This is a genomic window from Streptomyces sp. NPDC006733 (genome assembly GCF_040636125.1).
GTDB lineage: Bacteria > Actinomycetota > Actinomycetes > Streptomycetales > Streptomycetaceae > Actinacidiphila.
On the sequence record NZ_JBEYJD010000020.1, the window covers coordinates 1 to 56379 of the forward strand.

A 56379-nucleotide genomic window follows, 5' to 3' on the forward strand; every position below is an offset into this window, starting at 1 on the left:
CGATCGCCCGCGATTCCATGATCACCCAGGAACAGGGTTCGCACTGGTCAGCATGGCTCGCCAGCACCCCGGTGCGCCGCCGTCCGGTCCGGCGCGCCCGAGGGGCGGGAGCCGCGGGGGGTGCCGTCAGACGGCCGGGGTGAAGCGGTCCCAGGCGCGGTGGCGGCCGAGCAGCTCGGTGACGCCCTCCACCACCGTGCCGCCGTCCGCCGCGGACACCACACCGGGCGCGTCCGGGGCGATGCCCGCGGTCTCCAGCGCGTCGGCGCCGTCGGCCCACGCGCCGATCGCCTTGCCGTGCCGGTACGCCTCCGTGAGCAGGAGCAGCACGCGGGGGTCGACCCCCGCGGACGCCGCCAGGTCGTCGTCCACCTTGGCGTCGCGCGCTCCGTAGGCGTCGGCTCCCGGTGCCGGGGCGCCGGCGACCAGGATCGCGTCGAACTCGATGGAGCGGGCGGTGGCGAACGTGCGCTGCACGGTGACGGGGTCGCCGTCGGTGTCCAGCACGCCGCCGGTCGGCGCGATGACCAGCGGCACCATGCCCGCGTCGAGCACCGTCTGCCGGGCCGCCCGAACGGCGGTCAGGTCCTGGTCGCCCGCGGTGACGATGCCGACGACGCGGCCGTCCACCGGCCAGCGGGCGCCGAGCTGCGACAGCGCGGGGCTGGGCGCGGGGTCCGCCAGGGCGATCGTCGGCTCGGGGGCGGGCAGGCCCAGCCCGGCCGCGACCTCGGAGCACAGCACCGGATCGATGTTCGCGAGGACGGCGAGCGCGCGCTCCTTGATGGCCGACTCGTAGCACTTGTTGAGCTCGAAGCTGTACGCGGCGACGATGTGCTCGCGCTCGGTGGCCGTCATGCTCAGCCAGAACTGCCGCGCCTGGCTGTAGTGGTCGTCGAAGGACGCGGCGGCGTCGCGCACCTTGCGGCCGGCCGCCACCTCGACGGGCACCTCGATGAAGGCGCCGGTGTCGGCCCCGGCGAGGAACGGGCAGCCCCCGTCGAGGGAGTTGGGCCGGTAGGGGGCCACACCGCTGTGGACGGCGGTCTGGTGCATGCCGTCGCGCAGCATGTCGTTGACCGGCGCGTGGGTGCGGTTGATCGGGAGCTGGTTGAAGTTCGGGCCGCCGAGCCGGGTGAGCTGGGTGTCCAGGTACGAGAAGAGCCGGCCCTGCATCAGCGGGTCGTTGGTGACGTCGATGCCGGGGACGAGGTTGCCGACGTGGAAGGCGACCTGCTCGGTCTCGGCGAAGTAGTTCGACGGGTTGGCGTTCAGCGTCAGCAGGCCGATCGGCTGCACGGGGGCCAGTTCCTCGGGCACGAACTTGGTCGGGTCCAGCAGGTCGATCCCCTCGAACATCTGGTCCTCGGTGTCGGGGAAGGTCTGCACGCCCAGCTCCCACTGCGGGAACGCGCCGGCCTCGATCGCGTCGGCCAGGTCCCGGCGGTGGAAGTCGGGGTCCATCCCGGCCGCGATCTGCGCCTCCTCCCAGACCAGGGAGTGCACGCCCAGCTTCGGCTTCCAGTGGAACTTCACCAGGGTCGTGGCGCCCTTGGCGTTGACCAGCCGGAAGGTGTGGACGCCGAAGCCCTCCATCGTCCGGTACGAGCGGGGAAGGCCGCGGTCGGACATGTTCCACAGGGTGTGGTGGGTGGCCTCGGTGTGCAGCGTCACGAAGTCCCAGAAGGTGTCGTGCGCGCTCTGCGCCTGCGGGATCTCCCGGTCCGGGTGCGGCTTGCCGGCGTGGATCACGTCGGGGAACTTGATCGCGTCCTGGATGAAGAACACCGGGATGTTGTTGCCGACCAGGTCGAAGACGCCCTCGTCGGTGTAGAACTTCGTGGCGAAGCCGCGGGTGTCGCGCACGGTGTCGGCCGAGCCGCGCGACCCCAGGACGGTCGAGAAGCGCACGAAGACCGGCGTCTCGACGTCCTTGGCCAGGAACCCCGCCTTGCTGATCTTGGCGGCGGCGCCGTAGCCCACGAAGGTGCCGTGCGCGGCGGCGCCACGGGCGTGGACGACCCGCTCCGGGATCCGCTCGTGGTCGAAGTGGGTGATCTTCTCGCGCAGGTGGTGGTCCTGGAGCAGCACCGGCCCGCGCGGACCGGCCTTCAGCGAGTGGTCGGTCTCGTAGAGCCGGGCGCCCTGGGCGGTGGTGAGCCGCTCGCCGCCCTGCGCGACCTCCTTGCGCGGGGTGCCCGTGGGCTGGCCGGTCGGGCTGTACGTGTCGGGACCCGTCTGGTCGGGCTTGGGCGGCAGCGGGCCGGTCGGCTCCGTCGGCTCGTCGAGCTGCGGCGGCACCGGGGCCGGCGCCCCGGGAATGTCGTTGCGGGGGTGCACGGCCTCCTGGACCTTCTCGACGACCTTCTCGGTGGCTGCCGCCACGGGGTTCTTCTTCTGGGCGCTCACGGGGTTCCGTTCATGGGGAGAGAGGCAGGGGGACGAGGCGCGTCGGGAGGCTCACCGCTCGGCACTCCCGACGCGGCCTCAGTGACCGAGGGCCTTGGCGAGCTGGGCCTTGTTCATCTTCGAGCGGCCCTTGATGTTGCGCTGGCGCGCCTCGTTGTAGAGCTGGTCCCGGGTGGGTCCGCCCGAGCCGGAGTGGGAGCGCTGTCCGCCGCGCTTGGCGGAGGACATGTCCTCGAGGGAGCTGCGGCTCGCGGTGCGGGACTCGCCGGCGCGGGCGCGCTCCTTGTTCACCGTCCGCGCGGCGATCTCCTCGGCGCGCTCGGTGCTCCGGCCCTGGCGCTTCTGACTGTCCTTGATGTGCTCGTACTGCCGCTCGCGCTTCGCGTTCGATCCCCGGGGCACCGTGATCACCTCTCTTGTCCGTCGATGTCCGCTTGGCGCCGATCGCCTACCCCGCCATCCTCGGCACGCACACCCCATCCGGCACGCGGATACGCCCATCCGGCGGCGGGCGGCGGAGGAGGCGCGCGCCGGTCCCGACGGAGGAGGTTTGCGGTGAAACCTGCGGGATATCCGGGCGGAGGCGGGGAAGGCGCTCGCGGACCGGGGTCACTCGTGGGGTCCACGGGCCCGGTGGGGCGTTCGCTCGCGAGGGGCGCCGTTCCCGTTCGGCCGGAGGATCTTCGAGGAGGGCGTCTTGTCCGCACACCCAGGTTTCGAACTGATATTCGCCGACGCGGACGCATCGCCCCTGCGGGGTGCCGCCAACCGTGGGCAGCACAGCGTCCACGTCGCGCGGACGTCCACGACAGGACCGGGCGGGTACCCGATCTACGTCGACTCGACGGGGATCATCCGCGCCGAGATCAGCGAGCGGGGCGAGGTGCGGATGCTGGCGTCGGGCTTCGGGCAGAAGCCGCAGCAGCCCCTGCGCTGCGTCCCCTCCCGCGACCGCGACGTCCGGCCGGAGCCGTCCGCCTCGGCCTGAGGCCCGGCGGCGGGTCGCAAGCCGCGGATCGGAAAGGGGAGGTCAGAGCTGCGTGAGCATGCCGGCGCGCAGGCCGCGGATGATGCGGCTCAGGAGCCGCGAGACGTGCATCTGCGAGACCCCGAGTTCGACGCCGATCTCCGACTGCGTCATCTCCTGTCCGAAGCGCATCCGCAGGATCCGCAGGTCGCGCTCGCCCAGCTCCGCGAGGAGGGGCTTGAGGGCGTGCAGGTTCTCGACGCCCTCCATCCCCGGGTCGTCCGCGCCGAGCCGGTCGCCCAGCGAGCTCGCGGGATCGTCGGGGCTGTCGCCGGAGGTGATGTCCAGCGACCCCGCCGTGTAGCCGTTGCCGGCCACGACCCCCTCCATGACCTGCTCGCGGGTCAGGCCCATGTGCTCGGCAAGCTCCGCCGTGGTGGGCACGTGGTCCAGCCGCTGCGCCAGCGCCTCGTTGGCCTGCGCGAGGGCGATCCGGCGCTCCTGGAGGCTGCGCGGCACGTGGACGGCCCAACTGGTGTCCCGGAAGGAGCGCTTGATCTCACCGACGATGGTGGGGATGGCGAAGGTGGTGAACTCCACCTCGCGCGACAGGTCGAACCGGTCGATCGCCTTGATCAGCCCGATCGTGCCGACCTGGACGATGTCCTGCATGTCCTCCGGACGGTTGCGGAACCGGCCGGCGGCGAACCGGACCAGGGACAGGTTCAGTTCGATGAGGGTGTTGCGCGCGTACTGGTACTCGTACGTGCCCTCCTCGGCCGTCCGCAGCCGGTCGAAGAACAGCTTCGACAGGGCCCGCGCGTCCTTCGGGGCGACCTTGTCCGCCTCCGCGATCCATGGGAGTTCCCCGACCATCGGACCGGGGCTCTCGCAGCGGTCGTCGGCGGGGTTCACACGGGTCTGCGCGGCCAGCATGGACATGGTTCTCGGCCTCCCGGGCACAGCGGGCATTGCGGTTCGCCTACCCCGGCGCCCGCCCGCCATGTCCGGAGGGACCGTCAGAAGTTGATGGTGGAGACGACGTACACGATCGGGTGAGCCGCGTCGGTGAGGTCGACGGTGATGTCGTGGTCCGGCTTGTCACCGTGCTGGGTGGTCGCCACTCCGGCCCAGACGCGGCCCGATCCGAACGACCAGCCGGGCACCTTCGCCTGCGCGGGCGTGATGGTGACGTTGCCCGGCTTCAGCGCGGAGCGGCTGGTGCCCACCTGCGCGAGGAAGGTGTCGAGGCCGCCCGCGGTGGGCGCGAACTGGACGAACAGCTCGCTGGTGTTCCAGTTGTTGGTCTCCACGTAGGCGATCTTGCGGGTCCAGTCCAGCGGGATCGGCACCTGGTATATCCGGCGCTGCACCTGGGTGGGCCAGTCCCACGTCAGGTGCTTGACCGCGGCCGACTCCTCCTTCTCCTGGCCGCTGTTGCGGCTCTGCTCTGCGGAGATGATCACGTAGCCGACGGGGACCAGGATCAGCAGCGGGACCACCGTCCAGTGGACCCAGCGGGGCACCTGGCGCAGCGGCCTGCCGTGCGGGCGGTCGGTGCTCATCGGCCCTCCGCCCGGCCGAAGCGCTCGTAGCGCTCGACGCGGCGCCGGTTGGCGCGGCGGAACCGCCGGGCGACCAGCCGGGCGAGGTCGGCCGCGCCGACCAGCCCCGCCTCGTTGCCCAGCTCGGCCTGGACGATGCGGGCCTCGGGGCGGTAGCCGCGCCCGGTGAGGTTGCGGCGGAAGGCGTCCCGGGCCGGCCCGATGAGCAGGTCGTCCGCGGCGCTGACGCCGCCGCCGATGACGAAGCAGGAGGGGTCGAGCGCGGCGGCGAGGTTGGCGATGCCGACGCCGAGCCACTGGCCGATGTCCTGGAGCAGCTCGACGCACATGGCGTCGCCCTCGCGGGCCAGCTGCGTGATCAGCGGCCCGGTGATGTCGCCGATGTTGCCGCCGACCCGCTCGATGATCCCGTACGCGACGGGCGACTCGGCGGCCGCCATCTCGCGGGCCTCGCGGACCAGCGCGTTGCCCGAGCTGTACTGCTCCCAGCAGCCGCGGTTGCCGCAGGGGCAGCGGTGGCCGCCGGGGACGACCTGCATGTGGCCGAACTCGCCGGCCACCCCGTAGCGGCCGCGCTTGACGTGGCCCTCCTCCAGGATGGCGCCGCCGATGCCGGTACCGAGGGTGATCATGACCAGGTCGTCCTGGCCGCGGCCGGCGCCGAAGCGCCACTCGGCCCACGCCGCGGTGTTGGCGTCGTTGTCGACCATGACCGGCACCAGCAGCCGCTCCTCCAGCCGGTCGCGCAGCGGCTCGTCGCGCCACGACAGGTGCGGGGCGAAGAGCACCCGCGAGCGGTCGGCGTCGACCCAGCCGGCGGCGCCGATGCCGACCGCGTGCACGTCGTGCCGCTCCGACAGGTCCAGGACCAGCTCGACGATGGTGTCCTCGACCACCTTCGGGCTCTTGCTCCGGTCCGGTGTCTCGGTGCGGAGCTGCTCCAGGATGTTGCCGTCCGGGTCCACCACCCCGGCCGCCACCTTGGTGCCGCCGATGTCGATGCCGACCGTCGGCACCCGCGGCGCCGTCAGGTGGGAGCGGCGCTCCCGGCGGCCGACGGTCTGCAGCACCGTCGCCCGGGCGGCGCCCTTGCGCTGGAATGCTGATCGGTCGCTGCGTGACACTGCTGGCAAGGGTCGTCTCCGGATCGGTGGCTGTGGTGCCGATTGTGCCGCACCGAGGACGTGCCCCGCGCAGCCCGGGCTGGGTCAGCCCTCGCGGGCGAGCTCGTGGCTGAGCTGCTCCAGTTCGCTGCCGCCCGCCATCTGGCGGGTCAGTTCCTCCAGCGTAATGCCCGTTTTGGGGTAGCTTCCGGCCATCGCGCCGCGCTTGAGCAGGATGAACCGGTCGCCGACCAGGAACGCGTGGTGCGGGTTGTGGGTGATCAGGACCACACCGAGCCCGGCGTCGCGCGCGGCGGCGACGTACTTGAGGACGACACCGGACTGCTTGACGCCGAGCGCCGCCGTCGGCTCGTCGAGGACCAGGACCTTGGCGCCGAAGTGGACGGCGCGGGCGATGGCGACGCACTGCCGCTCACCGCCGGACAGGGTGCCGATGGGCTGGTCCACGTCGCGCAGGTCGATGCCCATCCGCAGCAGCTCGCCGCGGGTGGTCTCGCGCATGGTGCGCACGTCGAGGCGGCGCAGCGGTCCGCGGCCCTTGGTGGGCTCGGAGCCGAGGAAGAAGTTCCGCCACACCGGCATCAGCGGCACCACCGCGAGATCCTGGTAGACGGTGGCGATGCCGTGGTCGAGGGCTTCGCGCGGCGAGGTGTGCCGCACGGGCTCGCCGTCGACCTCGTAGGTGCCCGCGTCGTGCTGGTGCAGCCCCGAGATGATCTTGATGAGGGTGGACTTGCCGGCGCCGTTGTCCCCCAGCACGCAGGTGATCTCCCCCGCGTGCACCTCCAGGGAGACCCCCTCCAGGGCCTTGATGTTGCCGTAGTACTTGCTCACGTCGGTGAGCTTGACCAGCGCGCTCATGCGGTCGCCTCCGCCCGCTTGCGGACCCATGCGTTCAGCAGCGTGGCCAGCAGGAGCATGGCCCCGAGGAAGAACTTGAACCAGTCCGGATTCCACTGGGCGTACACGATGCCCTTGCTCGTCATGCCGAAGATGAACGCGCCGACCGCGGAGCCGATCGCCGACCCGTAGCCGCCGGTCATCAGGCAGCCGCCGATGACGGCCGCGATGATGTAGAGGAACTCGTTGCCGACACCCTCGCCGGACTGCACCACGTCGAACGAGAAGAGCAGGTGCTGGCCGGAGATCCAGGCGCAGAACGCGACCGCCATGTACAGGCCGATCTTGGTGCGGACCACCGGGACGCCGACCGCGCGGGCGGCGTCCGCGTTGCCGCCGACGGCGAAGATCCAGTTTCCGGCGCGGGTGCGCAGCAGCACCCAGGTGGCCACGGCGACCAGCGCCGCCCACCACAGGATGGTGACCTTGAGGTCGATGTCGCCGAGGGTCAGGTGCGAGGCGAAGAGCACCCGCGCCGACTCGAAGCCCTCCATGTCGGCGATGGACTTGGTGCTGACCGTGCCGCTGATGAGCTTGGTGAAGCCCAGGTTCAGCCCGGTGAGCATCAGGAAGGTGCCGAGCGTGATGATGAAGCTGGGCAGCTTGGTGCGGGTCAGCAGGAACCCGTTGAAGAAGCCGATGGCCAGGGTGACGGCCAGCGAGACCGCGACGCCCGCCCAGACGTTCGCCGTCATCTGGTAGCTGAACATCGAGGAGACCAGCGCGGAACTGGTGACCATCACGCCGGTCGACAGGTCGAACTCGCCGCCGATCATCAGCAGCGCGACGGGCACCGCCATGATGCCGATGGTCGAGGCCGCGTACAGCACGGTCCCGAAGCTGGACCACTGCAGGAACGAGTCGGCGGCGATCGAGAAGAAGACGAAGACGGCGGCCGCTCCGACGACCGAGCCCAGTTCCGGGCGCCCCATCAGCCGGCGCGCCGCCGAGCGGTGCACCAGCCGGTCGTCCGGCGCCCCGCCCGCCGGGTCCGGGCCGTCCCGGCCCGCGGACTTGTCCAGTGTCGTGGCCGGTGTCATCGCGTCCCCCGTTCGGTGTACTTCTCCAGCGCGGCGGCGTCCTTCTTCGTCAGGATCTGCGGGCCGGTGAGCACCGGTTTCCCGCCGCCCAGCGCGTCGGCGTTGTAGCGGTAGAGCCAGAGCAGGTCCACGGCCTCGTAGCCCTGCAGGTACGGCTGCTGGTCGACGGCGAAGCCGATCGTGCCGGCGGACAGCGCGTCGGCGACCTGTGCGTTGAGGTCGAAGGTGTCGACCTCGGCGCTGCTCGACGCCTGCTGCTTGGCCTTGACGGCGGTGGCGGCGAACGGCGCGCCCAGGGTGACCACCGCGTCGATGGACTTGTCGGCCTGGAGCTTGGCCTGGATCGTGGACTGCACGTCGGGCATGTTGGTGCCGTCGACGTAGAGGTTGTCCATCGTCCCGGCGAAGGTGCCCTTCGCGCCGGCGCAGCGCTCCTCGTGGCCGACGTTGCCCTGCTCGTGCAGGACGCAGATGGCGTGCTTCTTCCCGCGCTTGGCCAGCTCCTCGCCGACGGCCTGGCCGGCGATCTTCTCGTCCTGCCCGATGTGGCTGAGCGCCCCGAAGGCCTTGGACTGGTCGGAGCCGGAGTTGATCGTGATGACGGGGATGCCGGCCTGGACGGCCTTGGCCACGACGTCCTTCATCGCGTCGGGCTTGGCGAGGGTGACCACCAGGCCGTCGACGTGCTGGTCGATGGCGGCCTGGACGAGCTGCGCCTGCTCGTTCCCCTGGTTGCTGCTGGAGTAGACGAACTTGATGTTGTCCTTGCGGGCGGCCTGCTTGGCGCCGTTCTGGACGATGTCCCAGAAGGTGTCGCCGGCGCCCGAGTGGGTGACCATGGCCACCGTCCACTTCGGCGTGTCGACGCCCGAGCCGCCGCCCGCGGACTGCGCGGCCCGTTCCTCGGCCCGCTTGCCGCCGGTGCTGCTGCACCCCGCCAGCGAGGCCCCGAGCACCGCCGCCAGCAGTGCGCCGATCGCGCGCGTCCCCGTCCTAGCCATCGCCACGAAGCTGTGCCCTTCCCTGCGGATCCCGGTGCCGCCGGGAGCCCCATGATCGGCCCCGGCGGCCCAAGTATCTGTCAAGGGGGGCGGCGGCGCTGTCATCGGGTACCGCGCTGCGTGTACTTCTCCAGCTGCGGCACGTCCTTCTCGGTGACGAGGGCGGGTCCGGTCAGCACCGGACGGCCGCCGCCGATGACGTCGCCGTTCGTCCGGTAGAGCCACAGCTCGTCCACCGCGAGGTACCCCTGGAGGTAGGGCTGCTGGTCGACGGCGAAGCCGACCTCCTTGCTCTTGAGCTGCTTGACCACGGCCGCGTTCAGGTCGAAGGTGTCGACCTCGACCTTGGCGCCGGTCGCCTTGACGGCCTGCACGGAGGTGGCGGCGAAGGGCGCGCCCAGGGTCAGCACCGCGTCGATGGTCTTGTCGGCCTGGAGCTTGGAGGTGACGGAGGAGAGCACGTCGGGCATGTTCGTGCCGGTGACGTAGAGCTTCTGCATCGAGCCCTTGAAGGTCTTCGCGGCCCCGGCGCAGCGCTCCTCCAGCGAGACGTTGCCCTGCTCGTGGATGACGCACAGCGCCTTCTTCAGCCCCCGCTTCGCCATCTCCTCGCCGACCGCCTCACCGGCCACCGCCTCGTCCTGGCCGATGTGGCTCAGCGCGCCGTAGGCGGCGGAGAACTGGGAGCCGGAGTTGATGCTGACGACGGGGATGCCGGCCTGGACGGCCTTGCGCAACACCGCCTTGAGCGCCTCCGGCTTGGCCAGCGTCACGATGATCCCGTCGACCTTCTGGTCGATCGCGGTCTGGACCAGCTGTGCCTGCTCGTTCCCCTCCTTGTTGTTGGAGTAGAGGAACTTCACGTTGTCCTTGGCCGCGGCCTGCTTCGCGCCCTTCTGCACGATGTCCCAGAACGTGTCGCCCTCGCCCGAATGGGTGACCATCGCGATGGTGAGCTGCGGGGTCCCCGCCCCGTTCACCGCGTCCGCGGTGTCCTTCTCCTCGGTCTTCTTCCCGCCGGAACTGCTGCATCCGGCGGCGGCGAGCGCTATCGCCAGGGCGAGTGCCGCCGCGGACAGAGCCGTACGCCTGCGTGCCATGGTGGGTCCGCCTTCTCCTCCGGCCGCCCGGGTCCGGTCCGGTGAACGGCACTGGTGGTTTCTAACGGGGGGCGCGGTGCAGCGTCAAGACTTTGTACGGACATACTTACGTAAACGTCGCAGAGGGACCCGGCTCCGGGGCCCGGCGGCACCCGCCGCGGGCGGCCGGGCCGGATCCGTTTGGCGCTCCGCGCGGCGCTGGGGCATAACTGCCTGATGGACGCATCCCAGGCCGACGCCTACCTCGCGCGCATCGGGGCGGCCCGCCCCGCCGCCCCCGACGCCGCCGCGCTGCGCGAGCTGCAGCTGCGCCATCTGCTCGCCGTGCCGTTCGAGAACCTCTCGATCCACCTCGACGAGGAGATCGGGCTGACCGAGGAGGCGCTGCTGGCCAAGGTCGTCGGGGCCGGGCGCGGCGGCTTCTGCTACGAACTCAACGGCCTGTTCGGCGCGCTGCTGGCCCGGCTCGGGTACCCGGTGACGCTGCTGGCCGGCCGGGTCTTCGGCGACGACGGGGTGCCGGGGCCGCCCTTCGACCACCTGGCGGTGCGCGTCGAGGCGTCCGGCCCCTGGCTGGTCGACGTCGGCTTCGGCCGGTTCGCCCACCATCCGCTGCGGCTGGACAGCCGCGCGGACCAGGAGGACCCCGGCGGCGTCTTCCGCGTGGTCGACGCGCCGGACGGCGACCTCGACGTCCTCAAGGACGGCGAGCCCGAGTACCGGCTGGAGCAGCGCCCGCGCGGCCTGGCCGACTTCGCACCCACCTGCTGGTGGCAGAGCACCTCCCCCGCGTCCCACTTCACCCGGTCGCCGGTCTGCTCGCGGCTCACCCCGGCCGGGCGGATCACCCTCAGCGGCGACTCCCTCATCAGCACGGAGGACGGCGAGCGGCAGGAGCGGGAGGTGGCGCGGGACGACCTGCTCGCCGTCTACCGCGACTCCTTCGGCGTCGTCCTCGACCGGCTCCCCCGGCAGGCGCCGAAGGAATCGCACTGAGGGCCGGACGCTCACACCTTCGCGGGACATCCGGCGGGCCGGTCCCCCGCCCCGCCGGCTCCCGGCACTCCCGTCCACCGCAACGGACGCCGCGTGCGCCGCACTTGCCGGGCGGACGCGGCGGGCCCGCCGGTCCGACCGGCTCGCATACGATGACGCCGTCGAGCAGCGAGCGTCCGCGCTACGACCTCCGTCACCGCTGGAACTGGATAGTGATGAATCCCGACAGGTTCGCCCGCCTGGTGCAGATCCGCCGCCACATCCACGCGCACCCGGAAACGGCGCGCAAGGAGTTCGGCACCACCGCCTTCATCGCCGAGCAGCTCACCGCCGCCGGCCTCGCCCCGCAGGTCTTCCCCGGTGGCACCGGGCTGTCCTGCGACATCGGCGACGGGCGCGGCCCGCTCGTGGCGCTGCGCGCCGACATCGACGCGCTGCCCGTCGCGGACGAGAAGGAGGTCCCCTACCGTTCGACCGTGCCGGGGACCTGCCACGCCTGCGGGCACGACGTGCACACCACGATCATGCTCGGGCTCGCGCTGGAGCTGGCCGAGGCGCCGGAGGCGATCGAGGGACGGGTCCGGTTCGTCTTCCAGCCCGCCGAGGAGGCCGTGCCCAGCGGCGCCCACGAGGCCATCGCGGCCGGGGTGCTCAAGGACGTGGCGGTCATCTACGCCCTGCACTGCGATCCGGCGGGCGAGGTGGGCCGGGTCGGCATCCGCACCGGCCCCATCACCTCCAGCCTGACCGCGTTCGACCTCCGGATCACCCAGCCCGCGGCCGGCGCTGAGCCGGGCGCCCACCCCGCGGACCTGGTGATGGTGATGGCCAAGCTCATCACCGACCTGCCGACCGCCCTGCAGAACGCGCTGCCGGCCGGGGCCGCCATGGTGGCCTCCGCGGTCTTCGGGACCGTCAACAGCGTCCCCGGCGCCGACGGCCGGCCGGAGAGCGTCACGTCCCTGGGAACCGTGCGGTCGCTGAGCCGTGAGGCGTGGGCGGCGGTGCCGGAGCTGTTCCAGCGGCTGGCCACCGCGATCGTCTCCCCGTACGGCGTGACCCTGCACGCCGAGTTCAACCAGGTGGCGCCCGCCGTCACCAACGACCCGGACGCGATGCGGGTGTTCGACGCGGCCGTCACCTCCGCGCTCGCCCCCGGGGCGCGCTACGAGACCCCGCAGAGCCTGGGCGGTGAGGACTTCGCCTGGTACCTGGAGTCCGTCCCCGGCGGCCTGGCCCGGTTGGGGGTCCGGCCCCGCGGCCGGGAGACCGCCTACGACCTGCACAGCGGACGGTTCGACGTCGACGAGGAGTGCATCGCCGTCGGCGTCGACCTGATGCGCGAGACGCTGCGGCTGGCGCTCACCGAGTACGGCTCCCGCTGAGACCCGGCGTCACGGGCCGGGTGCCTAGACGCCCCAGGCGCGGCGCTGCGCGGCGAAGGCCTCGTGGAACTCGGGGAAGGTCTTCTTCACGCATCCCGGGTCGTCGAACGTGACGCCCGGGGTGCGCAGCCCCGCGACGGCGAAGCTCATGGCGATGCGGTGGTCGCCGCGGCAGGCGATCTCGGTGGCGACCGGCGTGCCGGGGTGGATCTCGATCCAGTCGCGTCCGGTCTCGACCCTGATGCCCTGGCGGCGCAGGTTCTCCGCGCAGGCGTCCAGCCGGTCGCACTCCTTGACCCGGGTGTTGTACACGTCCTCGATCCGCACCGGGCCGTCCGCGAACGGCGCGATGGCGGCGAGGGTCGGCATGGTGTCGGAGATGTCGCGCATGTTGACGGTGATACCGGAGAGCCTGCCGGTGCCGGTGACCGTGGTGGCGTCCGCGCGGGTCTCCACCCGCGCGCCCATCCGCCGCAGGACGTCGACGAAGCGCAGGTCGCCCTGGAGCGCGTCCGCGCCGAGGCCCGGGACGGTCGCCGAGGCGCCGGTCAGCGCGGCGGCGGCGAAGAAGTAGCTCGCGGTGGAGGCGTCGGGCTCGATGTCGTAGTCGGTGGCGCGGTACCCGCCGGGCGGGACGGTGAGCGTGTCGCCCTCCCGCAGCACCTCGACGCCGAAGCTGCGCATCATCGCGAGCGTGATCTCGACGTAGGGCGCGGAGACCAGCCCCGTCACGCGGATCCGCAGGCCCTCCGCCGTGAGCGGGGCGACCAGCAGCATCGCGGTGAGGAACTGGGACGACAGGCTCGCGTCCAGTTCGAGGTCGCCGCCCTTGATGCCGCGCCCGGTCACCGTCAGCGGCAGGTGGCCCTCCGCCTCCTCGTGCCGCAGGTCGACCCCGAGCCGGCGCAGGGCGTCGGTGAGCGGGGCGACCGGGCGGCGGCGCATCTGGGCGGAGGCGTCGAAGCGGTACGTGCCGTGGCCGGCGGCGGCGAGCGCGGGCAGGAAGCGCGCGGCGGTGGCCGCGTCACGGCAGTACACGTCCGCCTGCCCGACGGCGGGCCCGGCCGGGCGGCCCTCGATCCGCCAGAGGTCCGGCGCGCGCTCGACCGCGTAGCCCAGCTTCACCAGGCCCTCGGCGAAGCCGTCCGTGTCGTCGGAGAGCAGCGGCCGCCGCAGCGTGGTCGTGCCGTCCGCCGCGGCGGCGAGGAACAGCGCTCGGGCGGTGACCGACTTGGAACCCGGCACGGCGACAACGGACACTTCTGGGCCTCCCGATACGACGCGGACGCGCGTCAGCGGCGCTGCTGATGCCTTGATCGGGACCGATTCTAGGTGCGCTCCTGGCCGGTGGCGGACCCGGACCGGCTCAGAAACGCACCGGCAGCCGGTGCACCCCGCGGATCAGCATGCCGGGGCGCCAGCTCAGGGTCGCGGGGTCCGCGTCGAGCGCCAGGTCCGGGCAGCGCTCCAGCAGGGTGCGGATCGCGGTGCGCCCCTCGATGCGGGCCAGCGGGGCGCCGAGGCAGTAGTGGATGCCGTGGCCGAACGCCAGGTGCCCCTGGGCGGAGCGGTGGATGTCGAACGTGTCCGGCTGCTCGAAGCGCGCCGGGTCGCGGTCCGCGGAGGCCAGCGCCACCAGGACCGGCTCGGCCGCGGGTATGACCGTGCCGCCGATCGCGACGGGCTCGGAGGTGAACCGCCACGTCGACGTCTCGACGGGCCCGTCGTAGCGCAGCATCTCCTCGACGGCGCCGTCCAGCAGCGAGGGGTCGGCGCGCAGCTCGGCGAGCTGGGCGGGGTGCCGGAGCAGCGCCAGGACCCCGTTGGAGATCAGGTTGACGGTCGTCTCGTGCCCGGCGACCAGCAGCAGGAAGGCCATCCCGACCAGTTCCTCGGCCGACAGCTGGTCGCCGTCCTCGTCCCGGGCCCGCAGCAGCGCGCTCATCAGGTCGTCAGCGGGAGCGCTGCACCGCTTGTCCTCGATCAGCTCCGCCAGGTACGCGCCCATGGCCTCGACGGCGGCGTGCTCCGCCTCGGCGCCGGACTGGCCGACGATCACGTTGGACCACTGGCGGAACGCGTCGCGGTCCAGCGACGGGACGCCGAGCAGCTCGCAGATGACGGTCATCGGGAGCGGGAACGCGAGCGCGTCGACCAGGTCGGCGCGGCCCGGCGGCAGCATCGCGTCGAGCAGTTCGTCGGTGATCTGCTGGATCCGCGGCTGCAGCGCCTCGACGCGGCGGCCGGTGAACTCCCTGGCCACGAGTTTGCGGAGCCGGGTGTGGTGCGGCGGGTCGGCCTCCAGCATGTTGGCGCTGATGCTGTTCATCTCGGCGAGCGGGTCCAGGGTGCGCCAGTTCTTGCTGAACCGCGGGTCCGCCAGCGCCGAGCGCACCGCCTCGTGGCCGACGACGAGCCACAGCTCACCGTTGTCGACCGTGCGGACCCGGTGGACCGGGCCCTGCTCGCGCAGCTTGGCGTAGATCGGGTACGGATCGGCGGTGAACTCCTCGCCGTAGGCGGTCAGATCGACGATCTCGGACATACCCATAACCTCCCCCGGTTCGGGCCGACGTGCCGTCCTCGCACCGTAACCGGCCGCCGCCGGGGCGCGCCTCCCCCTCACGGAGGAGCCTGCGGGGTGGACGGGACGGGCGGGGCGGACGGGATCAGCGGGCGTCCGCCAGGCGGGCCAGCAGCTCGGTCACGCGCTTGGCGACGGTGTCCCGGTCGCCCTCGGTGAGTTCGGCTCCCATGCCGCAGGCCACCGCGCCCGCGGCGATCCACTCCGGCGCGGTGTCGATCGTGATGCCGCCGGTGGGCAGCACGGCGGCCTGCGGCAGGGCGGCGGCCACGTCCGTGATCCAGCCGGGGGCGTGGGCCGAGGCGGGGAAGAGCTTGAGCGCGTCCGCGCCGAGTTCCATGGCGCGGACCATCTCGGTCGGGGTCGCCACGCCGGGGAAGACCGGGACGCCGTAGCGGTGGCCGGTCCGCACGACGCCCTCGTCCAGGCCGGGCGAGGCGAGGAAGCGGGCTCCGGCGTCGACGGCCATCCGCGCGGAGGTGGCGTCCAGGACGGCCCCCGCGCCGATCACCGCGTCCTCCCCGACCTCGCGGACGAGGGTGGTCACCGCCTCGAGCGCGAAGGGGGTGGTGAGTGAGATCTCCAGCGTGGTCAGCCCGGCGGAGAGCAGCATGTCGGCCACCGCGGCGGCCTGGTCGTAGCTCTCGCTGCGGACGACGGCGAAGACCCGCTGGGCCAGCGCGGCCCGGGTGATCTCCCAGCGGTACACGGCGGATCGCCGTCCTTCCTCGAGGCTGTGGAACGGGGCGCATCATCGTCTGCCCGGCACGCTATCGGGTCCCTCCGACATCGAGGCACGCGGTTCGCGCCGACGTGTCCGGTCCGTAACACGCGAAAGCGCGGGGCGTGTGCCGGAGGAGGCTCCGGCGCACGCCCCGCGCGGCGGGGTCGGCTGGGGTGGGGGCGAGCTGGGGGTCAGCTGCTCAGCAGCTGAACTCGACCCGCTTGAACGACGCGTAGTGGTCGGCGGTGTAGTAGTCCTCGTCGACCGCCTGACCGGTGATGATCCGACGCGCGCCGCGGGTCGGCGAGCCGGGGGTGACGACGGTGTACTCGTGGTAGTAGCCGCTGGCGTGGCTGGGCAGCAACTGCTCCTGGTTCCGGAACACGACGCCGTCCTGCGAGTACGGGAACGGCCCGCCCGCGTCGATGAGGTCGAGGGTGTGGTGGGCCTGCGACGGCAGCGCCGAGTAGCAGATGCTGCCGACCGCGTTGATGGTGACCGCGGCGGACGGGGCGGCCGATGCCGTGGAGGCGGTGGCCGGGGCGAGGGCCGCCGGGGAGGCGGCGACCGCCGGGCCGCCGACGAGAAGGGTGCCCGCGAGGACGGCGAGCGCGCCGATTCGAGTGAGACGTGGGGTTCTCATGGGACCACCATGACGCGCGTAGACAGGGGTCCGTCAATCCCAACGACCGACTGTTTTCCAGGAGTTAACCGGCCGCCGCCGCGTCCCGGGCGCTCGCGCGGGAACGTCCCGTCAGCCCGAGTGGGTGGAGAACAGCCCGCCCGTCGGCCCCTGCTTGTCGGCGCCCTGGGCCTTCTTCAGCGCGTTGGCCAGGCCCTCGATCGTCATCGACTGCAGGATGACGCGGCCGTTGCCCTCCAGGGTCGCCAGCGACAGCCCCTCGCCGCCGAAGACCGCGTTCATCAGCCCCTGCCGGTCGAGGCCGCCGATCCGCTGCACGCCGTACTGGATGCCCTCCTCGAAGGCCACGATGCAGCCGGTGTCGACCTCGATGCGGCCGCCGAAGTCCGCCGGGTTCAGGTCGATGAAGTTCCCGGCACCCGCGATGACCACCGTGCCCCGCCCGGTGAACTTCTCCAGGACGAAGCCCTCGCCACCGCTGCGGCCGGTGCGCCCGCCCTGGAAGGCGATGCCGAAGTGGACGGTCGACTCGGCGGCCACGAAGGCGTCCTTCTCGGCGAACCAGGCCCGTGTCCCGTCCAGCTCCAGGGCCCGCATCTCGCCGGGCAGCACGCCGGCGAAGCCGACCGTGCCCTCGTCGCCGGTCGCGGAGAAGTACTGGAAGGCGAGGCTCTCGCCCGCGAGCGCCCGCTGCCCCGCCTGCATGGCGGTGCCCATGGCCTGGCGGAGCATGCCGCCCATGCCCCCGGCCGCGCCACCGCCGCCTGCGGCCTGGCCGCCGCCCGGCCCGGACAGCCGGGTCTCCATGGTGACGTTCGACGTCTTGAACAGGAACTTCCCCGCCTCGCAGTACACCGTCCCACCCGGTTGCAGGGTGCAGACGGCCATCTGCATGGCATTGCCGACGATCTGCAGCTGCAGGGTCACGGCGGTACTCCTCGCGGGGCGGGGCGACGGGACGGGAGCGGCCGGAAGCCGCCCGTCCGGTCAACGTACCTCCAGCCGCGCCTCCCGGACGGTTGGGTTCCGGTTCCACGGCGCGCCGCCCGAGTCGAGCAGCCTGGCCAGCGGCAGGGTGGCCGCGCCGACGGTGACCGCGTCGGGTCCGAGCCGTCCCATCTCGATCGAGGTCTGGGCGCAGGGGTGGTGCAGCGCGTAGGCCACCGCCGCCTCGCGGACGGCCGGCAGCAGCCGGGGGCCGATCATGAGCCCGGCCCAGCCGCCGATCACGATGCGCTCGGGGTTGAAGAGGTTGATCAGGTCGGCGATCCCGGCGCCCAGGTACTCGGCGGTCTCCGCCAGGAGCGCCGCCGCGGACGGGTCGTCCTCGGCGGCGGCCAGCAGGGCCGTGAGCCCCACCTCCTCGCTCTGCCCCGCCGGTGCCCTGCCCCAGCGCTCCAGCAGCGCCTCGGCGCCCACGTACGCCTCCAGGCAGCCGCGCGCGCCGCAGCGGCAGAGCCGGCCGCCGACCTGGAGGGTGGTGTGCCCCCACTCGCCCGCGCTGCTGGTCGCCCCCCGGTACGGCTTGCCGTCGGCGACCACGCAGGCGCCGACGCCCGAGCCGAGCAGGGCGATGACGGCGCTGCCCGCGCCGCGTCCGGCGCCGAACCACATCTCGGCCTGGCCGAGCGTCTTCGCGCCGTTGTCGATGTAGAGCGGCAGGTCGGTGCCGGCCCGCAGCAGGCGGCCGAACGGGACCGCGTCCCAGCCGATCGTCTGGCCGTGCACGACGATGCCCTCGCCGCTGCCGAGGTCGACCCCGAAACCGTTCGCGGTGCCGGGGGCGGCGTCGCCCTGCTCGACGATGCCGGGGACCCCGACGCCCACGCCGAGCACGTCGCTCTCCGAGACGCCCGCGTCGCGGACGACGGCGGACAGACCGTCGAGAATCAGCCGCACGACGTGGTCGACGTCATGGCCGCTGTCCGACAGCGGCAGGTCGGCGGCGGCCAGTTCGGTCAGGGCGAGGTCGAACAGCTCGACCCGGACGCGGGTCTCGCCCACGTCCACCCCCACCACGCAGCCGTACCCGGCGGCGACCCTCAGCAGGATCCGCGGCCGGCCGCCGTCGGAGTCGACGGAGCCGGCCTCCTCGACCAGTCCGTCGGCGATCAGGTCGCCGACGACGTTGCTGATCGATCCGGCGCTCAGGCCGGAGTCCCGCCCCAACTCCTGGCGACTGAGCGGCCCCTCGAAATACAGGTGGCGCAACAGCGCCGAACGGTTGCCGCGCCGCAGGTCACGCACGGTTCGTTTGCCTCGATCTGCCATCCGGTCCTCCTCCCCTGACTCCCCGGCTGAAATCTATCGGTGCGCGAACTCTTGACGCCACCTTTTCTCACAAGTTAAATCACGCCCTGAAATAAGACACGGCGCCCGTTCACTTCTTGAACGGACGATGACCCGTTGCTGACGTGTTCCAGACCTGTTCCAGACCCGTTCCCGTTTCCGTTCCGTAGCGATCCCACCCCTGAGAGGGGACCGTCATGCGTACCTACCACCGGGCAGTCGCGGCAACCGCCATCGCCGCAGCGATGGCACTCACCGCTTCCGCCTGCGGCGGCGGCTCCAGCAACAACGACAGCGGCGGCAACAGCAGCCCGAAGACGCTGACGTACTGGGCGAGCAACCAGGGCACCAGCCTGGAGAACGACAAGCAGGTCCTGGAGCCCGAGCTGAAGAAGTTCGAGCAGCAGACCGGCATCAAGGTCAAGCTCGAGGTCGTGCCCTGGTCCGACCTGCTCAACAGAATCCTGGCCGCGGCCACGTCCGGCCAGGGCCCCGACGTGCTGAACATCGGCAACACCTGGTCCGCCTCGCTGCAGGCCACCGGCGCGCTGCTGCCGTTCGACGCCGCCACTTTCGGCAAGATCGGCGGCAAGGACCGCTTCGTCACCGCCGCCCTCGCCGCCGCCGGCGCGCAGGGCAAGGACCCGGCCGCCGTGCCGCTGTACTCGCTGGCCTACGGGCTCTACTACAACAAGAAGATGTTCGCCGACGCGGGCATAGCCGCCCCGCCCACCACGTGGGACGAGCTGGTCGCCGACGGCAAGAAGCTCACCAAGGACGGCAAGTTCGGCCTCGCCGTCGAGGGCGGCAACGGCTCGGAGAACATCCACCACGCCTTCGTCCTCGCCAAGCAGCACGGCTCGGACTTCTTCGACGCCTCCGGCAAGGCCACGTTCGACACCCCGGGGAACGTCGCCGCCGTCAAGCAGTACATCGACTTCATCGGCAAGGACAAGATCACGGCGCCCGGCAACGCCGAGTACTCGGCCAACCAGTCCCTGGCCGACTTCGCGACCGGCAAGGCCGGGATGCTGATGTGGCAGGCCGCCGCCTCCTCGCTGAAGTCCCACGGCATGAAGCCCGAAGACTACGGTGTGGCGCCGGTCCCGTTCCAGACCGCGGGCGCCACGGGCGCAACCGCCATCAACTCGATGGTCGCCGGCATCAACCTCGCCGTCTTCAAGAACACCAAGAACCTCGACGGCTCCCTGAAGTTCGTCAACTTCATGACCAGCCCGGCCGAGCAGAAGATCCTCAACGCCACCTACGGCTCGCTGCCGCCCGTCAAGGACGCGCAGAGCGACGCGGCCTTCTCCACGCCCGACTTGAAGACCCTGGCTGACGTGCTCGCCAAGAGCGCCGCCCCGCTGCCGCAGGTCCCCAACGAGAGCCAGTTCGAGACGCTGGTCGGCACCGCGATGAAGGAGCTCTTCGCGCAGGCCGCGTCCGGCAAGGACGTCACCACCGAGTCCGTGAAGAACGCCCTCACCAAGGCCCAGCAGCAGATGCCGGCCTCGTGATCGCGCGACTGCGCCGGATCGGCCTGCCCTACCTGCTCCTGCTTCCCGCGCTCCTGCTCGAACTGCTGATCCACCTCATCCCGATGATCGTCGGCATCGTGATGAGCTTCAAACAGCTCACCCAGTTCTTCATCCGCGACTGGGGCGCCGCGCCCTGGGCCGGACTGGACAACTACCGCATAGCGGTGGACTTCGACGCCCCGGTCGGTGAGGCACTGCTGCACTCGTTCTGGGTCACGCTCTGCTTCACCGTCCTGGCGGTCGGGCTCTCGTGGGTCCTCGGCACCGCGGCGGCGATCCTCATGCAGGACGCCTTCCGCGGCCGGGGGTTCCTGCGGGCGATCTTCCTGGTCCCGTACGCGCTGCCGGTCTACGCGGCCGTCATCACCTGGTCGTTCATGTTCCAGCGCGACACGGGAATGATCAACCACGTCATCCACGACCAGCTGCACCTCACCTCCGACCGGTCGTTCTGGCTGATCGGCGACAACAGCTTCACCGCCCTCGTCACCGTCTCCGTCTGGCGCTCGTGGCCGTTCGCCTTCCTGTGCCTGATGGCAGGGCTGCAGAACATCCCGCGCGAGCTGTACGAGGCGGCGTCGATGGACGGCGCGGGCGTCTGGCAGCAGATCCGCCGGATCACCCTGCCGTCGCTGCGGCCGGTCAACCAGGTGCTGGTGCTGGTGCTCTTCCTGTGGACGTTCAACGACTTCAACACGCCCTACGTGCTGTTCGGCAGGTCGGCGCCCGAGGCCGCCGACCTGATCTCCATCCACATCTACCAGTCGTCCTTCGTCACCTGGAACTTCGGCGCCGGTTCGGCGATGTCCGTGCTCCTGCTGCTGTTCCTGCTGTTCGTCACGGCGATCTACCTGCTCATCACGTCACGAAGGAGGGATCCGGCCGATGCGTAACGCCCCTCCCCCGTCACCGATGGCGCAGCCCAGGTCGTTCCACTGGACCCGGCGGATCTTCCTCACCCTGCTCACGGTCTTCACGCTCGCCCCGGTGTACGTGATGCTCAGCAGCTCGCTGAAGCCGCTGCAGGACGTGCAGGGCACGTTCCGCTGGATCCCGAGCGGCTTCACGATCCGGCCGTACATCGACATCTGGCACACGGTCCCGCTCGCCAAGTACTTCGTGAACTCGGTGATCGTCTCGGTCAGCGCGACCGTGGCCTCGGTGGCGGTGGCGATCTTCGCCGCCTACGCCGTCAGCCGCTACCGCTTCCGGGGCCGCAAGTTCTTCACCGTCACGGTGCTGTCGACCCAGATGTTCCCCGGCATCCTCTTCCTCCTCCCGCTCTTCCTGATCTTCGTGAACATCGGGAACTCGACGGGGATCGCCCTGTACGGCAGCCGCGGCGGCCTCATCCTGACCTATCTGACGTTCTCGCTCCCCTTCTCCATCTGGATGCTCGTCGGGTACTTCGACTCCATCCCGCGCGACCTCGACGAGGCCGCGATGGTGGACGGCTGCGGCCCGCTCGGCGCGCTCTTCCGCGTCGTCGTCCCGGCAGCGGTCCCCGGCATCGTGGCGGTGTCGGTGTACGCCTTCATGACGGCCTGGGGCGAGGTGCTCTTCGCGTCGGTCATGACGAACGACACCACCCGCACCCTCGCCGTCGGGCTGCAGGGATACGCCACCCAGACCGACGTGTACTGGAACCAGGTCATGGCCGCCTCACTCGTCGTGAGCGTGCCCGTGGTCGCCGGGTTCCTGCTGCTCCAGCGCTACTTGGTCGTCGGACTCACCGCCGGCGCCGTCAAGTGACCACCACCGAAAGGCTGCTCGTGAACGACCTCAGCGCTCTCCCCGCCGACTTCATCTGGGGCGCGGCCACCGCCGCCTACCAGATAGAAGGCGCGGTGGACGAGGACGGCCGGTCCCCGTCGATCTGGGACACCTTCTCCCACACCCCGGGCAAGGTGGCGGCCGGCGACACCGGCGACGTGGCCTGCGACCACTACCACCGGGTGCCCGAGGACATCGCCCTGATGGGCGAACTCAACCTGGACGCCTACCGGTTCTCCATCGCCTGGCCGCGCGTGATGCCGCAGGGCGGCGGGCCGGTCAACCCGGCCGGACTCGCCTTCTACGACCGGCTCACCGACTCCCTCCTCGAAGCGGGCATCACCCCCTTCCCGACCCTCTACCACTGGGACCTGCCGCAGGCCCAGCAGGACCGGGGCGGCTGGCCGGAGCGCGAGACCGCGGAGCGGTTCGGTGAGTACGCCTCGGTCGTCGCCGAGGCGCTCGGCGACCGCATCCACGACTGGGCGACGCTCAACGAGCCGCTCTGCTCGTCGTGGATCGGCCACCTCGAGGGCAAGATGGCCCCCGGCCAGACCGACATCACGGCCGCGGTCCGCGCCTCGTACCACCTGCACCTGGGGCACGGCCTCGCGGTCCAGGCGATCCGCGCCGCCAACGCGAACGCCCGCGTCGGCATCGTCAACAACCTCAGCCCGTGCGAGCCGGCCACCGACCGCGACGCGGACATCGCCGCCGCGATCCGCGCCGACGGCCACACCAACCGCTGGTGGCTCGACCCGATCCACGGCCGCGGCTACCCGCAGGACATGGTCGACCTGTACGGCGTCGACCTCCCGATCCAGAACGGCGACCTCGACACCATCGCGGCCCCGCTCGACTGGCTCGGCGTCAACTACTACTTCCGCAACGTCATCGCCGACGACCCGACCGGCCCGGCGCCGCGCGCCAAGCAGGTCTACCTGCCGGGCGTCCGGCGCACGGCGATGGACTGGGAGGTCTACGGCGACGGCCTGGAGCAGCTGCTCATCCGCGTCTCCGAGGAGTACGGCGCCCAGCGGATCTTCGTCACCGAGAACGGCTCCGCCTACCCCGACACCGTCGGCCCCGACGGCCAGGTCGACGACCCGGAGCGGCAGGCCTACCTGGAGGAGCACCTGGCCGCGTGCGCGCGGGCGGTGCGCCACGGCGCCCCGCTGGCCGGCTACTTCGCGTGGTCGCTGCTGGACAACTTCGAGTGGGCCTACGGCTACGACAAGCGCTTCGGCCTGATCCACGTCGACTACCCGACGCAGAAGCGCACGATCAAGGGCAGCGGCCGCCGCTACGCCGACATCATCACCGCCCACCACCGCCGCGCCCGCCGCGCGGCCTGAGATCGAGGCCCGGCCATCCGTACCCGTGGGGGGTACGGATGGCCGGGCCTCAACACGTCACGGCCTCCAAGCGGCACCGAACCTGCTTCCCCACGGGCGACCGCACCACCCGCCACCCCGAGGTGAGCAACTCCACCAGCGCCAGACCCCGCCCGGACTCGGCCTCGGCGTCATCCATCGCCACCCCCCGCCGCCGCGGCACCCCCACGGGATCCGGATCATGCACCCCCAGCACCACGGCCCCGCGCCTGACCGACACCTCCACCACGAGCGGCACCGACGGCCCACACGCCCGCACGGAGTTCCCGACCAGCTCGGACACGACCAGCTGCGCGCTCTCCGCGGTAGCGGAATCGACCCCGGCCTCGGCGAGCGCCCTACCGGTCAACTCCCGGACGGCACGGAGGTTCTCGCCGGAGGCGAGGAGATGGACGACGAAGCCGCGGGGTCTGCTGCGCAGGTAGAAGCCGGGGTTGAGCGTTCCGTGCGCTTCCGCCATGTCGCACATGGCACCTCCACAGGCAGTGTCGGATCGTGTGGCGCCGTGCGCCGGTCCGTTGACTCAGCGTGACGGCTCTCCGATGGTTACGCCCTCCCGATCCGATCGCAAGTTTTCTACCCAGATCGAGTGACAAGCGGTCACTTACCGTTCCCCACATCCCAGTTCGCGGTGTAGGACTCCCTTATGCCCAACTCTCCGCTGATTCCGACCGTCCGGCGCCGTCGTCTCGGCGCCACCCTGAAGCGCCTGCGCAACGACGCCGGGCTCACCCTCGACGAGGCCGCTGCCGCCATGGGGTGGAAGGGCCCGAAGATGTCGAAGATCGAGAACGCCGCACAGGCGATCCGCCCGGCGGAGGTCGGCGCACTGCTCTCGATCTACGGCGTCAGCGACGGCGAAGTCCACACGGCGCTGGAGAACCTGGCGCGGGACGCCGGGAAGAAGGGCTGGTGGCAGACGTACAGCGGGGTCGTAGCGCCGGCTTACGCGGACTACATCTCGCTGGAGTCCGACGCCGATCAGATCTGCGAGTGGGCGCCCCTGGTGATTCCGGGCCTACTGCAGACGGCCGCCTACGCACGCGAGAACATCGCGGGCATCACCACGTCACGAACTCCTGACGACATCGCAGCACTGGCCGAGGTCCGACTGGCACGGCAGTCCGTGCTCACCCGTCCGGGAAGTCCGCTGGAGCTGTGGGTCATCATCCACGAAGCGGCCCTGCACCAGCGGTTCGTGGTACGCCCGGCGACCATGCGCGAGCAGCTCCGCCGCCTTCTCGACGCAGCCGAGATGCCGAACGTGACGATCCAGTTGATGCCACTGAACTGCACCGCCCATCCGGGCGTCGTGGGCGGCTTCTCCATCGTCTCGTTCCCCGGCCCCATCCCCGATGTAGTCCTGCTGGAAAACCTGAGCGGAGCGGCATACGTTGAGGGCGATGGAGCTGTGCCCTTCACCAAGGCGTTCGAGCGGATCCGTGCGACGGCCTTGCCGATGGAGGACTCACTCGCCCGTATCGCGCAGATGGAAGAAGGCCACAGACAGTGAGCGGACCCAAGGCGGAGCTGTATGCGCACGACCTCTCGGCCGTCGCCTGGCGCAAGTCATCCGCCAGCGGAGCCGAAAACAACTGCGTGGAGATCGCCGATCTCCCGAACGGCGCCGTCGCCGTCCGCGACTCCAAGAACCCCGGGCGGGAGCCCCTCCGCTTCGACGCGGCGGAATGGGCCGCGTTCAGGCAAGGCGTCATCGCCGGGGAGCTCTGACCGTCCGGGTTCCGGCAGTGCGGAGAGGGCGTCTGCGGGCGGAGGGGGAGGCCCCGGCGCGGTGCGCCGGCCAGTGGGGCGGCCCGCTGCGCGGCCCGGGATGGGCAGCGCAGCCGGTCCGCTGCGCTCCCCGGGCGGGGCCCGGTGGCTCGTGTGCTCGGAACGCCGCTCTGTGGAGTTCTGTGCGACCTAAGTGATCCACAACTGCCAGACCGGCACCCCACAGGGCCCACGGGACATCGCCAGTCACAACCGCCACACCTTGCGGCGAGGTGGTGGCGCTGAAGGCCTGCCCACGCGAAGGGCAGCGCAGCGAGCCCGCCCGCTCCGCCACAACACGCCGCCCGCAGAGCCCCACCGGGCGCTATCCACCCCGCCGCGCCGCCAGGCCGCGCAGCGGGTCGAACCGCTGGCCGGCGCGCCGCGCCGGGGCCGCCCCTCCCCCCGGTCAAGGGGCGCAGCGCCGCAGACGCACCACTGCGCACTGCTGGGACCTCAGCCACCCCCGAGTCGCAGCGAACCACCGTAGGCGGCTGCGGCTGCGGCTGCGGCTCCGGCTCCGGCTCCGCGAGGAGGACGTCGTTGCGCCCGCTCTTCGCGCCCGGATCAGGGCCAGGGTCAAATCCGACCTGAACTCGCCGCCAGGCGAAGCGCGTTGAGCGCTAGAGCCAGCCGCCCCAGCCGAAGGAGAAGAGGTACGCCCGCCGTAGGGCGTCCGTGCCGCGGATGCCTCGGAGGAACATCACTGCCAGCGTCAGGGCGAAGAGCGTGGCGAACGCGCCCGTCACCAGGGCGCCGGCGACGGGTCCCGCCAGGCAGCCCACGAGCACGCTCGCGACGAGCACCGCCCCCAGGCCGAAGTGCGCGGCGGGCAGATCGGCGCGGATGACCTCGCGGATCGCCTGGCGGTCCCCCTTCAGGTCGGCGTTGTACCGCTCGCGCGCCGCCTTCGGATCGGCCGCGCGGCCCTCGGGCCAAGGCTCCACCGGGCGTCCCCGTTCTTCCGGCCGGATCGAGTTGTCCCGCGCAGGCTACGCCACGACGCTCCCCACCGTGTTCGGACCGGCGATCAGGCCGTGGCCGCGGCGTCCCGGTACAGCGCGGTGCGGAAGATGCCGGAGAGTGTGGTGCCGACCAGGAGGGCGCCCAGCAGGATCAGGACGGCGAACGCGCCGCCCGCTATCGCGAGGCCCGGGTCGTTCGACTCGGCGGCGAGCATGAAGGCCGCGAATCCGATGATCACCGAGAAGACCATCGGGAGCGCGATCCACAATGAACCCCACACCTGCCGCGAGAACGTCTCGCGCAGCAGTCGCGCCGACCGGCGGGTGCTCTCGACCACCCCGAGGCCGTCGACCATCATGGCCGGGAGCGCCAGGTAGGTGGCGATCGCCCAGCCGCTGCTGAAGAGCGTGCTCAGGACCCAGCCGACGACCGGGATCCGCTCCAGCTGCCGGATGAGCAGCAGAACCGTCGTGTTGAGCAGACTCCACGCCAGCAGCCGCGGCCAGTGCCGCAGGGCCCGCCGGTAGCTCGTGCCGATGCGGGCCGGCTCTCCCCGCAGCACGTCGTCGACCGCGCAGATCATCGCGGCGCTGCAGAGGGTGAAGGCGAATCCCAGCAGGAGGTAGCCGGCGCCGGAGGCGACGAGGTCGACGGTGGACGGCGACGACCCGGCCCCGTCCAGAACGAACGCCACCACCGTCAGGGCCCCGAACACCAGCAGCAGCGCGACAGCGCTGAGCAGCGGAAAGACCAGGAGGCGGCGGTTGCTGCGCAACACCCCGAAGGACATGCGAACGGGCTTGGCGGTGCTCATGAAGGGTCCCCCCGCGGGTGATCATGCTGCGTCGGACGCCACAGGTTATGCGAGTGCGCCGCCACGCACGCCGCCCGCCCCCGACCGCGTTCGGTCGGGGGCGGGCGGCGTGACGGTCGTCAGCTGATTTCTTCGGTGCGGGTGGTGAGGTGTTCCGCCCCGCGGGCGGTCAGCGAACCGTGCAGGCGCAGCCGGGAGATCCCCCCGTCGGGGAAGATGTCGATCCGCACCCGCGTCGCCGGAACCGGATTGACCAGGAACCGGTGGACGGTGTCGGGCTGCAGCTTCGTGCGCGGCAGCAGTTGCGTCCACTCATCCGACCCCTCGTCCTGCACGAACAGCGCCGCCCACCCGGCCGCGTTGCCCTTCAAATACGCGGTGTCGATCTCCACCGCCCGGATCACACCCTGCGCCACCAACCGGTACCGCACCCAGTCATTGCCCTTGTCCCGCCGCCGCCGCGTCTCCCAGCCGTCATCCATCTTCCGCGACCGGCCCGGCAGGATCGTGTTCACCGGCGACGAATAGAACCGGTCCGACGCGTCCTCCACCGTCCCGCCGTTCTCCAACGCCACCAGATCGAACGTCCCCAACTCCGCCAGCCACCCCGGATCCGGCGCCACCTCACCAAACACCCGCAGCCGCGCCACCCCCCCATCCGGATGCTGCTTCAACCGCAGATGCGTGAACCGCCGCTCCACCTCCACCGCGAACCCGTTCTCCGCGTGACCTCCCACCGCGGTACGCGGCACGATCGTCGTCCACTGCACCCCCTCCGCCAGCAGATCCTCCGCCGACGCGGACAGCGAGTGCGCGGTCGCCTCCACCGACACCGACTGCGGGTAGTTCCCGCGAAAGTGCGCGGTGTCCACGACAACCCCGCGGATCACCCCAGGCGCACCGAGCCGGATCAGCGCCCAGTCATGATCGGCGTCCACCGGATGCGGCTGATCGGCGCCCGCACCCCGGCGACGACGGGTCTCCCACCCGTCCATGATCTTGCCCTTGTGCCCGAAACGCTCCGGATCGAAATGCGCCGGCTCCGGCAGCAGCAGATTCTCCCGCTCCGCGAAGAACTCGTCATTCGCCGCGATCACCCCCGCACCCAACCGCCGATCCGCCAGATCCACCAACCCCGTGAACGGCAACTCCGCCCGCCGGTAATCCGCATACGGATCACCCCCACCGAACGGCCGCGCATCACCGACGAACGAAGTGGAGGTCATGTGTTCTCCCGAGTGATGAGACGGCCGGTGGGCTCGTTGGGGACGCCGTTCTCGGCGATGAGTTCGCCCCGCAGCCAGGTCTGCCGGACGACGCCGTGCAGGGTCTTGCCCGCGTAGGCGGTGATGCGGTTGCGGTGGTGGAGTTCGGCGGGGTCGACGGTGAACGTCTCGTCCGGGGCGAGGATCGCGAAGTCGGCGTCGTAGCCGACCGCGATGGCCCCCTTCGTGGAGAGCCCGACGAGGGCCGCCGGTGCCTGGGACATCCAGCGGGCGACGTCGGCGACGCTGTGGCCGCGGCGGCGGGCCTCCGTCCAGATGGCGGGCAGGCCGAGCTGGAGGGAGGAGATGCCGCCCCAGGCGGCGGCGAAGTCGCCGGTCTCCTTGACCTTCAGCTCGATGGTGGACGGCGAGTGGTCGGAGACGACGCAGTCGATCGTGCCGTCGGCCAGTCCCTCCCACAGGGCGTCCTGGTTGGCGGCCTCGCGGATCGGCGGGCAGCACTTGAACTCCGTCGCGCCGTCCGGGACCTCCTCGGCCGTGAGGGTGAGGAAGTGCGGGCACGTCTCGACGGTGACCCTGACGCCCTCGCGCTTCGCGGCGGCGATCAGCGGCAGCGCGTCGCTGGACGACAGGTGCAGCACGTGCACCCGGGCGTTGAGTCGCTTCGCGAGGGCGATCAGCCCCTCGATGGCGGCGTTCTCGGCGGCGCGGGGACGGGAGGCGAGGAAGTCCGCGTAGTGCGGACCGCCGCGCTGCGGGGCGCCGTCGATGAGCTGGGGGTCCTCGGCGTGCACGATGAGCAGGCCGTCGAAGCGGACCAGCTCCGTCAGGGCGTCCTCCAGCTCCGCCGGGGAGAGCTGCGGGAACTCGTCGACGCCGGAGTGCAGCAGGAAGCACTTGAAGCCGAAGACGCCGGCGTCGTGCAACGGCTGCAGGTCCTTGACGTTGCCGGGGACGGCGCCGCCCCAGAAGCCGACGTCGGTGTGCACCTTGCCGCGCGCGGTGTCCTGCTTGACGGCGAGGTTCTCGGTGGTCGTCGTCGGCGGGATGCTGTTGAGCGGCATGTCGACCAGGGTCGTGATGCCGCCCGCGGCGGCGGCCCGGGTGGCGGAGGCGAAGCCTTCCCACTCGGTGCGTCCGGGGTCGTTGATGTGCACATGGGTGTCGACCAGCCCGGGGAGCAGCGCGTCGTCGCCGAGGTCGACCAGCCGGGCCCCTTCCGGGACGTCGGCGTCGTACGCCCGGACGGCGGTGATCGTGCCGCCGCTGACCGCGACCGCGGCCGGGCGCTCCCCCTCGGGTGTGATGACCCGAGTCGAGCGCAGGACCAGTTCCGCCACGTGCCCTCCCCTTTCGCTTTCGCTGGAAATTCAACGTTCTGTTGAACGAATGTGCAGGACAGGGCGGCATACCGTCAAGGGCATGTAAGATTCCACAAAGCGGAATTCGCATTTCGCCACACTCTCCGTAGCTAGCTACAGGAGACGGTGCTGGAGAGATCAATTGGCGGGGGTCGGCCGGTAGGCTTCCCCCGTCATCCACCACCCGTTCACCGCCCAGAGGAGACCGCACGTGTCGTCAGACCGCGCAGGAGGCGTCCAGTCGCTCGAACGCGCCTTCGACCTGCTGGAGCGGATGGCCGACGCGGGCGGCGAGGTCGGGCTGAGCGAGCTCTCCGCCAGCAGCGGGCTCCCGCTGCCCACCATCCACCGGCTGATGCGCACGCTGGTCGACTGCGGCTACGTACGGCAGCAGCCGAACCGCCGGTACGCCCTCGGCCCCCGGCTGATCCGGCTCGGCGAGAGCTCCGCCAAGCTGCTCGGCACCTGGGCCCGCCCCTTCCTCGCCGAGCTGGTCGAGACGACCGGCGAGACGGCGAACATGGCACTGCTCGACGGGGACGAGATCGTCTACGTCGCCCAGGTGCCCTCCCGGCACTCCATGCGGATGTTCACCGAGGTGGGACGGCGGGTGCTGCCGCACTCCACCGGCGTGGGCAAGGCGCTGCTGGCGAACGTGCCGCCGGACGAGGTCCGCGCGCTGCTCGCCCGTACCGGGATGCCCGCCGCGACCGAGAAGACGATCACCAACGCGGACGACTTCATCAGCGAGCTGGAGCGGATCCGCGAGGCCGGCTACGCGGTGGACGACAACGAGCAGGAGATCGGGGTCCGCTGCCTGGCGGTCACCGTCCCCGACTCCCCCACCGCCGCGGCCATCTCGATCTCCGGGCCCGCGGGCCGGGTGACCGAGGTCGCCACGGAGAAGATCATCCCGATCCTCCAGGACATCGCCCGGCAGCTGTCACACGCTCTCGCCAGCGCCGGGGCCGGCACCGGAGCCTGACCCGAAGAGGTCGACGGCCCTGCGCAACTCGGCCAGGGCCACCGCCAGCGCGCTCACCGAACCCAGCGCGGCGGCGACCAGCAGCAGCGAGTGCCGCATCCGGTCGATCTCCAGGATCCCGGCGTCCGCGGCGTTGGCCAGCGCGCCCAGCTCGTCCTCGGCGATCGCCCGGTCCGGCAGCTCCGACCGCAGCGCGGCCAGCTCCCGGCGCACCCGCGCGACCGACAGGCGCAGCGCGGTCACCCGCGGATCGTCGTCGCCGGACCCCGCCGGCCTGACGTCCGCGGCTGTCTGCGCGGCCGCGCCGCTCTCGTCGTCCACCGACCTCACCCCCACCTCCCGCATCACCCATGCCCCGGCGAGCGCGCCCCCCAGCGCCCTCGCCCGCGCGCCCCGATTCCGGCCGGGGCGCGCGCTCAGTTAACGCGAAACGCGGCGCGGGACGCCATACGGACGACGAAATCCACGCCAACTTCCTTGCACAGCAAGTAACTTGACGCTGGATGCGGAACCCTCACTCGCCTGCGGGAACGGCGTTGCGCCAGACGGTCAGGTCGACGGAGACGTACCCGGTCCCCGAGCCCGAGGACCCGAAGCCGCGGATGGTCACCAGCCCGATGTGCCCGGCCTTGGTCGTCACGCAGATCTTGGTCCCCTTGGAGATCGTGTCCTGCTTGATCGTCTCGGTGTAGCGCGTGTTGGCGCGGCAGCCGGCCAGCGTCGCGGGCTCGCCGGGCTGTACCAGCGCCAGGGTGTTCTTGCCGCCGTGGGTGGAGACGTTCGCGCCCTCGATGAAGTCCGTGGAGTAGCCGAAGTCGCCCTCGTAGTGCACGCCCACCTCCGCCTTCTTCGGCCGCGGCGGCTCGTCGGTGAGGTACAGCGTGTAGCTGCCGGGGATGTTGATTCCGGTGTACGAGACGGGCTGCGGGTCCGCCGGAGCCGTGCTCTGCCCGGCCCCGGTCGAACCGCCGCTCGCGGACGGCGCCGCGCCGTGGGACGACGCCGCGCTGCTCTTGGCGCCCCCGTCCGCGGTGTTCTTGCTGTCGTTCTTCTGGCCGGCGACGTACGCGACGGTACCGATCACGAGCGCGGCGACGATCGCCGCGACGACGAGGCCCGTTCGCTTCTTCTTCGGCGGCAGGGGCAGGAAGCCCCCCGGACCGCCGGGGCCGTGGGTGGGCGGGTACGCGTAGCCGCCGACCGGGGGCCTGCCCTGCTGCGGGTGGGCGGCCTGCGTCGGCTGCTGGAACGGCTGCTGCCCGCCGGGCTGCGGGTGGGCCTGCTGCGGGTGGACCGGCTGGTGGTTCACCGGCTGGGTCGGCGGGTGGAGCGGCGGCGCGGTCGGCGGCACCGCCTGCGTGGGCGGGTGGCCCGGCTGCGGAACCACCGGCGGGGCTGCGGGCTGGGCCGGCGCGGGGGCGGCGGCCTGCGTCAGGTCGGCGGCGTACGACTGCGGCAGCCAGCCGTCCGGGCGGCGCAGCGCCGGATCCTTCGACGCCTGGCCGCACATGGCGATGATCTGCGCGGTGGACGGCCGCAGCGTCGGGTCCTTGATCAGGCAGCGGGTGACGATCTCGCGCAGCTCGCCCGGCAGCTCGGACAGGTCCGGCTCCTCGTGCACGATCCGGTAGAGGACCGCGTGCGAGGGGCCGTCGCCGAAGGCGGCGCCGCCCATCGCCGCGAAGGCCGCGATCTGGCCGAGCGCGAAGATGTCGGTGGCCGGAGTGCAGCTGGTGCCGGCCGCCTGCTCCGGGGACATGAACGACGGCGTGCCGACGCTGACGCCGGTGCCGGTGAGCGCCGTGGTGTCGGCGGCCCGCGCGATGCCGAAGTCGATGACCCGCGGGCCGTCCGCGGCGAGCAGCACGTTGGACGGCTTGAGGTCGCGGTGCACGATGCCCGCGTGGTGGATCACCTGCAGCGCCTCGGCGATCCCGGCGACGAGCAGCAGGACGGACGCCACCGGCATCGCGCCGTGGTCGGCGACGGCCGAGTGCAGCGAGGGGCCCGCCACGTAGGCGGTGGCGAGCCACGGGTGCGGGCCGTCGGTGTCGCTGTCGATGACCGGCGCGGTGTAGAGGCCCTGCACGCGCTGGGCGGCCTGCACCTCCTGGCGGAACCGGCGGCGGAACTCGGGGTCCTCGGCGAACTCGGGGCGGATCACCTTGATCGCCACCGGGCGGCCGCCGGGCGTGTACGAGAGGTACACCTTGCCCATGCCGCCGGCGCCGAGGCGGGCTCTGAGCAGGTATCCGGCGACTGTCTTCGGGTCGTCGTCCGTCAGCGGCTGGAAGACCTCGGGGTCCGGAACCGCGTTGTCCGCCACGGTGGCGGGCACCGGGTCCTGCTGATGATTCGTCACGTCTGCCCCTTGGCCTGCGGATACCCGTCCCTTACGGCGCCGAGCCTATCGAAGCCCGTGCTCCGCCCGCCGCCCTGAGCCCAAACGCCCCTGGTTGCCCCTCTTCGCCGGGGCCCCGCCAGACCCTTCCCCCGGGCCGCCCGGGCCCTCACCCGAGCCGGCCGGACCCTCGCGCCGGGCCGAGGCGCCTGCTCCCCTCGGCCCGCCGCGTCCTCGTCCGGCGGCTCCCCGGCCCGCCACGTCCTCGCCTCCGGCCGCCCGGTCCTGTAGGCAGGAGGCATGAAACCCATCGCACCGAGCGATTCCGCCGCCCTCCCCCGCGTCGCAGGCCTGCTGCTCGCGGCCGGCGGCGGGCGGCGCCTGGGCGGCCGCCCGAAGGCGCTGCTGGAGTACGCGGGCCGGCCGCTCGTCGAGCACGCCGTGCGCGCGCTGCGCGAGGCGGGGTGCGGGCCGCTGCACGTCGTGCTGGGGGCGGCGGCCGGCACGGTCCGCGAGCGGGCCGACCTGGACGGATGCGTCGTGGTCGACAACCCGGACTGGGCCGGCGGCATGGGGTCCTCGCTGCGCGCGGGCCTGCGGTCGCTGGCGGACACGCCGGCGCAGCGCGCCGGCACCGGGGCGCAGGCGGTGGTCGTGGCGCTGGTGGACCAGCCGGGGATCGGCGCGGGGGCGGTCGCGCGGGTGGTCCACGCGTACCGGGGCCCGTCGAGCCTGGCGGCGGCCTCGTACGGGGGGCGGCGCGGCCATCCGGTGCTGTTCGGCGCGGACCGCTGGACGGAGGTCGCGGAGCTGGCCGGCGGCGATCAGGGCGCCCGCGACTACCTGAAGCGCCACCAGGCGGCGATCACCCTCGTGGAGTGTGGTGACATCGCCGACCCCGCCGACATCGACACCCCCGATGACCTGCACCTTCTCAAGGCCGTGAGCGAGCCGTGAACCGAACCCGCTGCACCGCGTGCCACAAAACGTTGATCTTCCGCAATGCGGATACTATGCTCCACCTCGCAGAAGCGCCCGTATTCCGGTAAGGCCCGGCACCCCGTGCCGCAGGCCATGACCCAGCGGCCGCCCGGCACCCTTTGTCCCCTGGAGGAGTCAGCCATGTCCGCAGCAGTGCCGTCCTCGGCGGCCGTCGTCGCCGACGACGCGCCCACCGTCCCCCGCGCGGAGGAGGTGCTGACGCAGCAGGCCCTGACCTTCATCGCCGAGCTGCACCGACGCTTCACCCCGCGCCGATCCGAGCTGCTCGCGCTCCGCAGGGAGCGCCGCGCCGAGATCGCCCGTACCGGCACCCTGGACTTCCTCGCGGACACCGCACATGTCCGCGCGCAGGAGTGGCAGGTCGCCCCGGCCCCGGCGGCGCTGAACGACCGCCGCGTCGAGATCACCGGTCCCACCGACCGCAAGATGACGATCAACGCGCTGAACTCCGGCGCCAAGGTCTGGCTCGCGGACTTCGAGGACGCCTCGGCTCCCACCTGGGAGAACGTCGTCGGCGGCCAGATCAACCTGATCGACGCCTACGAGCGCCGGATCGACTTCTCCACCGAAGAGGGCAAGTCGTACGCGCTGAAGGACGAGGCGGAGCTCGCCACCGTCGTCATGCGCCCGCGCGGCTGGCACCTGGAGGAGCGGCACCTGACGGTCGACGGCGAGGCCGTCCCCGGCGCCTTCGTCGACTTCGGGCTGTACTTCTTCCACAACGCGACGCGGCTGATCGCGAAGGGCAAGGGACCGTACTTCTACCTGCCCAAGACCGAGTCGCACCTCGAGGCGCGGCTGTGGAACGAGGTCTTCGTCTTCGCGCAGGAGTACGTGGGCGTCCCGCAGGGCAGCGTCCGCGCGACCGTCCTCATCGAGACGATCACCGCCGCGTTCGAGATGGAGGAGATCCTCTACGAGCTGCGCGACCACGCCGCGGGCCTGAACGCCGGCCGCTGGGACTACCTCTTCTCCATCGTGAAGAACTTCCGCGACGGCGGCGAGAAGTTCGTGCTGCCGGACCGCAACGCGGTGACCATGACGGCGCCCTTCATGCGCGCGTACACCGAACTGCTGGTGCGCACCTGCCACAAGCGCGGCGCGCACGCGATCGGCGGCATGGCCGCGTTCATCCCCTCGCGCCGCGACGCGGAGGTCAACAAGGTCGCCTTCGAGAAGGTCAAGGCCGACAAGGACCGGGAGGCCGGCGACGGCTTCGACGGCTCCTGGGTCGCCCACCCCGACCTGGTGCCGATCGCCCGCGCCTCCTTCGACGCGGTCCTCGGCGACCGGCCCAACCAGAAGGACCGGCTGCGCGAGGACGTCCACGTCACCGCCGACCAGCTGCTCGCCATCGACTCGCTGGACGCCAAGCCGACCTACGAGGGCCTGGTGGGCGCGGTGCAGGTCGGCACCCGCTACATCGAGGCGTGGCTGCGCGGCCTGGGCGCCGTCGCCATCTTCAACCTGATGGAGGACGCCGCCACCGCGGAGATCTCCCGCTCGCAGATCTGGCAGTGGATCAACGCGGGCGTCGTGTTCGAGAACGGCGAGAAGGCCACCCCCGACCTGGTCCGGCGCGTCGCCGCGCAGGAACTGGCCGCCATCCGCGCCGAGGTCGGCGAGGAGGACTTCGCCGCGGGCAAGTGGACCGAGGCGCACGACCTGCTGCTGCGCACGGCGCTCGATGAGGAGTACGTCGACTTCCTCACCCTCCCGGCCTACGAACTGCTGGGCTGACCTGCCGTTTCCCACCTGTCCCACCGCACGGGCGGGTCCCGGCCCCCTGGGCCGGGGCCTGCTTCGTTATTCGGTGGAGCTGTGCCATCGTGCCGGTATGTGACAACGTGGGACTTCCTGTTACGTCCCTTCTGCCCTTGCTGAGGCATGATGATCCGCTGCACCATCGCTGGAGTCTCCTTCTATCTGCAGGCAAGCGAGGTGGAGCAGAAGATGAGCGGGGTCAAGCCCGAAGCCATCACCGGCGAGTCCGTGAAGATCGGCAGCAAAACCTACCCCGTCAAGCAGGTGGGCGCGCTCATCACCCGGCAGGACCCGCGCGATTTCAGCGCCGCGCAGATGGTCCGCGCCCTGGAGAAGCTCGGCTTCACGTGCTTCCCGAAGCCCGCCCCCGCGCCGCCCGCGGAGGTTCCGGACGTGCTCCCGCAGTCCCCGCCGTACTGGACCTGACCTCACCGTCGCCTCCATGATGAGCGTCATGCTCATCCGAGAAGTGACTCCTGACGACTGGCCCGCCATCTGGCCGTTCCTGCAAGGCATCGTGGCGCGCGGGGACACCTTCACCTACCCCCGCGACCTGGACGAGGCCACCGCGCGCGACATGTGGATGCTCCGGGCACCCTCGCGCACGGTGGTCGCCGTCGATGACGACGGGAACGTGCTCGGCACAGCGAAGATGAACCGCAACCACATGGGCGGCTCCGCCCACATCGCCAGCGCGAGCTACATGGTCGCCCCCGAGCACACCGGGCGCGGCACCGGCCGGGCGCTGGCCGAGGAGTCGCTGCGCTGGGCGCGCGCCGAGGGGTACCGGGGGATGCAGTTCAACGCGGTCGTCGCGTCGAACGTCCGGGCGGTGGGCCTGTACGAGTCGCTCGGCTTCGAGATACTCGGCACGGTCCCGGAGGGCTTCCTGCACCCGGACGACGGCTACGTCGGGCTGCACATCATGTACCGGGGGCTCTGACCATGACCGACGACGAACGCGCCCTCGCGTACCGCGACGCCTACGACGCGCAGCTCCGGGAGCGCGGCGTGCAGCGCGAGGCGGCGGAGCGCTCCGGCCCCGTGGTCCGGCAGGTGCTGGAGGGGCACGGCGGGCTCATCACCTACCGCGACCTCGGCGGCCTGCGGGGCACGGAGCTCGACACGTTCATCGCCGCGCAGCGCGACCACTTCGCGGCGCTCGGCGTGGCCGTGGAGTGGAAGTACCACGGCCACGACCTGCCCGCCGACCTCCCCGAGCGCCTGACGGCGGCCGGATTCGCCGCCGACGAGCGGGAGACGGTGCTGGTGGGCGAGGCGGCCGAGCTGGCCGCGGAGGCGGCCCCGCCGCAGGGCGTGACGCTGCGCGAGGTCACCGCCCGCCGGGACCTGGAGCGCATCCAGGCCATGGAGGAGGCCGTCTGGGGCCACGACCACAGCTGGCTGCCGGACGCCCTGGAACGGGAGTTGAACGGCGAGGGCGACCCCTCGGTGGTGGTCGTCGCCGAGGCGGGGGACGAGGTCGTCTCGGCCGCCTGGATGCGGCTGCACACCGGCACGGAGTTCGCGTCGCTGTGGGGCGGCTCCACGCTCGCCGCCTGGCGCGGCCGGGGCATCTACCGCGCCCTCGTCGCCCACCGGGCCCGGCTCGCCGTGGCGCGGGGGGTGCGCTACCTCCAGGTCGACGCGTCCGACGACAGCCGGCCGATCCTGGCCCGGCTGGGGCTGCTGCCGGTCACCACCACGACCCCGTACGTCTGGAAGCCGCCGGCCGACCGCGGCTGACCCGCCCCGGAACCACCGGATCCGGTCGGGGACGGCTCGCACGTTCTTGAGCCGTCCCCGATCGGACGCTGGCAACCTCCCCAGACACACTGGCCGCGCTCCCGCCCGGCCCTGCCCGGAGGAGGTCCCATGGCGGCTCCCACCACGACGGCCACTGCGGGAGAGGAGTCCGCCGCGCCGCTCGGCGGCACTTTCCTGGGCCGTCCCCGCTGGTTCACCACCCTGTTCGGCCTGGACATGTGGGAGCGCTTCAGCTTCTACGGCATGGCCGCGATCCTCTTCCTCTACGCCTCCGCCACCGAGGCCGAAGGCGGCCTCGGCCTGTCCGAGGACACCGCCACCGCGCTGTTCGGCGTGTACCTGGCGACGGTCTTCCTCGCCTCGGTCCCCGGCGGCTGGCTCGGCGACCGCATCCTCGGCGCCCGCCGGGCCACCCTGTACGGCGGCGTCCTCATCGCGGCCGGACACTGCTCGATGGCGCTGCCCGCCGTGCCGACCGTCTACGTCGGCATGGGCCTCATCGCGGCCGGGACCGGGCTGCTCAAGCCGAACCTCGCCACCGTGCTCGCCGCCTGCTACGCCCGCGACTCCCGGGCCGAACGGGACGCCGGGTTCGCGATCTTCTACATGAGCATCCAGGTCAGCGCGGTCGCCGCGCCCATCGTGTGCGGCGCGCTCGGCGAGTCCGTCGACTGGCACCTGGGCTTCGGCGCCGCGGCCCTCGGCATGTTCCTCGGGCTGGCGCAGTTCCTGCGCGGCACCAAGTACTTCGGGGAGATCGGACAGCGGCCGGAGCGGCCCGCGAGCGCGGAGACGTGGCGCCGGGTCAAGCGCCGCACCGCCGCCGTCCTGACGGTGCTGACCATCGTCTACGGCGCGGACGCCGCCGCCGGCACGTTCCAGCTGCGCCACGCGCTCGCGCTCGGCGGGCTGCTGTCAATCGTCCTGCCGGTGGTCTGCTTCCGCCGGCTGCTGCGCAACCCGGTGGTGACCGCACGCGAGCGGGAGCGGATCCGCTCCTACATCTGGCTCTTCCTGTCGGCCGCCTTCTTCTGGATGCTCTACATCCAGGGCAGCACCGTGCTCAGCCTGTTCGCGAAGGTCAACACCGACCGGACCATCGGCGGCGTCACCGTCCCGGCCAGCTGGTTCCAGGCGCTGGTACCGCTGTTCATCCTCGCCGCCGCCCCGGTCTCCGCCTGGCTGTGGGTCCGGCTGGGCGACCGGCTGGGCGCGCCCGCCAAGTTCGGCATCGGACTCGGGCTGATGGGCCTGAGCCTGCTGCTGATGGCGGTGGCGACGGTGGTCGGCTCCGACGGCCACCTGGTGTCGCCGCTCTGGCTGATCGTGGCGTTCGCGCTGCAGGCGTGCGGCGAGGTGGCGCTCGCCCCCGTGGGCATGAGCGTCACCACCGAGGTGGCGCCCAGGACGTTCGTCAGCCAGATGATCGGCCTGTTCTGGCTGGCGGCGGCGCTGGGCGCGGGCGTCGGCGGGCACGCCGTGCAGCTGTCCAAGACCAGTACGCCGGGGGCGGGTTACTACCTGGCGCTGGGCATCCCGGCGCTGCTCGCCGGCGCCGCGCTCATCCTCGGCAGCCGCCGGCTGCGCGCCCGCCTGGGCGTCTGACCCCCGGCCGGGGCCGCCTCACCCGTCGGCCCCGGCCACCACCGGCTCCTGCCCCTGCTCACGGGTCGGCACCGGCACCTGGTTGAAGGCGTAGTAGACGGCGAGCACGCCGTGCACGGCCAGCGTCAGCGGGGCCGAGACGAACGCCAGGCCGACGGTGACCGGGTAGACCACGGATCCGACGGCGAAGCGCCGCCGGGTCGCCCGGGCGGCGGCGACGTCGACCCGGCTGTCGAAGAGATGACCGGTCTTCGTCAGGTGCCACCACAGGGCCTGGTAGGCCACCGCGTGGGCGACCATGAAGAGGCTGTAGACGGCGGCGGCCACATGCGAGGCGTCACCCTCCCGCAGGTACTCGGCCATCAGCCCGGCGGGCCACGGCAGCGCGGCCACGCACATCAGCAGCAGCAGGTTGAGGAAGAGCAGCGTGCGGTCGACGCGCGCGATGTACCGGAAGATCGTGTGGTGGTTGATCCACATGATGCCGATGACCAGGAACGTGACCGCGTACGCGGCGTACGACGGCCACATCTCGCCCAGCGCCGACCACAGGTGGTCGCCCGCGTGCGGCGGGACCTTGATCTCCAGTACGAGCAGGGTGATCGCGATGGCGAACACCCCGTCGCTGAACGCCTCGACCCGACCCGACTCATTCATGCCCGTCCCCCTCCGAGTGCCGTGATCGGCACATCCTGACACGCGGAGGGGCGGCCCGGATCGCGGGCTGCCCCTCCGTTCGCGCAGAGCGTCAGTGGACGGGCAACACCGAGGTGGTGGGGGCCAGTTGCTCGTCGGTGGCGGCGAGGTCGCAGGGGTCGGTCGCGTTGTCCCGGTCGCCGGCTCCGGGCCCCCGGCCCAGGTGGTTGAAGGCGAGGTTCAGGACGACCGCGACCAGGCATCCGGTGCTGATGCCGGAGTCGAGGATGATCTTCATGTGGTCGTTGAAGTGCGCGTAGAAGGTGTGCGAGACGACCGGGATGACGCCGACGCCGACCGAGGTGGCGACGATGAGCAGGTTGTTGCCGTCGTTGAGGTCGGCCTCGGTGAGGGTCTTGATGCCGCTGGCCGCGACCGAGCCGAAGAGCACGATGCCGGCGCCGCCCAGCACCGGCTGCGGCACGAGGGCGATCACGGAGGCCAGCGCCGGGCACAGGCCGAGCAGGATGAGGATGCCGCCGGCCGCGGCGACGACGAAGCGGCTGCGGACCTTGGTGATGGCGACCAGGCCGATGTTCTGCGCGAAGGCGCTGGCCATGAAGCCGTTGAAGACCGGGCTGAGGGCCGAGCCGAGGGCGTCGGCGCGGATCCCGGCGGCCAGCATCTTCTCGTCCGCGGGCTTGTCCACGATCTTGCCGAGCGCCAGGATGTCGGCGGTCGACTCCGTCATGCAGACCAGCATGACGACGCACATCGAGATGATGGCCGCGATCTGGAACTCGGGCGCCCCGAAGTGGAACGGGTCGGGGAAGCCGACCAGGCCCGCGTCCTTGATGGGGCTGAAGTCCGACTTGCCCATCGGGATGGCGATCAGGGTGCCGAGCACCAGGCCGATGAGGATGACGATCTGCTGCAGGAAGCCGGTGAGGATCCTGCGCAGGACCAGGACGATGGCGAGCGTCGCGGCGGCGAGCGCGATGTTGGAGACCGACGCGTAGTCCGGGGCGGTCGCCACCCCGCCCTGCGACCAGTTGACGGCGACCGGCAGCAGGGATATCCCGATCAGGGTGATCACCGAGCCGGTGACGACGGGCGGGAAGAAGCGGACGAGCTTGCAGAAGTAGGGGGCGAGGACGAACCCCAGCACGCCCGCGACGATCACCGCGCCGTAGATGACGGGCAGCGCGTGCCCCGGCTCCGCCGACTTGCCGATGGCGAGCATCGGGGCGACCCCGGCGAACGAGACGCCGTTGACGAACGGCAGCCGGGCGCCGATCTTCCAGATGCCGAGGGTCTGCAGCAGGGTGGCGAGGCCCGCGGTGAAGAGGCTGGCTCCCATGAGGAAGGTGATGTCGGCGGTGGACAGGCCGATCCCCGCACCGACGACAAGGGGCGGCGCCACCACCCCCGCGTACATCGCGGCCACGTGCTGCAAGCCACTGGTGATGAGCTTGCCCGGGGGCAAGGTCTGGTCCACGGGATGTACCGAATCCGGTGCCACGGATTGAGCGACCACGGTTCCTCCTGTCGGTTACGCGAAGCGCACTGCGGGTTTCAGGGAGGTGCATGTACGGGTCTTGCCATCAAGCGGAGGGGTGTGAACAGCGGTTCTTCGTTATGTGGGGGTACACAAAACGCCGCCCCCGGGGATCCGGGACCGACCGTGGTCCACGGGCCGGGGGCGGCGCTGCCGGGTCCGCGCGAACGCGGGACCGGCGGCCGGTCAGGGGCCGTCCCTCCCTGACCGGTTGCTCTGGGGGCGGGGTCTAGACGAGGCCCGCGATCTTGGCCAGGCGCTGGGCCTGGACGCGGGTGAGGCGCGCGATGGCGTCCTCGTCGACCGTGGTGAGGTGGTTGTTCTCCACCACCGGCCTGCCGTTGATGAGCGACAGGGTGACCGGGGCGGCCGCTCCCATCACCAGCGCGGCGACCGGGTCGGCGATGGAGGAGTGGCCGATGCCGTCCAGCTTCCACAGCACGAGGTCGGCGAGCTTGCCGGCTTCGAGGGAGCCGATCTGGTCGGCGCGGCCGAGCACCTGGGCGCCGCCGTAGGTGCCCAGGCGCAGCGCCTGGCGGGCGTTGAGCGCCTTCTCGCCGCCGCCGAGGCGGTTGATCAGGAGCGCGTTGCGCAGTTCGGTGTGCAGCTCACCCGACTCGTTGGAGGCGGTGCCGTCCACGCCGAGGCCGACCGGGACGCCCGAGGCGAGCATGTCCGGGACGCGGGCGATACCGGCCGCGAGGCGGGCGTTGGAGGACGGGCAGTGCGCGACGCCGGTCCTGGTCCGGGCGAACGCGGCGATGTCGGAGTCGTTCATGTGGACGCAGTGCGCCATCCACACGTCGTCGCCGAGCCAGCCGGTGGACTCGAAGTAGTCGGTGGGGCCCATGCCGAAGAGTTCGTGGCAGAACTTCTCCTCCTCGACGGTCTCCGAGCCGTGGGTGTGCAGCCGGACGCCCTTGCGGCGGGCGAGCAGCGCGCCCTCGCGCATCAGGTCGGTGGAGACGGAGAAGGGGGAGCACGGGGCGACGGCGATGTGCAGCATCGAGTCGAACGAGGAGTCGTGGTGGGTGTCGATGGCCTCCTCGGTCGCGGCCAGCGCGCCTTCGAGGGTCTCGACGGCGAAATCCGGCGGCAGGCCGCCGTCGGACTTGCCGCGGTCCATGGAGCCGCGGGCGGCGGTGAAGCGGACGCCCATCTCCCTGGCGGCGCGGATCTCGGCGCCCAGCAGGTCTCCCGAGCCCTGGGGGAAGACGTAGTGGTGGTCCATTGCGGTGGTCACGCCGCCGCGGGCCATCATCGCCAGGGAGCCCTGGGCGGCCGCGTAGACCATCTCCTCGTCGATGCGCGACCAGGTCGGGTACAGCTCGACGAGCCAGTTGAAGAGGTTGCTGTCCTGCGCGAGGCCCCGGGTGAGCCACTGGTAGAAGTGGTGGTGGGTGTTGACCAGGCCCGGGGTGACCAGATGGCCGGTGCCGTCGACGCGGCGGACGACGCCGGTCAGGCCCTGGGGAGCAGCGCCGGCGCCTACCGACTCGATGCGGTTGCCCGCGATGACGACATGGCCCGAGGCGTACTCGGTGTCGTTCGCGTCCACGGTGGCGATAGCGCAGTTCTCGATGACGATGCGCGGTGCTGCCATGGCAGTTCCTCGTGCTTCCTTCTCGATGGACGGGCCCGGGGGTCGAGCGGGGTGACGACCGGGCCCGCGGTACTTCCTTGCGCAGATGCCCCCGCTCTCCCCCTGGTACCCGCACGGGGTGCGGGGACCGTGACGCCGGCGCGCGCGTCGGGGGACGAGGCAGACGTACTACAGGTTGGTGAGGTCCACGGGGATGCGGGCCTCGACACCGTCACGGAGCACGGTGCCCTCGATCAGCCCGTAGGGCCGGTCGGCGGCGAAGTACACCTCGTTGTCGTTCTTCAGGCCGAACGGTTCGAGGTCGACCAGGAAGTGGTGGCTGTTCGGGAGCGAGAAGCGGATCTCGTCGATCTCCGAGCGGCTGTTGATGATGCGCGCGCCCATCTGGTACAGCGTCTGCTGCAGCGAGAGGCTGTAGGTCTCGGCGAACGCCTGGAGCATGTGCTTGCGCGCCTGCTCGTAGGACTTCTCCCAGTTGGGCATGCGCTCGTCGTCGCTGGTCCAGTTGTAGCGCCACTTCGCCGACACCTCGGTGCACAGGATGCGGTCGTACGCTTCCTTGAGGGTCGTGTACTTGTCCTTCACGAACCCCCAGAACTCCGAGTTGGTGGAGTTCATGACCTTGAGGTCCTTCAGGCCGGAGATGACCTCCCACGTCTCACCGTCGTAGGTGATCTGGGTGGTGCGCAGCTCCTGGTTGGTGCGGGCGAAGGAGTGGTTGACCTCGTCGGCGCCGATGAAGCGGGAGTTGCCGTCGCTGGTCGCGATGCGCTCCCAGCCGTACTCCTCGATCCGGATCCGGGCGATCTTGATCGGCTCCTGGCTGGTCACGAAGTGCCGGGCCAGGTGGATGCCGAACTGCTCGGCCGACTCGATGCCGTGTTCCTTCGCGAAGGCGTACACGGTGTTCTTGGTGGTGTCGGTCGGCAGCACGTTGGCGTTGCTGCCGGAGTAGTGGACCTCCTCCATGTCGCCGGACAGGGCGATGGAGACGTTGAGGTCCTTGATGTGGTGGGTGTCGCCGTCCCGCGTGATCTTGACGACGCGGTTTTCCGCCTTGCCGTACTGGTTCTGGCCGAGAATCGTGGGCATGTCGGTGCTAGCTCCCTCGGTATACGGAGTAGCCGAACGGGTTGAGCAGCAGCGGTACGTGGTAGTGCTCACCCGGCTTGACGGCGAACGTGATCGCCACCTCCGGGAAGAACGCGCCGCTGTCCCTTGCGCGGGGGGCGTCCTGCTGTTCCTCGGCTGAGATGGTTGGTGCCGTGAAGTACTGCTCGACGGCGAAGTCGAGCCGTACGTGTGTGGTGCCTTCCGGCAGGGCCGGCAGGTCCTTGCAGCGGCCGTCGGCGTCGGTCTTCGACACGCCGTGCGGCGCCCAGAGGGCGTCGATGCCGGTGCGGACCGACAGCTCCACGGGGACGCCCTCGGCGGGGCGGCCGACGCTGGTGTCCAGGATGTGGGTGGACACGGAGGTCTCCGTCATGCCGGGTCTCCTTGTTCTGCGAGGCGGGTCAGCCGGATGCGGTTGATCTTTCCCAGTTCGGCGCGGACGATCTCGCGTTCGGTGTCCGTGTCGTTGCCGATCCGCTCCTTGAGGGCGGCCAGCATCTGGTCGCCGGTGCGTCCGGTGGCGCAGATCAGGAAGACGTGCCTGTGGGCGTCCTGGTAGGCGAGGTTGAGCTCCAGGAGCTCCTCGCGCACCGCTTCCTGGACGCCGGCCTGCTCGCGCTCGGAGGTCGGGTCGCCCGGCTTGGGGCGGCCGATCGGCGGGTGGCCGGCCATCGCCTCGCCGAGGTCGTCGGCGGTCAGTCCTGCCATGGCCGCGTCGCTCGCCGCGAAGAGCGCGTCGAGGTCCCGGTACGGCCGGCCGGCGATCACCGCCGCGCCCCACGACCGGCTGGCGCACACCTCGTGCAGCAGTCCGGCCGCGTCGGACGCGGTGGCTGAGTTGAGCCGGGCGAGGCCCGGCGAAGCGCTGGAAGTCACAGCCGCAAGCTAAGAGCCGGGATCCGCCCGCGTCAACACTTTGTTGAAAACTTCCCGTAACAAAGGAGGACGGGAGGTTACGAACGAGGCCGCCCGGCGATCACTCGGCGGCCTTCGCCGCGTTCTCCCTGTTCAGGTAGTTGTAGACGGTGAAGCGGCTCACGCCCAGGGCGGAGGCGACCGTCTCCACCCCGTGCCGCACGGAGAACGCGCCGCGCTCCTCCAGGATCCGCACGACGCCCTGCTTGTCCTTGCGGTTCAGCTCGGACAGCGCGCCGTGCCGGCGCTGGAGGTCGGCCAGGATGTGATCGAGCGAATCGGCCAGATGGGGCAGCCGGACGGCGAGCACCGCCTCCCCCTCCCAGCTGAGCACCACGTCGTCGCCACGCGCCTGGTCCGGCGCGATGATCTCGGCTCCCATGGCGTCCACCAGCGGCTTGACCGCCTCGGCGAACGGGTGCCCCCCGGTTCCGGTCACTTATCGCCCTCCCCGATGACACTCACCTGCAGCGAGACCCGAGTGGCGCCCGCGTCGACGGTGCGCCGCAGCAGCTCCGCCACCGCGGCCACCACCGCCTCGGGGGAGCCCTCGGCGGTGTTGCCGAACGGTCCGACGTCCACCGCGTCCAGGTCCGCCGCGCCGACGACCTCCCGGGCGACCAGCGCGTGGCCGGGAGCCTCGTCCAGATCGAACGGTTCCGTCGTGAATTCCAGCCTCAGTTTCACGGGCCCAACCTAACCGGTCGGCCTCGGGTGGCGACATCCGCACTTGACAGCCGGCGCCCGGTTCGTTCAGTCTTCCGTTAAGCAGAAACTAACTTCCGCAATACGGAAGGAGCGCAACGCTAGTGAGCCTCTCCGAAGCGCGCTTCGATGTGAACCTCTCGATCCTCTTCACGGAACTCCCGCTTCTGGAGCGCCCCGCGGCAGCCGCCGCGGCCGGCTTCACAGCGGTCGAGCTGTGGTGGCCCTGGATCGAGACCCCCACCCCCGCCCAGTCCGAGCTCGACGCACTGCGCGACGCGCTGAACGACGCCGGCACCCAGCTGGTGGGCCTGAACTTCTACGCCGGGCAGCTGCCGGGCCCCGACCGGGGCGCGCTGTCGATCCCCGGCGAGGAGTCGGACCGCTTCCGCGCGAACATCGACGTCGCCGCGGAGTTCGCCCGGTCGCTCGGGTGCACGGCGCTCAACGCGCTCTACGGCAACCGGGTGGAGGGCGTGGCCCCCGAGGTCCAGGATGCCCTGGCCCTGGAGAACCTGGTGCTCGCCGCCCGCGCCGCCGACCGCGTCGGCGCGATCCTCCTGGTGGAGGCGCTGAACCAGCCCGAGTCGCCGCTGTGCCCGATCGTCAGCGCACCGCGGGCGATCGAGGTCGTCGACCAGGTCAACGCCGCCACCGGCCTGGGCAACGCCAAGTTCCTGATGGACCTGTACCACCTGTCGATGAACGGCGAGGACCTGAACGAGGTCATCGACCGCTACGCCGACAGGACCGGCCACGTGCAGATCGCCGACAACCCGGGCCGCGGCGCGCCGGGCACCGGCACCCTGCCGCTGGACGACCTCGTGGACCGCCTGCACAAGGCCGGCTACGACGGCTACGTCGGCCTGGAGTACAAGCCCACCGGCCCGAGCGCCGACAACTTCCAGTGGCTCTCCGCCCGCTGATCCGAAAGGTCACTCATGAGCACTCTTCCGAAGATCGCGTGGATCGGCCTCGGCATCATGGGCTCCCCCATGGCCGAGAACCTGGTCAAGGCGGGCTACTCCGTCACCGGGTACACCCTTGAGCAGGCCAAGCTGGACCGCCTGGCGGCCAACGGCGGCACCGCCGCGGGCTCCATCGCCGAGGCCGTCGAGGACGCCGACGTCATCATCACGATGGTGCCCGCCTCCCCGCAGGTCGAGGCCATCGCCTACGGCGAGGACGGCATCCTGGAGAACGCCCGGTCCGGCGCGCTCCTGATCGACACCTCCTCGATCACCCCGCAGACCTCCGTGGACCTGGCGAAGGCCGCGGCCGACAAGGGCATCCGCGTGCTGGACGCCCCGGTCTCCGGCGGCGAGGCCGGTGCCATCGAGGCCGTGCTGTCGATCATGGTCGGCGGCGACAAGGCCGACTTCGACACCGCCAAGCCGATCCTCGACAAGCTCGGCAAGACGATCGTCCTGTGCGGCCCGCACGGCTCCGGCCAGACGGTCAAGGCCGCCAACCAGCTCATCGTCGCGGTCAACATCCAGGCCTGCGCCGAGGCCGTGGTCTTCCTGGAGAAGTCCGGTGTGGACCTGGAAGCCGCCCTGGAGGTCCTGAACGGTGGTCTGGCCGGTTCCACCGTGCTGACGCGCAAGAAGGACAACTTCCTCAAGCGCGACTTCGCCCCGGGCTTCCGGATCGACCTGCACCACAAGGACATGGGCATCGTCACCGACGCCGCCCGCAACGTCGGCGCGGCCCTGCCCGTCGGCTCCGTCGTCGCCAACCTGGTCGCCTCGCTGCGCGCCCAGGGTGACGGCGGCCTGGACCACTCGGCGCTGCTGCGCGGTGTCGAGCGGCTGTCCGGCCTGCCCGTCAACGACTGACGTGCCCGCCGCCGGCCCCGGCCGGCCCGCGAGGCCCCGCCTCGCCCCCCGATTCCGCCCGGCGGTGCGTGACCTGTCCTGTCGCGCCCAAACGCACCGCCGGGCGGCACCAAGCGCCGCACCACACCGCGCACCAGGTGCCGCACCACCTGCCGCACCTCGCGCCACCAGGACATTCAACAATCTGTTGACATCTCTCGGGGCCGGTACCTACTGTCCGGTCTACCGACCCACACGCTTTCGCTTCCCTTGGTAGTTACGGAAGGCCGCCATGCCCAAGCACACGCTGACAACCGAGTCCGGCGCCCCAGTCGCCGACAACCAGAACTCCGCCTCGGCCGGCGCCGGCGGCCCTCTGCTGATCCAGGACCAGCAGCTCATCGAGAAGCTGGCCCGCTTCAACCGTGAGCGCATCCCGGAGCGCGTCGTGCACGCCCGCGGCTCCGGCGCCTACGGCTACTTCGAGGTCACCGACGACGTCACCGGCTTCACCCGCGCCGACTTCCTGAGCGCGGTCGGCAAGCGCACCGAGACGTTCATCCGCTTCTCGACCGTCGCGGACAGCCTCGGCGGCGCCGACGCCGTGCGCGACCCGCGCGGCTTCGCGCTGAAGTTCTACACCGAAGAGGGCAACTACGACCTCGTCGGCAACAACACCCCGGTGTTCTTCATCAAGGACCCGATCAAATTCCCGGACTTCATCCACTCGCAGAAGCGCGACCCGTTCACGGGCATCCAGGAAGCCGACAACGTCTGGGACTTCTGGTCGCACTCCCCCGAGGCGACCCACCAGATCACCTGGCTCTTCGGCGACCGCGGCATCCCGGCCTCGTACCGCCACATGAACGGCTTCGGCTCGCACACGTACCAGTGGACGAACGCGCAGGGCGAGGCGTTCTTCGTCAAGTACCACTTCAAGACCAACCAGGGCGTGCGCTCGCTCTCCTCCGAGCAGGCCGCCGAGCAGGTCGGCGCCGACGCCAACAGCCACCAGCGCGACCTCGTGCAGGCCATCGAGCGCGGGGTGAACCCGTCCTGGACGCTGCACGTGCAGATCATGCCCGCGGCCGAGGCGGCGGACTACCGCTTCAACCCGTTCGACGTCACCAAGGTGTGGCCGCACGCGGACTACCCGCTGCAGCGCGTGGGCCGGCTCGTGCTGGACCGGAACCCGGACAACGTGTTCCAGGAGGTCGAGCAGGCCGCGTTCTCCCCGAACAACTTCGTGCCCGGCATCGGCCCGTCCCCGGACAAGATGCTGCAGGGCCGGCTCTTCGCCTACGCCGACGCGCAGCGCTACCGCCTGGGCGTCAACCACACACTGCTGCCCGTCAACGCGCCGAAGGCGACCGAGGCCGTCAACTACGGCCGCGACGGCCTGGCGGCCACCCGCAACGGCAAGCGCGGTCTGAAGAACTACGAGCCCAACTCGTACGACGGCCCGGCCCAGACCGACCTGGCGCTGTCCGCCCCGCAGGCGGTGTCCGGCTGGACCGGCACCCACGAGGCGCCGCTGCACGTCAAGGACGACCACTTCTTCCAGGCCGGCGAGCTCTACCGGCTCATGTCGGAGGACGAGAAGTCCCGTCTGGTCGCCAACATCGCCGGGTTCCTCTCGCAGGTCACCCGCGACGACGTGATCGACCGCAACCTGTCCCACTTCCACGCCGCGGACACCGAGTACGGTGCGCGCGTGGAAGCGGCGGTCCGCGCGATCCGCGAGGGCTGACCCACAGACCGGCCCGCACCACCGTGAACTTCTGAGGGGTAGGTCACGGTGGCGCGGGCTGCAGGTTCCGCCCGGCGGCGCGACGACTGTCCTGTCGCGCCAACCGCGTCGCCGGGCGGCTCCAATCTCCTGCAAGATGGGGTAACGACCATCGCCGGAGCCCGCCTTGGAGAACGAACCATGGCAGAGAGTGTGCCCGTGCGCTGCCCGGCCTGCCGCCGCGAGCACGCGTTCAGCACCACCACCTACCCCTGCGCCTGCGGCACGCCGCTGACGCTCCCCCTGCTGCGCGGCGGAGTCCCGGTCGAGATACGGCACCGTTCGTGGGACGACTCGTGGGTGAGCATGCGCTGCCCCGACTGCGGTCGGCAGGACCAGTGGCCGCAGCCCGAGTTCGGCTGCGACTGCGGCTCGGTGATCCGCATGCCGGTCGACACCGCGGCGCTCGCCCTCCCCGCTCCGGCCCCGGCCGCACCGCGCCCACTGCCCCCGGCCGCCGGACCCCCGCCGCCCGCGCGGCGTCCGCCGTTCCGCCCGGTCACCATCCGCACCGCCCGTGACGCGCTGACCGCCGCCGCCCAGTACCTGAAGTGGCTCGGCTTCGCCGGCGTCCGGCTCGCCGGTGACCAGGCCGCCAACGGCATCGACCTGCGCGGCGACGACCTGGTGGCCCAGATCGACCCCACCACCGAGCCCACCGCGCTGCGCGACATCGAGTGCCTGTGGCTCAACTGCCTCAACGAGGACGCCGTCGGCGCCTTCTTCTCCCTGGCCGGCTACGCCCACGACGCGCGGCTGCGCGCCGACCAGCTGGGCGTCCCGCTCTTCGTGATGGACCTGACCGGCACCCCCCAACCGGTGAACGACGCGGCCGACACCCTGATGCGAACGGGCCCCGCCATCACCTGACCAGCTGTGAAACGAGTTTCGACGAGAGCGGGTTGCCGGTCGGCAGCCCGCTTTTTCGTGTCCGGAGCCGGTAGCGCCTTGACGGGCCGGAGGGCTCGATCTAGATTACTTCCATATAGCAGAACTAGACTTCCGCATTACGGAATCTAGTACGACGGAACCCGGGCGCCCTGGCCTCGCAGCAAGAGCCCACCCCGACAGTCCGACCCAGGAGTACCGATGCCTCGTATGACTGCCGCCCGTGCGGCCGTGGAGATCCTCAAGCTCGAGGGCGTCACCGACGCGTTCGGTGTGCCGGGCGCCGCGATCAACCCCTTCTACGCCGCGCTCAAGGCCGGCGGGGGCATCGACCACACGCTCGCCCGCCACGTCGAGGGCGCTTCCCACATGGCCGAGGGGTACACCCGCGCCAACCCGGGCAACATCGGCGTCTGCATCGGTACGTCGGGTCCCGCCGGCACCGACATGATCACCGGGCTCTACTCGGCGATCGCCGACTCGATCCCGATCCTGTGCATCACCGGCCAGGCCCCGGTCGCGGTGCTGCACAAGGAGGACTTCCAGGCCGTCGACATCGCCTCGATCGCCAAGCCCGTCACGAAGGCCGCTACCACCGTCCTGGAGGCCGCGCAGGTCCCGGGCGTCTTCCAGCAGGCGTTCCACCTGATGCGCTCGGGACGGCCGGGCCCGGTCCTCATCGACCTGCCGATCGATGTCCAGCTGACCGAGATCGAGTTCGACCCCGAGACGTACCAGTCGCTGCCGGTCTACAAGCCGGTCGCCTCCCGCGCCCAGATCGAGAAGGCGATCTCGCTGCTGCTCGCGTCCGAGCGCCCGCTGATCGTCGCCGGCGGCGGCATCATCAACGCCGACGCCTCCGAGCTGCTGGTCGAGTTCGCCGAGGTGACCGGCACGCCGGTCGTCCCCACCCTGATGGGCTGGGGCATCATCGCCGACGACCACCCGCTCAACGCCGGCATGGTCGGCCTGCAGACCTCGCACCGCTACGGCAACGCGACGATGCTGGAGTCGGACTTCGTCCTGGGCATCGGCAACCGCTGGGCCAACCGCCACACCGGCAAGCTGGACGTCTACACCAAGGGCCGCACGTTCGTGCACGTCGACATCGAGCCGACCCAGATCGGCAAGATCTTCGCGCCGGAGTACGGGATCGCGTCGGACGCCCGGGCCGCCCTGGAGCTCTTCGTCGAGGTGGCGAAGGAGCTGAAGGCCGCGGGCAAGCTGCCCGACCGCGCCGAGTGGGCCGCGTCCACCCAGCACCGCAAGGCGACCCTGCAGCGCCGTACGCACTTCGACAACGTGCCGATCAAGCCGCAGCGCGTCTACGAGGAGATGAACCGCGCCTTCGGCCCGGAGACCCGGTACGTCACCACCATCGGCCTGTCCCAGATCGCCGGCGCGCAGATGCTGCACGTCTACAAGCCGCGGCACTGGATCAACTGCGGCCAGGCCGGCCCGCTCGGCTGGACCATCCCGGCCGCGCTGGGTGTCGCCAAGGCCGACCCCGAGGGCAGCGTCGTCGCGCTCTCCGGCGACTACGACTTCCAGTTCATGCTGGAGGAGCTGGCGGTCGGCGCGCAGCACAAGATCCCGTACGTCCACGTCCTGGTCAACAACGCGTACCTGGGCCTGATCCGCCAGGCGCAGCGCAACCTCGACATCAACTTCCAGGTCAACCTGGAGTTCGAGAACATCAACTCCCCGGAGCTGGGCGTCTACGGCGTCGACCACGTCAAGGTCGTCGAGGGCCTGGGCTGCAAGGCGATCCGGGTCACCGAGCCGGACCAGCTGCTGCCCGCCTTCGAGCAGGCCAAGAAGCTGGCCGCCGAGTACCGCGTCCCGGTGGTCGTCGAGGCGATCCTGGAGCGCATCACCAACATCTCGATGAGCGGCAGCGACATCGCCAGCGTCAACGAGTGGGAGGACATCGCCACCGAGCCGGGCCACGCCCCGACCGCGGTCCTGCCGCTCGTCTGACCCCGCCGCACCAGCGGGACCCGCACCTCCCGACCGCGCCCCCCGGCCGACCTGACCGCCGGGGGGCGCGGCCGTGCCCGGACCTAACCCCGCAACGAGTCCAGGTAGTCGTCGACCGCCCGCACGTCGCCCGCCGGGGCGGTGAGGGCTATGTGCCCGTCCGGGCGGACCAGCACCAGGGCGTCGCCGGTGACGCCGTACTCGCGGGCCGCGTGGCCCGCGAAGTCGTCCAGGCCGCCGGGGCCCGGCCCGATCAGATAGCTCCACACCGAGTCGCCGTGCCGCTCCGTGCTCTCCCGGAGGGCCGCCGCGCTGCCGGGGCCGAAGCCGAGCAGCGTGAAGTGCGTGCCGGCGAAGATCTCGAAGAGCCGCACGGCGGCGCCGTCGGCATCCCGCAGCGGTGCGTCGGGCGCACGGTCGCCGGCGCGCACCGGGGCGTCGTCGGCGCGGTCGTCGCGCTCGACGGCCAGTGGGCTCCAGCGGTAGCCCAGCCCCAGGCCGAGGATGTCGGACGTGACCACGCCCTCCGTCCCGCTGCCCGCGGTCCTGATCGACTGCGAGACCGCGCGCCACAGCTCGCCGCTGGTGTCGATCGTCCAGGCGGCGATCGGCAGCCGCTCCTCCTCGTAGGTGTCGAGCAGCCGGTCGCCCGCCCGGCCCGCGGCCACCAGCGCGAGCTTCCAGCCGAGGTTGTGCGCGTCCTGGATGCCGGTGTTCATCCCGAGGCCGCCCGCGATGGAGTGCACATGGGCGGCGTCCCCGGCGAGCAGCACCCGGCCCACGCGGAAGCGGTCGGCCATGCGCTCGTTGACGCGGTAGGTGGAGATCCAGGCGGGGCTGGTGAGCTTGACGCCGGGCATCCGCGCATGGCGGTCGAACAATCGCTGGAAGCTCTCCAGCGACGCTTCCACCGGCTGTCCCTCCGCGTCCCGCTCGGGGGCCGCCTGCAGTTGGAACGCCGACGTGCCGGGCAGCGGGCAGAGCATGAGGCCGCCGTCCGCGTCGATCCACTGGTGCCAGAAGTCCCGGCTCAGGCCCTCGGCGTCCACATCCCCGATGACCATCAGCTGCTCCGACAGCGTCCGGCCCTCGAAGGTGACCGGCAGCTCCTTGCGGACACCGCTGCGGCCCCCGTCGCACGCCACCAGGTAGGACGTCTCGATCCGCTCCCCCGCCACGGTGGTGGCGGTCACCCCGTCCTCCGCCTGCTCGAACCCCGCCACCTCAGTGCCGAACTCCACCCGCACGCCCCATTCGGCGAGCCGGTCCCGCAGCACCCGCTCGACGCTCCCCTGCGCGACGAGCAGCCCGCGGACGTACGGCGTCCCGGGCCCCGGGGTGAACGCCCCGAAGGGGTCGGTGTCGGCGACCACCGCACCATCCCGGTACTTGCGGAAGACCAGGTCGTCCCGGCCGATCGACCGCATGCGGTCGAGGATCCCCAGGCCCTCGAACACCTCCAGGCTGCGCGCGTTGAGCCCCTTGCCCCGCGAACCGGTCTGCGGCTGCGGCGTCCGCTCCACGATCCGCACGGCGGTGCCGCGCCGCGCCAGTTCACACGCCAGCGTCAGCCCGGTCGGCCCCGCCCCCACGATCAGCACGCTGCTCATCGGCTGCCCCTCCTCGACCCCCGCCGACGCCCGTCCGACGCCGACACAGGAATAGAACCATGACCGAGTTTCATATGCAACCTGGTAACGTTTCTGACCTGATTGCACTTCCGCTAGGATCGGCGCCATGGACGAGACGGACGGGAACGGGGCAGGCCGACCGGGCGGCCTGCGGGAGCTGAAGAAGGCCAGGACGCGGCAGAACATCTCCGACACGGCCATCGAGCTGTTCCTGCGGCGCGGGTTCGACCAGGTGCCGGTCGCCGAGATCGCCGCCGCGGCCGAGGTGTCCAAGCCGACGCTCTTCCGGTACTTCCCCGCCAAGGAGGACCTGGCGCTGCACCGGTTCGCCGACCACGAGGGCGAGTTCGCCCGGGTGGTGCGGGACGCCGCCGGGGACCGGCCCCCGCTCACGGCGCTGCACCGGCACTGCGCGGCGGGCCTCGACGCCCGCGACCCGGTCAGCGGGCTCAACGACAGCCCGGAGGTACTGGCGTACCTCGCGCTGCTCTACTCGGCGCCCAGCCTGGTGGCGCGGCTGGCCGAGTACACCGTCCGCGATCAGGAAGCGCTGGCCGGGGCGCTGCGGGAGGCGTCCGCCGCGGCGTCCGGCGACCTGCTGCCGCAGCTCGCGGCGGCGCAGATCATCTCCGTGCACCGGGTGCTGGCGCAGGCCAACTGGCGGAAGCTCGCGGACGGCCGCAGCGCCGACGAGGTCCATCCCGAGGCGGTCGCGGAACTCGACCTGGCCTTCGGCCTACTGCGGCAGGGCCTGGCCGCCCGCTTCGGCTGACATCCCCCGGGCCGCGTCCTCACGAACCGCGCCCTCACGAACCCGCGCCCTCACCGACCCGCGTCGTCACGAACCCGCGCCCTCACCGACCGCGCCTCCGGAGACCGCGTCCGCCCGCACCGCGTCCTCGCGCAGCTCGATCTTGCGTATCTTGCCGCTGACCGTCATCGGGAAGGTCTCCAGCAGCCGCAGCCGGCGCGGGATCTTGTAGTGCGCGAGCCGGCCGCGGCAGAAGGCGTCGAGCTCCTCCAGGGTGAGCGGCTCCGCGGGGTCGCGCAGCACCACGCAGGCCAGGATCTCCTCGCCGTACCGCTCGTCCGGCACCCCGACGACCTGCACATCGGCGATCTTCGGGTGGGCGTGCAGGAACTCCTCGACCTCCCGCGGGTAGACGTTCTCCCCACCCCGGATGATCATGTCCTTGATCCGTCCGACGACGGACAGGTAGCCGTCGGGGCGCATCACCGCCAGGTCCCCGGTGTGCATCCAGCGCGCCGCGTCGATCGCCTCGGCGGTCCGCTCCGGCTCCTCCCAGTACCCCAGCATCACCGAGTAGCCGCGGGTGCACAGCTCACCGGTCGTGCCGCGCGGCACCGTCGCGCCGGTCGCCGGGTCGATGACCTTCACCTCCAGGTGCGGCAGGACACGGCCGACGGTGGCGGTGCGGCGCTCCAGATCGTCCTCGCGCCGGGTCTGGGTGGAGACGGGCGACGTCTCCGTCATGCCGTAGGCGATGGACACCTCGGCCATGTGCATCTCGGCGACCACCCGCTTCATCACCTCGACGGGGCATGGCGACCCGGCCATGATCCCGGTGCGCAGCGACGACAGGTCGAAGGTCGCGAAGTCCGGCAGGTCCAGTTCGGCGATGAACATCGTCGGCACCCCGTAGAGCGAGGTGCAGCGCTCGCGTTCGACCGCGTGCAGGGTGGCGACCGGGTCGAACGCGGGGGCCGGGATGACGACGCAGGCGCCGTGGCTGGTGGCCCCCAGATTGCCCATGACCATGCCGAAGCAGTGGTAGAACGGCACGGGCAGGCAGACCCGGTCGTGCTCGGTGTAGCCGATCATCTCGCCGACGAAATAACCGTTGTTGAGGATGTTGTGGTGCGAGAGCGTGGCGCCCTTGGGGAAGCCGGTGGTGCCCGAGGTGTACTGGATGTTGACCGGGTCGTCGCAGCTGTTCGCCGCCTCGCACGCGGCCAGGTGCCCGGCGGGCACCAGCTCCCCGGCCGCCAGCAGTTCGTCCCAGCCCGGGTCGCCGATGTACACGACCTCGCGCAGCAGCGGGCAGCCGCCGCGCACCTGCTCCGTCATCGCCCGGTAGTCGCTGCCCTTGTACGCGGTCGAGGCGATCAGCACCGCGATGCCGGCCTGCTGGAGGACGAACTCCAGCTCGTGCACCCGGTACGCCGGATTGATGTTGACCATGACGGCGCCGAGCCGGGCCGTCGCGTACTGCACGAGCACCCACTCCGGGCAGTTGACCGCCCAGATCCCGACCCGGTCGCCCCGGACCACGCCCTTGGCCGCCAGCCCGAGCGCCACCTCGTCGACGGCCCGGCCGAACTCGGTGTACGTCCAGCGGCGGCCGGTCGGCACGTCCACCAGCGCCTCGCGTCCGGGGTACGCGGCGATCGCCCGGTCCAGGTTGCGGCCGATGGTGTCGCCGAGCAGCGCGGTGGTTCCGGTGCCGCTAGCGTAGGACAGTTCGGCCCGCGGTATCGGCCCGGTCGCCGTCATCGGTGGTCCTCCTCGCGGTACTCCGCGCCGCCGTCCCGGGCGGTGGCCTCCCGCAGCTCGATCCGGCGGATCTTGCCGGAGACGGTCTTGGGCAGGTCCGCGAACTCCAGGCGGCGGATGCGCTTGTACGGCGCGAGCGCCGCGCGGGAGTGCGCGAAGATCGCCTTCGCGGTCTCCGCGCCCGGCTCCCAGC

At 71.3% G+C, this 56379-nt stretch carries 54 protein-coding genes and 1 pseudogene (1 of these 55 only partly in view); 22 read left to right on the forward strand and 33 right to left on the reverse strand.

Features of this window, described 5'->3' with window-relative positions:
* Positions 1 to 126: 126 nt before the first annotated feature.
* Positions 127 to 2409, reverse strand: a complete 2283-nt coding sequence (locus ABZ721_RS18970; protein ID WP_358789769.1) for a catalase — start codon at positions 2407 to 2409, stop codon at positions 127 to 129.
* A 78-nt stretch (positions 2410 to 2487) separates the two neighbouring features.
* Positions 2488 to 2811: a plasmid stabilization protein gene (locus ABZ721_RS18975; RefSeq protein WP_358789770.1), complete on the reverse strand. Its 324-nt coding sequence runs from the start codon at positions 2809 to 2811 to the stop codon at positions 2488 to 2490.
* Positions 2812 to 3130: 319 nt separating this feature from the next.
* Here ABZ721_RS18975 and ABZ721_RS18980 point away from each other — a divergent pair, with 319 nt between their 5' ends.
* Positions 3131 to 3397: a DUF6296 family protein gene (locus ABZ721_RS18980; RefSeq protein ID WP_358789895.1), complete on the forward strand. Its 267-nt coding sequence runs from the start codon at positions 3131 to 3133 to the stop codon at positions 3395 to 3397.
* Between the two features lie 42 nt (positions 3398 to 3439).
* Here ABZ721_RS18980 and ABZ721_RS18985 read toward each other — a convergent pair whose 3' ends face one another.
* From ABZ721_RS18985 to ABZ721_RS19015, 7 genes are all read right to left on the reverse strand, one after another.
* On the reverse strand, positions 3440 to 4252 hold the full coding sequence (locus ABZ721_RS18985; protein WP_358789896.1) for an RNA polymerase sigma factor SigF: 813 nt from the start codon (positions 4250 to 4252) through the stop codon (positions 3440 to 3442).
* A 143-nt stretch (positions 4253 to 4395) separates the two neighbouring features.
* Entirely contained in the window at positions 4396 to 4941 is a 546-nt protein-coding gene (locus tag ABZ721_RS18990; RefSeq protein WP_358789771.1) for a hypothetical protein, read from the reverse strand.
* The gene (locus ABZ721_RS18995; protein WP_358789772.1) at positions 4938 to 6074 is read right to left on the reverse strand and encodes an ROK family glucokinase; all 1137 of its coding nucleotides are present in this window, start codon (positions 6072 to 6074) and stop codon (positions 4938 to 4940) included. Before ABZ721_RS18995 ends, ABZ721_RS18990 begins: the two co-directional genes overlap by 4 nt.
* Positions 6075 to 6149: 75 nt before the next feature.
* Positions 6150 to 6926, reverse strand: a complete 777-nt coding sequence (locus ABZ721_RS19000; protein ID WP_358789773.1) for an ATP-binding cassette domain-containing protein — start codon at positions 6924 to 6926, stop codon at positions 6150 to 6152.
* The gene (locus tag ABZ721_RS19005) at positions 6923 to 7897 is read right to left on the reverse strand and encodes an ABC transporter permease (RefSeq protein WP_358789897.1); all 975 of its coding nucleotides are present in this window, start codon (positions 7895 to 7897) and stop codon (positions 6923 to 6925) included. Before ABZ721_RS19005 ends, ABZ721_RS19000 begins: the two co-directional genes overlap by 4 nt.
* A gap of 104 nt (positions 7898 to 8001) precedes the next feature.
* On the reverse strand, positions 8002 to 9006 hold the full coding sequence (locus ABZ721_RS19010) for a sugar ABC transporter substrate-binding protein (RefSeq protein ID WP_358789774.1): 1005 nt from the start codon (positions 9004 to 9006) through the stop codon (positions 8002 to 8004).
* Positions 9007 to 9107: 101 nt separating this feature from the next.
* Positions 9108 to 10106 (reverse strand): sugar ABC transporter substrate-binding protein, encoded by a 999-nt coding sequence (locus tag ABZ721_RS19015; protein WP_358789775.1) that lies wholly within the window; start codon positions 10104 to 10106, stop codon positions 9108 to 9110.
* 216 nt (positions 10107 to 10322) lie between these two features.
* Here ABZ721_RS19015 and ABZ721_RS19020 point away from each other — a divergent pair, with 216 nt between their 5' ends.
* Together ABZ721_RS19020 and ABZ721_RS19025 are read left to right on the forward strand one after the other, a co-directional pair.
* Positions 10323 to 11102: an arylamine N-acetyltransferase gene (locus tag ABZ721_RS19020; RefSeq protein ID WP_358789776.1), complete on the forward strand. Its 780-nt coding sequence runs from the start codon at positions 10323 to 10325 to the stop codon at positions 11100 to 11102.
* Positions 11103 to 11317: 215 nt separating this feature from the next.
* Positions 11318 to 12487 (forward strand): amidohydrolase, encoded by a 1170-nt coding sequence (locus ABZ721_RS19025; RefSeq protein WP_358789777.1) that lies wholly within the window; start codon positions 11318 to 11320, stop codon positions 12485 to 12487.
* A 24-nt stretch (positions 12488 to 12511) separates the two neighbouring features.
* Here the strand turns inward: ABZ721_RS19025 and aroA are convergent, their stop codons facing one another.
* The 6 genes from aroA to ABZ721_RS19055 form a co-directional block, all read right to left on the reverse strand.
* The gene (gene aroA, locus ABZ721_RS19030) at positions 12512 to 13747 is read right to left on the reverse strand and encodes a 3-phosphoshikimate 1-carboxyvinyltransferase (protein ID WP_358789778.1); all 1236 of its coding nucleotides are present in this window, start codon (positions 13745 to 13747) and stop codon (positions 12512 to 12514) included.
* Positions 13748 to 13853: 106 nt separating this feature from the next.
* Positions 13854 to 15038 (reverse strand): cytochrome P450, encoded by a 1185-nt coding sequence (locus tag ABZ721_RS19035; RefSeq protein WP_358789779.1) that lies wholly within the window; start codon positions 15036 to 15038, stop codon positions 13854 to 13856.
* 118 nt (positions 15039 to 15156) lie between these two features.
* Positions 15157 to 15780, reverse strand: coding sequence for a bifunctional 4-hydroxy-2-oxoglutarate aldolase/2-dehydro-3-deoxy-phosphogluconate aldolase (eda, locus tag ABZ721_RS19040; RefSeq protein ID WP_358789780.1), 624 nt, complete (start codon positions 15778 to 15780; stop codon positions 15157 to 15159).
* 214 nt (positions 15781 to 15994) lie between these two features.
* Positions 15995 to 16438: a ribonuclease domain-containing protein gene (locus tag ABZ721_RS19045; protein ID WP_358789781.1), complete on the reverse strand. Its 444-nt coding sequence runs from the start codon at positions 16436 to 16438 to the stop codon at positions 15995 to 15997.
* Positions 16439 to 16549: 111 nt separating this feature from the next.
* Positions 16550 to 17365 carry an AIM24 family protein gene (locus ABZ721_RS19050; protein ID WP_358789782.1) on the reverse strand — a complete coding sequence of 272 codons (816 nt, stop codon included), beginning with the start codon at positions 17363 to 17365 and terminating at the stop codon, positions 16550 to 16552.
* A gap of 60 nt (positions 17366 to 17425) precedes the next feature.
* Positions 17426 to 18709: an ROK family transcriptional regulator gene (locus tag ABZ721_RS19055; RefSeq protein WP_358789783.1), complete on the reverse strand. Its 1284-nt coding sequence runs from the start codon at positions 18707 to 18709 to the stop codon at positions 17426 to 17428.
* Between the two features lie 215 nt (positions 18710 to 18924).
* On the opposite strand from ABZ721_RS19055, the gene ABZ721_RS19060 reads away from it, so the two are divergent.
* From ABZ721_RS19060 to ABZ721_RS19075, 4 genes and pseudogenes are all read left to right on the forward strand, one after another.
* Positions 18925 to 20247, forward strand: coding sequence for a sugar ABC transporter substrate-binding protein (locus ABZ721_RS19060; protein ID WP_358789784.1), 1323 nt, complete (start codon positions 18925 to 18927; stop codon positions 20245 to 20247).
* Positions 20248 to 20252: 5 nt separating this feature from the next.
* Positions 20253 to 21161: pseudogene (locus ABZ721_RS19065) on the forward strand (sugar ABC transporter permease); the annotation flags it as partial.
* The gene (locus tag ABZ721_RS19070; protein ID WP_358789785.1) at positions 21154 to 22020 is read left to right on the forward strand and encodes a carbohydrate ABC transporter permease; all 867 of its coding nucleotides are present in this window, start codon (positions 21154 to 21156) and stop codon (positions 22018 to 22020) included. The pseudogene ABZ721_RS19065 and the gene ABZ721_RS19070, both read left to right, overlap by 8 nt.
* A 20-nt stretch (positions 22021 to 22040) precedes the next feature.
* Complete coding sequence (locus tag ABZ721_RS19075) at positions 22041 to 23396, forward strand: GH1 family beta-glucosidase (RefSeq protein WP_358789898.1); 1356 nt, start codon at positions 22041 to 22043, stop codon at positions 23394 to 23396.
* Positions 23397 to 23445: 49 nt separating this feature from the next.
* On the opposite strand, the gene ABZ721_RS19080 is transcribed toward ABZ721_RS19075, so the two are convergent.
* A complete protein-coding gene (locus ABZ721_RS19080) occupies positions 23446 to 23895 on the reverse strand; it encodes an ATP-binding protein (RefSeq protein WP_358789786.1) in 450 nt (149 codons plus the stop codon).
* A 186-nt stretch (positions 23896 to 24081) separates the two neighbouring features.
* Here ABZ721_RS19080 and ABZ721_RS19085 point away from each other — a divergent pair, with 186 nt between their 5' ends.
* Positions 24082 to 24948 carry a helix-turn-helix transcriptional regulator gene (locus ABZ721_RS19085; protein WP_358789787.1) on the forward strand — a complete coding sequence of 289 codons (867 nt, stop codon included), beginning with the start codon at positions 24082 to 24084 and terminating at the stop codon, positions 24946 to 24948.
* Complete coding sequence (locus ABZ721_RS19090) at positions 24945 to 25166, forward strand: DUF397 domain-containing protein (protein ID WP_358789788.1); 222 nt, start codon at positions 24945 to 24947, stop codon at positions 25164 to 25166. The genes ABZ721_RS19085 and ABZ721_RS19090 overlap by 4 nt, the downstream gene beginning before the upstream one ends.
* A 662-nt stretch (positions 25167 to 25828) precedes the next feature.
* On the opposite strand, the gene ABZ721_RS19095 is transcribed toward ABZ721_RS19090, so the two are convergent.
* The 4 genes from ABZ721_RS19095 to allB form a co-directional block, all read right to left on the reverse strand.
* Positions 25829 to 26152: a hypothetical protein gene (locus ABZ721_RS19095; protein WP_358789789.1), complete on the reverse strand. Its 324-nt coding sequence runs from the start codon at positions 26150 to 26152 to the stop codon at positions 25829 to 25831.
* 83 nt (positions 26153 to 26235) lie between these two features.
* Positions 26236 to 26985, reverse strand: a complete 750-nt coding sequence (locus ABZ721_RS19100; protein ID WP_358789790.1) for a DUF6159 family protein — start codon at positions 26983 to 26985, stop codon at positions 26236 to 26238.
* Positions 26986 to 27104: 119 nt separating this feature from the next.
* The gene (alc, locus tag ABZ721_RS19105; RefSeq protein WP_358789791.1) at positions 27105 to 28211 is read right to left on the reverse strand and encodes an allantoicase; all 1107 of its coding nucleotides are present in this window, start codon (positions 28209 to 28211) and stop codon (positions 27105 to 27107) included.
* On the reverse strand, positions 28208 to 29551 hold the full coding sequence (gene allB, locus ABZ721_RS19110) for an allantoinase AllB (protein ID WP_358789792.1): 1344 nt from the start codon (positions 29549 to 29551) through the stop codon (positions 28208 to 28210). Before allB ends, alc begins: the two co-directional genes overlap by 4 nt.
* A gap of 232 nt (positions 29552 to 29783) precedes the next feature.
* Between allB and ABZ721_RS19115 the strand changes: the two genes are divergently transcribed.
* Entirely contained in the window at positions 29784 to 30557 is a 774-nt protein-coding gene (locus ABZ721_RS19115) for an IclR family transcriptional regulator (RefSeq protein ID WP_358789793.1), read from the forward strand.
* Here the strand turns inward: ABZ721_RS19115 and ABZ721_RS19120 are convergent.
* Positions 30516 to 30878 carry a DUF5955 family protein gene (locus tag ABZ721_RS19120; RefSeq protein ID WP_358789794.1) on the reverse strand — a complete coding sequence of 121 codons (363 nt, stop codon included), beginning with the start codon at positions 30876 to 30878 and terminating at the stop codon, positions 30516 to 30518. The two genes, ABZ721_RS19115 and ABZ721_RS19120, sit on opposite strands and share 42 nt — an antisense overlap.
* A gap of 193 nt (positions 30879 to 31071) precedes the next feature.
* Positions 31072 to 32919 carry a serine/threonine-protein kinase gene (locus ABZ721_RS19125; RefSeq protein WP_358789795.1) on the reverse strand — a complete coding sequence of 616 codons (1848 nt, stop codon included), beginning with the start codon at positions 32917 to 32919 and terminating at the stop codon, positions 31072 to 31074.
* Between the two features lie 279 nt (positions 32920 to 33198).
* Between ABZ721_RS19125 and ABZ721_RS19130 the strand changes: the two genes are divergently transcribed.
* The 6 genes from ABZ721_RS19130 (at position 33199) to ABZ721_RS19155 (ending at position 39036) form a co-directional block, all read left to right on the forward strand.
* Positions 33199 to 33855, forward strand: a complete 657-nt coding sequence (locus tag ABZ721_RS19130; RefSeq protein ID WP_358789796.1) for a nucleotidyltransferase family protein — start codon at positions 33199 to 33201, stop codon at positions 33853 to 33855.
* A 165-nt stretch (positions 33856 to 34020) separates the two neighbouring features.
* Positions 34021 to 35640: a malate synthase A gene (gene aceB, locus ABZ721_RS19135; protein WP_358789797.1), complete on the forward strand. Its 1620-nt coding sequence runs from the start codon at positions 34021 to 34023 to the stop codon at positions 35638 to 35640.
* Between the two features lie 153 nt (positions 35641 to 35793).
* Positions 35794 to 36090 carry an SCO5918 family protein gene (locus ABZ721_RS19140; RefSeq protein ID WP_358789899.1) on the forward strand — a complete coding sequence of 99 codons (297 nt, stop codon included), beginning with the start codon at positions 35794 to 35796 and terminating at the stop codon, positions 36088 to 36090.
* A gap of 28 nt (positions 36091 to 36118) precedes the next feature.
* Complete coding sequence (locus ABZ721_RS19145; RefSeq protein WP_358789798.1) at positions 36119 to 36607, forward strand: GNAT family N-acetyltransferase; 489 nt, start codon at positions 36119 to 36121, stop codon at positions 36605 to 36607.
* 2 nt (positions 36608 to 36609) lie between these two features.
* Positions 36610 to 37410 (forward strand): GNAT family N-acetyltransferase, encoded by an 801-nt coding sequence (locus tag ABZ721_RS19150; RefSeq protein ID WP_358789799.1) that lies wholly within the window; start codon positions 36610 to 36612, stop codon positions 37408 to 37410.
* A 129-nt stretch (positions 37411 to 37539) separates the two neighbouring features.
* The gene (locus tag ABZ721_RS19155) at positions 37540 to 39036 is read left to right on the forward strand and encodes an oligopeptide:H+ symporter (protein ID WP_358789800.1); all 1497 of its coding nucleotides are present in this window, start codon (positions 37540 to 37542) and stop codon (positions 39034 to 39036) included.
* A gap of 18 nt (positions 39037 to 39054) precedes the next feature.
* On the opposite strand, the gene ABZ721_RS19160 is transcribed toward ABZ721_RS19155, so the two are convergent.
* The 8 genes from ABZ721_RS19160 to ABZ721_RS19195 all read right to left on the reverse strand — a co-directional run bounded on the left by ABZ721_RS19160 (position 39055) and on the right by ABZ721_RS19195 (position 45548).
* Complete coding sequence (locus tag ABZ721_RS19160) at positions 39055 to 39693, reverse strand: TMEM175 family protein (RefSeq protein ID WP_358789801.1); 639 nt, start codon at positions 39691 to 39693, stop codon at positions 39055 to 39057.
* Between the two features lie 91 nt (positions 39694 to 39784).
* Entirely contained in the window at positions 39785 to 41209 is a 1425-nt protein-coding gene (locus ABZ721_RS19165) for a nucleobase:cation symporter-2 family protein (protein WP_358789802.1), read from the reverse strand.
* Positions 41210 to 41459: 250 nt separating this feature from the next.
* Positions 41460 to 42833 (reverse strand): 8-oxoguanine deaminase, encoded by a 1374-nt coding sequence (locus ABZ721_RS19170; protein ID WP_358789803.1) that lies wholly within the window; start codon positions 42831 to 42833, stop codon positions 41460 to 41462.
* A gap of 168 nt (positions 42834 to 43001) precedes the next feature.
* Positions 43002 to 43925, reverse strand: coding sequence for a factor-independent urate hydroxylase (pucL, locus tag ABZ721_RS19175; protein ID WP_358789804.1), 924 nt, complete (start codon positions 43923 to 43925; stop codon positions 43002 to 43004).
* Positions 43926 to 43932: 7 nt separating this feature from the next.
* Entirely contained in the window at positions 43933 to 44319 is a 387-nt protein-coding gene (uraH, locus tag ABZ721_RS19180) for a hydroxyisourate hydrolase (protein WP_358789805.1), read from the reverse strand.
* Positions 44316 to 44822, reverse strand: coding sequence for a 2-oxo-4-hydroxy-4-carboxy-5-ureidoimidazoline decarboxylase (uraD, locus tag ABZ721_RS19185; protein WP_358789806.1), 507 nt, complete (start codon positions 44820 to 44822; stop codon positions 44316 to 44318). Before uraD ends, uraH begins: the two co-directional genes overlap by 4 nt.
* 100 nt (positions 44823 to 44922) lie before the next feature.
* The gene (locus ABZ721_RS19190; RefSeq protein WP_358789900.1) at positions 44923 to 45243 is read right to left on the reverse strand and encodes a helix-turn-helix domain-containing protein; all 321 of its coding nucleotides are present in this window, start codon (positions 45241 to 45243) and stop codon (positions 44923 to 44925) included.
* Between the two features lie 53 nt (positions 45244 to 45296).
* Positions 45297 to 45548: a hypothetical protein gene (locus ABZ721_RS19195; protein ID WP_358789807.1), complete on the reverse strand. Its 252-nt coding sequence runs from the start codon at positions 45546 to 45548 to the stop codon at positions 45297 to 45299.
* Positions 45549 to 45670: 122 nt separating this feature from the next.
* On the opposite strand from ABZ721_RS19195, the gene ABZ721_RS19200 reads away from it, so the two are divergent.
* The 5 genes from ABZ721_RS19200 (at position 45671) to gcl (ending at position 52040) form a co-directional block, all read left to right on the forward strand.
* Positions 45671 to 46492 (forward strand): TIM barrel protein, encoded by an 822-nt coding sequence (locus ABZ721_RS19200; RefSeq protein WP_358789808.1) that lies wholly within the window; start codon positions 45671 to 45673, stop codon positions 46490 to 46492.
* Between the two features lie 15 nt (positions 46493 to 46507).
* Positions 46508 to 47404, forward strand: coding sequence for a 2-hydroxy-3-oxopropionate reductase (locus tag ABZ721_RS19205; protein ID WP_358789809.1), 897 nt, complete (start codon positions 46508 to 46510; stop codon positions 47402 to 47404).
* Positions 47405 to 47675: 271 nt separating this feature from the next.
* On the forward strand, positions 47676 to 49133 hold the full coding sequence (locus ABZ721_RS19210) for a catalase (protein WP_358789810.1): 1458 nt from the start codon (positions 47676 to 47678) through the stop codon (positions 49131 to 49133).
* A 180-nt stretch (positions 49134 to 49313) separates the two neighbouring features.
* Positions 49314 to 50042 (forward strand): hypothetical protein, encoded by a 729-nt coding sequence (locus tag ABZ721_RS19215; RefSeq protein WP_358789811.1) that lies wholly within the window; start codon positions 49314 to 49316, stop codon positions 50040 to 50042.
* A 219-nt stretch (positions 50043 to 50261) separates the two neighbouring features.
* Entirely contained in the window at positions 50262 to 52040 is a 1779-nt protein-coding gene (gcl, locus tag ABZ721_RS19220) for a glyoxylate carboligase (RefSeq protein ID WP_358789812.1), read from the forward strand.
* Between the two features lie 83 nt (positions 52041 to 52123).
* On the opposite strand, the gene ABZ721_RS19225 is transcribed toward gcl, so the two are convergent.
* Positions 52124 to 53650, reverse strand: a complete 1527-nt coding sequence (locus tag ABZ721_RS19225) for an FAD-dependent monooxygenase (protein ID WP_358789813.1) — start codon at positions 53648 to 53650, stop codon at positions 52124 to 52126.
* Between the two features lie 127 nt (positions 53651 to 53777).
* Between ABZ721_RS19225 and ABZ721_RS19230 the strand changes: the two genes are divergently transcribed.
* Positions 53778 to 54443 carry a TetR family transcriptional regulator gene (locus ABZ721_RS19230; protein WP_358789814.1) on the forward strand — a complete coding sequence of 222 codons (666 nt, stop codon included), beginning with the start codon at positions 53778 to 53780 and terminating at the stop codon, positions 54441 to 54443.
* Positions 54444 to 54509: 66 nt separating this feature from the next.
* Here ABZ721_RS19230 and ABZ721_RS19235 read toward each other — a convergent pair whose 3' ends face one another.
* On the reverse strand, positions 54510 to 56186 hold the full coding sequence (locus tag ABZ721_RS19235; protein WP_358789815.1) for an AMP-binding protein: 1677 nt from the start codon (positions 56184 to 56186) through the stop codon (positions 54510 to 54512).
* On the reverse strand, positions 56183 to 56379 hold the final stretch of the coding sequence (locus ABZ721_RS19240) for an AMP-binding protein (protein WP_358789816.1). 1501 nt of this gene lie beyond the right edge of the window; the window shows 197 of its 1698 coding nt (coding positions 1502–1698); its start codon lies off the right edge, out of view; it ends in the stop codon at positions 56183 to 56185. The genes ABZ721_RS19235 and ABZ721_RS19240 overlap by 4 nt, the downstream gene beginning before the upstream one ends.

Excerpts from the sequence above, each read along its gene's own strand:
- ABZ721_RS18985 (WP_358789896.1), bottom strand. The coding sequence starts at position 4,252 with ATGGTCGGGGAACTCCCATGGATCGCGGAGGCGGACAAGGTCGCCCCG.
- ABZ721_RS18990 (WP_358789771.1), bottom strand. The coding sequence starts at position 4,941 with ATGAGCACCGACCGCCCGCACGGCAGGCCGCTGCGCCAGGTGCCCCGC.
- ABZ721_RS19000 (WP_358789773.1), bottom strand. The coding sequence starts at position 6,926 with ATGAGCGCGCTGGTCAAGCTCACCGACGTGAGCAAGTACTACGGCAAC.
- ABZ721_RS19005 (WP_358789897.1), bottom strand. The coding sequence starts at position 7,897 with ATGGGGCGCCCGGAACTGGGCTCGGTCGTCGGAGCGGCCGCCGTCTTC.
- ABZ721_RS19010 (WP_358789774.1), bottom strand. The coding sequence starts at position 9,006 with ATGGCTAGGACGGGGACGCGCGCGATCGGCGCACTGCTGGCGGCGGTG.
- ABZ721_RS19015 (WP_358789775.1), bottom strand. The coding sequence starts at position 10,106 with ATGGCACGCAGGCGTACGGCTCTGTCCGCGGCGGCACTCGCCCTGGCG.
- ABZ721_RS19020 (WP_358789776.1), top strand. The coding sequence starts at position 10,323 with ATGGACGCATCCCAGGCCGACGCCTACCTCGCGCGCATCGGGGCGGCC.
- ABZ721_RS19025 (WP_358789777.1), top strand. The coding sequence starts at position 11,318 with ATGAATCCCGACAGGTTCGCCCGCCTGGTGCAGATCCGCCGCCACATC.
- ABZ721_RS19035 (WP_358789779.1), bottom strand. The coding sequence starts at position 15,038 with ATGGGTATGTCCGAGATCGTCGATCTGACCGCCTACGGCGAGGAGTTC.
- ABZ721_RS19045 (WP_358789781.1), bottom strand. The coding sequence starts at position 16,438 with ATGAGAACCCCACGTCTCACTCGAATCGGCGCGCTCGCCGTCCTCGCG.
- ABZ721_RS19055 (WP_358789783.1), bottom strand. The coding sequence starts at position 18,709 with ATGGCAGATCGAGGCAAACGAACCGTGCGTGACCTGCGGCGCGGCAAC.
- ABZ721_RS19060 (WP_358789784.1), top strand. The coding sequence starts at position 18,925 with ATGCGTACCTACCACCGGGCAGTCGCGGCAACCGCCATCGCCGCAGCG.
- ABZ721_RS19070 (WP_358789785.1), top strand. The coding sequence starts at position 21,154 with ATGCGTAACGCCCCTCCCCCGTCACCGATGGCGCAGCCCAGGTCGTTC.
- ABZ721_RS19080 (WP_358789786.1), bottom strand. The coding sequence starts at position 23,895 with ATGGCGGAAGCGCACGGAACGCTCAACCCCGGCTTCTACCTGCGCAGC.
- ABZ721_RS19085 (WP_358789787.1), top strand. The coding sequence starts at position 24,082 with ATGCCCAACTCTCCGCTGATTCCGACCGTCCGGCGCCGTCGTCTCGGC.
- ABZ721_RS19100 (WP_358789790.1), bottom strand. The coding sequence starts at position 26,985 with ATGAGCACCGCCAAGCCCGTTCGCATGTCCTTCGGGGTGTTGCGCAGC.
- alc (WP_358789791.1), bottom strand. The coding sequence starts at position 28,211 with ATGACCTCCACTTCGTTCGTCGGTGATGCGCGGCCGTTCGGTGGGGGT.
- ABZ721_RS19130 (WP_358789796.1), top strand. The coding sequence starts at position 33,199 with ATGAAACCCATCGCACCGAGCGATTCCGCCGCCCTCCCCCGCGTCGCA.
- aceB (WP_358789797.1), top strand. The coding sequence starts at position 34,021 with ATGTCCGCAGCAGTGCCGTCCTCGGCGGCCGTCGTCGCCGACGACGCG.
- ABZ721_RS19145 (WP_358789798.1), top strand. The coding sequence starts at position 36,119 with ATGCTCATCCGAGAAGTGACTCCTGACGACTGGCCCGCCATCTGGCCG.
- ABZ721_RS19150 (WP_358789799.1), top strand. The coding sequence starts at position 36,610 with ATGACCGACGACGAACGCGCCCTCGCGTACCGCGACGCCTACGACGCG.
- ABZ721_RS19155 (WP_358789800.1), top strand. The coding sequence starts at position 37,540 with ATGGCGGCTCCCACCACGACGGCCACTGCGGGAGAGGAGTCCGCCGCG.
- ABZ721_RS19160 (WP_358789801.1), bottom strand. The coding sequence starts at position 39,693 with ATGAATGAGTCGGGTCGGGTCGAGGCGTTCAGCGACGGGGTGTTCGCC.
- ABZ721_RS19170 (WP_358789803.1), bottom strand. The coding sequence starts at position 42,833 with ATGGCAGCACCGCGCATCGTCATCGAGAACTGCGCTATCGCCACCGTG.
- pucL (WP_358789804.1), bottom strand. The coding sequence starts at position 43,925 with ATGCCCACGATTCTCGGCCAGAACCAGTACGGCAAGGCGGAAAACCGC.
- uraH (WP_358789805.1), bottom strand. The coding sequence starts at position 44,319 with ATGACGGAGACCTCCGTGTCCACCCACATCCTGGACACCAGCGTCGGC.
- ABZ721_RS19190 (WP_358789900.1), bottom strand. The coding sequence starts at position 45,243 with ATGGGAGCCGAGATCATCGCGCCGGACCAGGCGCGTGGCGACGACGTG.
- ABZ721_RS19205 (WP_358789809.1), top strand. The coding sequence starts at position 46,508 with ATGAGCACTCTTCCGAAGATCGCGTGGATCGGCCTCGGCATCATGGGC.
- ABZ721_RS19210 (WP_358789810.1), top strand. The coding sequence starts at position 47,676 with ATGCCCAAGCACACGCTGACAACCGAGTCCGGCGCCCCAGTCGCCGAC.
- ABZ721_RS19215 (WP_358789811.1), top strand. The coding sequence starts at position 49,314 with ATGGCAGAGAGTGTGCCCGTGCGCTGCCCGGCCTGCCGCCGCGAGCAC.
- gcl (WP_358789812.1), top strand. The coding sequence starts at position 50,262 with ATGCCTCGTATGACTGCCGCCCGTGCGGCCGTGGAGATCCTCAAGCTC.
- ABZ721_RS19225 (WP_358789813.1), bottom strand. The coding sequence starts at position 53,650 with ATGAGCAGCGTGCTGATCGTGGGGGCGGGGCCGACCGGGCTGACGCTG.
- ABZ721_RS19230 (WP_358789814.1), top strand. The coding sequence starts at position 53,778 with ATGGACGAGACGGACGGGAACGGGGCAGGCCGACCGGGCGGCCTGCGG.
- ABZ721_RS19235 (WP_358789815.1), bottom strand. The coding sequence starts at position 56,186 with ATGACGGCGACCGGGCCGATACCGCGGGCCGAACTGTCCTACGCTAGC.